This window comes from Rufibacter sp. LB8 (assembly GCF_014876185.1).
Lineage (GTDB): Bacteria > Bacteroidota > Bacteroidia > Cytophagales > Hymenobacteraceae > Nibribacter.
Genome location: NZ_JADALJ010000001.1, coordinates 403,700 through 461,370, shown reverse-complemented (window position 1 = coordinate 461,370; position 57,671 = coordinate 403,700). Strand labels below are relative to the sequence as shown.

52 protein-coding genes and 2 tRNA genes (2 of these 54 running past the window's edge) are annotated in these 57,671 nt (G+C 49.0%); 27 read left to right on the top strand and 27 right to left on the bottom strand.

Annotated features, from left to right (window positions below):
* The 6 genes in view from IMY23_RS01860 to IMY23_RS01835 are tightly spaced (at most 12 nt apart) and all read right to left on the bottom strand, a layout consistent with a single transcriptional unit that may run on beyond the window.
* Positions 1-1,238, bottom strand: the 5' portion of a protein-coding gene (locus tag IMY23_RS01860) for an NAD(P)-binding protein (protein ID WP_192820468.1). The gene continues 409 nt to the left of window position 1, outside the view; only the first 1,238 of its 1,647 coding nucleotides appear in the window; it begins with the start codon at positions 1,236-1,238; the stop codon falls past the left edge of the window.
* Between the two features lie 3 nt (positions 1,239-1,241).
* Positions 1,242-2,756, bottom strand: coding sequence for a polyamine aminopropyltransferase (locus tag IMY23_RS01855; protein WP_192820467.1), 1,515 nt, complete (start codon positions 2,754-2,756; stop codon positions 1,242-1,244).
* A 12-nt stretch (positions 2,757-2,768) separates the two neighbouring features.
* A complete protein-coding gene (locus IMY23_RS01850) occupies positions 2,769-2,987 on the bottom strand; it encodes a DUF350 domain-containing protein (protein WP_192820466.1) in 219 nt (72 codons plus the stop codon).
* A gap of 5 nt (positions 2,988-2,992) precedes the next feature.
* A complete protein-coding gene (locus tag IMY23_RS01845; protein ID WP_192820465.1) occupies positions 2,993-3,172 on the bottom strand; it encodes a hypothetical protein in 180 nt (59 codons plus the stop codon).
* A gap of 6 nt (positions 3,173-3,178) precedes the next feature.
* Positions 3,179-4,474, bottom strand: coding sequence for a DUF4178 domain-containing protein (locus IMY23_RS01840; protein ID WP_225986377.1), 1,296 nt, complete (start codon positions 4,472-4,474; stop codon positions 3,179-3,181).
* 10 nt (positions 4,475-4,484) lie between these two features.
* Positions 4,485-5,057, bottom strand: coding sequence for a hypothetical protein (locus tag IMY23_RS01835; protein ID WP_192820463.1), 573 nt, complete (start codon positions 5,055-5,057; stop codon positions 4,485-4,487).
* 674 nt (positions 5,058-5,731) lie between these two features.
* On the opposite strand from IMY23_RS01835, the gene IMY23_RS01830 reads away from it, so the two are divergent.
* The gene (locus IMY23_RS01830; protein ID WP_192820462.1) at positions 5,732-8,275 is read left to right on the top strand and encodes an XrtN system VIT domain-containing protein; all 2,544 of its coding nucleotides are present in this window, start codon (positions 5,732-5,734) and stop codon (positions 8,273-8,275) included.
* The gene (gene xrtN / locus IMY23_RS01825; RefSeq protein WP_192820461.1) at positions 8,275-9,606 is read left to right on the top strand and encodes an exosortase N; all 1,332 of its coding nucleotides are present in this window, start codon (positions 8,275-8,277) and stop codon (positions 9,604-9,606) included. Before IMY23_RS01830 ends, xrtN begins: the two co-directional genes overlap by 1 nt.
* Positions 9,607-9,706: 100 nt before the next feature.
* Here xrtN and IMY23_RS01820 read toward each other — a convergent pair whose 3' ends face one another.
* Entirely contained in the window at positions 9,707-10,933 is a 1,227-nt protein-coding gene (locus IMY23_RS01820; protein WP_192820460.1) for a multidrug effflux MFS transporter, read from the bottom strand.
* 390 nt (positions 10,934-11,323) lie between these two features.
* Between IMY23_RS01820 and IMY23_RS01815 the strand changes: the two genes are divergently transcribed.
* A complete protein-coding gene (locus IMY23_RS01815; protein ID WP_192820459.1) occupies positions 11,324-12,208 on the top strand; it encodes a universal stress protein in 885 nt (294 codons plus the stop codon).
* Positions 12,209-12,523: 315 nt separating this feature from the next.
* On the opposite strand, the gene IMY23_RS01810 is transcribed toward IMY23_RS01815, so the two are convergent.
* From IMY23_RS01810 to IMY23_RS01800, 3 genes are all read right to left on the bottom strand, one after another.
* Positions 12,524-13,027, bottom strand: a complete 504-nt coding sequence (locus tag IMY23_RS01810; protein WP_192820458.1) for a phosphoheptose isomerase — start codon at positions 13,025-13,027, stop codon at positions 12,524-12,526.
* 171 nt (positions 13,028-13,198) lie between these two features.
* The gene (locus IMY23_RS01805) at positions 13,199-13,576 is read right to left on the bottom strand and encodes a hypothetical protein (RefSeq protein ID WP_192820457.1); all 378 of its coding nucleotides are present in this window, start codon (positions 13,574-13,576) and stop codon (positions 13,199-13,201) included.
* A 105-nt stretch (positions 13,577-13,681) separates the two neighbouring features.
* Complete coding sequence (locus IMY23_RS01800) at positions 13,682-14,362, bottom strand: hypothetical protein (protein ID WP_192820456.1); 681 nt, start codon at positions 14,360-14,362, stop codon at positions 13,682-13,684.
* A gap of 466 nt (positions 14,363-14,828) precedes the next feature.
* Between IMY23_RS01800 and IMY23_RS01795 the strand changes: the two genes are divergently transcribed.
* Entirely contained in the window at positions 14,829-16,250 is a 1,422-nt protein-coding gene (locus IMY23_RS01795) for a sodium:alanine symporter family protein (protein ID WP_192820455.1), read from the top strand.
* Between the two features lie 257 nt (positions 16,251-16,507).
* On the opposite strand, the gene IMY23_RS01790 is transcribed toward IMY23_RS01795, so the two are convergent.
* The 3 genes from IMY23_RS01790 to IMY23_RS01780 form a co-directional block, all read right to left on the bottom strand.
* On the bottom strand, positions 16,508-18,292 hold the full coding sequence (locus IMY23_RS01790) for a DUF262 domain-containing protein (protein WP_192820454.1): 1,785 nt from the start codon (positions 18,290-18,292) through the stop codon (positions 16,508-16,510).
* Positions 18,293-18,321: 29 nt separating this feature from the next.
* Entirely contained in the window at positions 18,322-19,260 is a 939-nt protein-coding gene (locus IMY23_RS01785; RefSeq protein ID WP_192820453.1) for a DnaJ domain-containing protein, read from the bottom strand.
* A 678-nt stretch (positions 19,261-19,938) separates the two neighbouring features.
* Positions 19,939-20,685 carry a DUF4145 domain-containing protein gene (locus tag IMY23_RS01780; RefSeq protein WP_192820452.1) on the bottom strand — a complete coding sequence of 249 codons (747 nt, stop codon included), beginning with the start codon at positions 20,683-20,685 and terminating at the stop codon, positions 19,939-19,941.
* 305 nt (positions 20,686-20,990) lie between these two features.
* Between IMY23_RS01780 and IMY23_RS01775 the strand changes: the two genes are divergently transcribed.
* A complete protein-coding gene (locus tag IMY23_RS01775; RefSeq protein WP_192820451.1) occupies positions 20,991-21,152 on the top strand; it encodes a hypothetical protein in 162 nt (53 codons plus the stop codon).
* 196 nt (positions 21,153-21,348) lie between these two features.
* Here IMY23_RS01775 and IMY23_RS01770 read toward each other — a convergent pair.
* From IMY23_RS01770 to IMY23_RS01760, 3 genes are all read right to left on the bottom strand, one after another.
* A tRNA-Met gene (locus IMY23_RS01770) sits at positions 21,349-21,415 on the bottom strand.
* Complete coding sequence (locus tag IMY23_RS01765) at positions 21,412-22,494, bottom strand: YhcG family protein (protein ID WP_192820450.1); 1,083 nt, start codon at positions 22,492-22,494, stop codon at positions 21,412-21,414. Before IMY23_RS01765 ends, IMY23_RS01770 begins: the two co-directional genes overlap by 4 nt.
* Positions 22,495-22,686: 192 nt before the next feature.
* Positions 22,687-22,760, bottom strand: a tRNA-Ile gene (locus IMY23_RS01760).
* A 74-nt stretch (positions 22,761-22,834) separates the two neighbouring features.
* Between IMY23_RS01760 and IMY23_RS01755 the strand changes: the two genes are divergently transcribed.
* The 6 genes from IMY23_RS01755 to IMY23_RS01730 all read left to right on the top strand — a co-directional run bounded on the left by IMY23_RS01755 (position 22,835) and on the right by IMY23_RS01730 (position 30,922).
* Positions 22,835-23,479 carry an HAD family phosphatase gene (locus tag IMY23_RS01755; protein ID WP_192820449.1) on the top strand — a complete coding sequence of 215 codons (645 nt, stop codon included), beginning with the start codon at positions 22,835-22,837 and terminating at the stop codon, positions 23,477-23,479.
* Complete coding sequence (locus tag IMY23_RS01750; protein WP_192820448.1) at positions 23,469-24,593, top strand: site-2 protease family protein; 1,125 nt, start codon at positions 23,469-23,471, stop codon at positions 24,591-24,593. Before IMY23_RS01755 ends, IMY23_RS01750 begins: the two co-directional genes overlap by 11 nt.
* A 278-nt stretch (positions 24,594-24,871) precedes the next feature.
* Positions 24,872-26,620 (top strand): tetratricopeptide repeat protein, encoded by a 1,749-nt coding sequence (locus tag IMY23_RS01745; protein WP_192820447.1) that lies wholly within the window; start codon positions 24,872-24,874, stop codon positions 26,618-26,620.
* A gap of 68 nt (positions 26,621-26,688) precedes the next feature.
* Positions 26,689-27,333: a response regulator transcription factor gene (locus IMY23_RS01740; protein WP_192820446.1), complete on the top strand. Its 645-nt coding sequence runs from the start codon at positions 26,689-26,691 to the stop codon at positions 27,331-27,333.
* 83 nt (positions 27,334-27,416) lie between these two features.
* Positions 27,417-29,231: a hypothetical protein gene (locus tag IMY23_RS01735; protein ID WP_192820445.1), complete on the top strand. Its 1,815-nt coding sequence runs from the start codon at positions 27,417-27,419 to the stop codon at positions 29,229-29,231.
* Between the two features lie 110 nt (positions 29,232-29,341).
* On the top strand, positions 29,342-30,922 hold the full coding sequence (locus IMY23_RS01730) for an IPT/TIG domain-containing protein (protein WP_192820444.1): 1,581 nt from the start codon (positions 29,342-29,344) through the stop codon (positions 30,920-30,922).
* A gap of 179 nt (positions 30,923-31,101) precedes the next feature.
* Here the strand turns inward: IMY23_RS01730 and IMY23_RS01725 are convergent, their stop codons facing one another.
* From IMY23_RS01725 to IMY23_RS01705, 5 genes are all read right to left on the bottom strand, one after another.
* Positions 31,102-31,353, bottom strand: a complete 252-nt coding sequence (locus tag IMY23_RS01725) for a hypothetical protein (protein WP_192820443.1) — start codon at positions 31,351-31,353, stop codon at positions 31,102-31,104.
* Positions 31,354-31,509: 156 nt separating this feature from the next.
* Positions 31,510-31,818 (bottom strand): rhodanese-like domain-containing protein, encoded by a 309-nt coding sequence (locus IMY23_RS01720; RefSeq protein ID WP_192820442.1) that lies wholly within the window; start codon positions 31,816-31,818, stop codon positions 31,510-31,512.
* Positions 31,815-33,641, bottom strand: coding sequence for a T9SS type A sorting domain-containing protein (locus IMY23_RS01715; protein WP_192820441.1), 1,827 nt, complete (start codon positions 33,639-33,641; stop codon positions 31,815-31,817). The genes IMY23_RS01720 and IMY23_RS01715 overlap by 4 nt, the downstream gene beginning before the upstream one ends.
* Positions 33,642-33,657: 16 nt before the next feature.
* The gene (locus IMY23_RS01710; RefSeq protein ID WP_192820440.1) at positions 33,658-34,446 is read right to left on the bottom strand and encodes a PASTA domain-containing protein; all 789 of its coding nucleotides are present in this window, start codon (positions 34,444-34,446) and stop codon (positions 33,658-33,660) included.
* Positions 34,447-37,146 carry a D-alanine--D-alanine ligase gene (locus IMY23_RS01705; protein ID WP_192820439.1) on the bottom strand — a complete coding sequence of 900 codons (2,700 nt, stop codon included), beginning with the start codon at positions 37,144-37,146 and terminating at the stop codon, positions 34,447-34,449.
* A 549-nt stretch (positions 37,147-37,695) separates the two neighbouring features.
* Between IMY23_RS01705 and IMY23_RS01700 the strand changes: the two genes are divergently transcribed.
* Genes IMY23_RS01700 through IMY23_RS01690 form a run of 3 tightly spaced genes read left to right on the top strand, consistent with a single transcriptional unit; the run spans position 37,696 to position 39,068 of the window.
* Positions 37,696-37,902, top strand: a complete 207-nt coding sequence (locus IMY23_RS01700; RefSeq protein WP_192820438.1) for a hypothetical protein — start codon at positions 37,696-37,698, stop codon at positions 37,900-37,902.
* Complete coding sequence (locus tag IMY23_RS01695; protein ID WP_192820437.1) at positions 37,886-38,398, top strand: RNA polymerase sigma factor; 513 nt, start codon at positions 37,886-37,888, stop codon at positions 38,396-38,398. The genes IMY23_RS01700 and IMY23_RS01695 overlap by 17 nt, the downstream gene beginning before the upstream one ends.
* Positions 38,399-38,405: 7 nt before the next feature.
* Positions 38,406-39,068, top strand: a complete 663-nt coding sequence (locus tag IMY23_RS01690) for a hypothetical protein (RefSeq protein ID WP_192820436.1) — start codon at positions 38,406-38,408, stop codon at positions 39,066-39,068.
* A 107-nt stretch (positions 39,069-39,175) separates the two neighbouring features.
* Here the strand turns inward: IMY23_RS01690 and IMY23_RS01685 are convergent, their stop codons facing one another.
* Positions 39,176-39,418: a hypothetical protein gene (locus tag IMY23_RS01685; RefSeq protein ID WP_192820435.1), complete on the bottom strand. Its 243-nt coding sequence runs from the start codon at positions 39,416-39,418 to the stop codon at positions 39,176-39,178.
* Positions 39,419-39,640: 222 nt separating this feature from the next.
* Here IMY23_RS01685 and pgk point away from each other — a divergent pair, with 222 nt between their 5' ends.
* On the top strand, positions 39,641-40,849 hold the full coding sequence (gene pgk / locus IMY23_RS01680) for a phosphoglycerate kinase (RefSeq protein ID WP_192820434.1): 1,209 nt from the start codon (positions 39,641-39,643) through the stop codon (positions 40,847-40,849).
* 893 nt (positions 40,850-41,742) lie between these two features.
* Here pgk and IMY23_RS01675 read toward each other — a convergent pair.
* Positions 41,743-44,349 (bottom strand): gliding motility-associated C-terminal domain-containing protein, encoded by a 2,607-nt coding sequence (locus IMY23_RS01675; protein ID WP_192820433.1) that lies wholly within the window; start codon positions 44,347-44,349, stop codon positions 41,743-41,745.
* A 126-nt stretch (positions 44,350-44,475) separates the two neighbouring features.
* Positions 44,476-46,269 carry a mechanosensitive ion channel family protein gene (locus IMY23_RS01670; RefSeq protein ID WP_192820432.1) on the bottom strand — a complete coding sequence of 598 codons (1,794 nt, stop codon included), beginning with the start codon at positions 46,267-46,269 and terminating at the stop codon, positions 44,476-44,478.
* A gap of 343 nt (positions 46,270-46,612) precedes the next feature.
* On the opposite strand from IMY23_RS01670, the gene IMY23_RS01665 reads away from it, so the two are divergent.
* From IMY23_RS01665 to IMY23_RS20255, 3 genes are all read left to right on the top strand, one after another.
* A complete protein-coding gene (locus IMY23_RS01665; RefSeq protein WP_192820431.1) occupies positions 46,613-47,506 on the top strand; it encodes a pirin family protein in 894 nt (297 codons plus the stop codon).
* 82 nt (positions 47,507-47,588) lie between these two features.
* Positions 47,589-47,804: a hypothetical protein gene (locus IMY23_RS01660; RefSeq protein ID WP_192820430.1), complete on the top strand. Its 216-nt coding sequence runs from the start codon at positions 47,589-47,591 to the stop codon at positions 47,802-47,804.
* Positions 47,805-48,221, top strand: a complete 417-nt coding sequence (locus tag IMY23_RS20255) for a Fic family protein (RefSeq protein WP_192823648.1) — start codon at positions 47,805-47,807, stop codon at positions 48,219-48,221.
* Here IMY23_RS20255 and IMY23_RS01650 read toward each other — a convergent pair.
* Positions 48,195-48,404, bottom strand: coding sequence for a hypothetical protein (locus tag IMY23_RS01650; protein WP_192820429.1), 210 nt, complete (start codon positions 48,402-48,404; stop codon positions 48,195-48,197). The genes IMY23_RS20255 and IMY23_RS01650 overlap by 27 nt on opposite strands.
* Before the next feature lie 149 nt (positions 48,405-48,553).
* On the opposite strand from IMY23_RS01650, the gene IMY23_RS01645 reads away from it, so the two are divergent.
* From IMY23_RS01645 to IMY23_RS01615, 7 genes are all read left to right on the top strand, one after another.
* Positions 48,554-48,856 (top strand): GNAT family N-acetyltransferase, encoded by a 303-nt coding sequence (locus IMY23_RS01645; protein WP_192820428.1) that lies wholly within the window; start codon positions 48,554-48,556, stop codon positions 48,854-48,856.
* A gap of 153 nt (positions 48,857-49,009) precedes the next feature.
* Positions 49,010-50,044 (top strand): hypothetical protein, encoded by a 1,035-nt coding sequence (locus tag IMY23_RS01640; protein ID WP_192820427.1) that lies wholly within the window; start codon positions 49,010-49,012, stop codon positions 50,042-50,044.
* Positions 50,034-50,471, top strand: a complete 438-nt coding sequence (locus IMY23_RS01635; RefSeq protein WP_192820426.1) for an STAS-like domain-containing protein — start codon at positions 50,034-50,036, stop codon at positions 50,469-50,471. Before IMY23_RS01640 ends, IMY23_RS01635 begins: the two co-directional genes overlap by 11 nt.
* A complete protein-coding gene (locus tag IMY23_RS01630) occupies positions 50,465-50,977 on the top strand; it encodes a hypothetical protein (protein WP_192820425.1) in 513 nt (170 codons plus the stop codon). The genes IMY23_RS01635 and IMY23_RS01630 overlap by 7 nt, the downstream gene beginning before the upstream one ends.
* Positions 50,974-51,276: a hypothetical protein gene (locus IMY23_RS01625; RefSeq protein WP_192820424.1), complete on the top strand. Its 303-nt coding sequence runs from the start codon at positions 50,974-50,976 to the stop codon at positions 51,274-51,276. Before IMY23_RS01630 ends, IMY23_RS01625 begins: the two co-directional genes overlap by 4 nt.
* Positions 51,277-51,339: 63 nt before the next feature.
* The gene (gene hrpB, locus IMY23_RS01620) at positions 51,340-53,778 is read left to right on the top strand and encodes an ATP-dependent helicase HrpB (RefSeq protein WP_192820423.1); all 2,439 of its coding nucleotides are present in this window, start codon (positions 51,340-51,342) and stop codon (positions 53,776-53,778) included.
* Positions 53,779-54,626: 848 nt separating this feature from the next.
* Positions 54,627-54,980 carry a hypothetical protein gene (locus IMY23_RS01615; protein WP_192820422.1) on the top strand — a complete coding sequence of 118 codons (354 nt, stop codon included), beginning with the start codon at positions 54,627-54,629 and terminating at the stop codon, positions 54,978-54,980.
* A gap of 283 nt (positions 54,981-55,263) precedes the next feature.
* Here the strand turns inward: IMY23_RS01615 and IMY23_RS01610 are convergent, their stop codons facing one another.
* Positions 55,264-55,449, bottom strand: coding sequence for a hypothetical protein (locus IMY23_RS01610; protein ID WP_225986376.1), 186 nt, complete (start codon positions 55,447-55,449; stop codon positions 55,264-55,266).
* A 481-nt stretch (positions 55,450-55,930) separates the two neighbouring features.
* Between IMY23_RS01610 and IMY23_RS01605 the strand changes: the two genes are divergently transcribed.
* Both IMY23_RS01605 and IMY23_RS01600 read left to right on the top strand, forming a co-directional pair.
* On the top strand, positions 55,931-56,365 hold the full coding sequence (locus IMY23_RS01605; RefSeq protein WP_192820420.1) for a hypothetical protein: 435 nt from the start codon (positions 55,931-55,933) through the stop codon (positions 56,363-56,365).
* Between the two features lie 157 nt (positions 56,366-56,522).
* Positions 56,523-56,891 (top strand): AraC family ligand binding domain-containing protein, encoded by a 369-nt coding sequence (locus IMY23_RS01600; protein ID WP_192820419.1) that lies wholly within the window; start codon positions 56,523-56,525, stop codon positions 56,889-56,891.
* Between the two features lie 331 nt (positions 56,892-57,222).
* Here the strand turns inward: IMY23_RS01600 and IMY23_RS01595 are convergent, their stop codons facing one another.
* Positions 57,223-57,671, bottom strand: the 3' end of a protein-coding gene (locus IMY23_RS01595) for a YdiU family protein (protein WP_192820418.1). Its footprint extends 1,111 nt past the window's final position; 449 of the gene's 1,560 nt are visible here — the last part of the coding sequence; its start codon lies beyond the right edge, outside the window — the gene reads right to left on this strand; its stop codon occupies positions 57,223-57,225.

Genomic DNA, 57,671 nt, shown 5'->3' with positions numbered 1-57,671 from the left:
AAGGAAGCACTGCCATAAATCACATTATCCCATGACAAAGGCGCTCCCTTGCCGGGTGGCACTTGATTTAAGGTAACATTTGCTACCAACCAAGGAGCATAGCTAAACTCAGACACCTTGGTGGGTACGGTAGCGTCCAGAACTTTTGCCAATAAACGATTCCTGACAAAATGCGGCGTGGCTATAATACACGTATCTGCTATAAGGCGGGTGGGCTGCTTGGTCTGGAGATTGAGGTACTCTACTACTACTTTCCCGTCCATTATCTCCAGGTGATAGACCAGACTTCCGGTTCGTAGGTCTGCTCCTGCCTGGTTCTTTAAACGCTCTGTCAACCAATGGTTTCCTTGGGGCCAGGTAAGTACGCGGTGGCCATCTGAGTTGGCAGCCTGGGCTTTGCGGGCGGCAAAATAATGGATGCCGGCCCACGCCGAGGTCTGAGCTGCCGTTGCCCCAAAATCATCTAAACAACAGTAGTCTGCGTACCAGCGCAGGTAGTTAGAATTCAGGTTTTGGGAAGTCAGCCACTCCTGAAAAGACAGATTATCTAATTCTCTAAAGGTTTTATCTGCTGAAGAGTATTCTAAGGGAATGTCAAACGCAAAGCGGCCATCAGAGCCTTTGGCCACTTTCATTTCTTCCATGAGGTGCAGGAAGCGTTCAATTTGTTTTTGATCTGCGTTGGGCACGCCAAAGGTGGGCACCAATCCTTCCTGCCAATAGCCGTTGATAAACAAGCGTTCCTCTGGGTCAAAGTTCAGGTGATATTCATTGTAAAAAGGCAGGCCTTCTGCATTGTAGCCGGTCACCACTTTTTCTTCTTCCAGAAAAGTCAGGAGATCTTTGTTGGTATTGTTGGGCAACGGCAGGTAATGTGCGCCCCAGGGGTACGCAGATACGTCATTTTTACCTGATAGGCTGTTACCTCCGGTTTGGTCCTCCAGTTCCAGCAGGCAGCAAGCCAAATTGGTTTCCTTCTTGATCCACCGCGCCGCAGATAACCCTGCCACCCCACCACCCACAATCACCACTGCTACTTTTTCAGTGAACTTTGGAGTGATTGTGATTCCGGTGCGGAGCAAATGACCCGCTTTGTGCGAAGGGCCAAATAATTGTCCGGCAAGTGCTTTCTTCTCTGGTGGCGCACAGGCAGGCACATAACTTCCGGCCAACGCCAGGCCTCCCAAGGCCAAGGCGCTCTGCTTTATAAACGTCCTTCTATCTTTGCGTTTCGCCATGCCTTAATTCAGATAGTTTGCCCACTCCGCTTCAAAATAATGCACCAAGGCTTGGTTGTTGAGTTTGTTCACCTCTGTCTGCCGGGCGGGCATGTCTTTGGGGAAAACGCGCATCTGCTCAAAGGTGGGTTTGTCCAGAAATTTGAGTTGCGCTAAGAATTGGCTGTTTACCTGCACCGGTTTATCAGGGGCGGCCAACACAAAGCCCCAATCCCCAAAAGAAGGGACATGCGCATGGTACGGCAATGTTTTAAACCCGCAGCTGGCCAAGGTATTCACCACGCACCAATAGGCGTTTGGAGCCACAAATGGCGACGTGGCTTGAATCACCACGGCGCCGCCTGGCCTAATGGCTGCTCTTAACACCTTGTAAAACGTGTTGGAATACAGTTTGCCAATGGCATAGTTGGCCGGGTCTGGGAAGTCAATGACCACAAAGTCAAACTGTTCCTGGTTCTGGTCTTTCAGCCATTTAAAGGCATCTGCATTTATGATAGTCACTTTTTTGGAATGCAGGGCTTTCTGGTTTAAAACGGTGAGCGTAGGGTAAGATGAAAACAAATCTGTGACCGCTTTGTCTAAATCTACCAGCACCACTTTTTCTACGGAAGCATATTTCAGAACTTCCCGTACCGCAAAGCCGTCGCCACCGCCCAACACAAGCACTTTCTTAGGATTGGGCACTGAGTTTAAACCAGGGTGGACCAAGGCCTCATGGTAGCGGTATTCATCTGCTGAGCTGAACTGCAGGTTCCCATTCAGGAAAAGACGGATCTCGCGGTCATTTTTGGTGAGCACAATGCGCTGGTATGGGCTCTGCACAGAATGGATGATTTTATCTGAATAGGTAAGGCTCTCCGTAAAGGCCAAAATGCGGTCGCTCAACACAAAACCAGCCAGCAGACAGAGAATAGACACCACGCAGGAAACCTTGAGATAATTGATGCCGCGTATTTCTTTGGTGAAGTAAAAGCACAGCCATAAGGCCACGCCTGCATTCAACAACCCAAAGAAATAAGACGTGCGCAATAAACCCAGATGCGGCATGAGCACCAATGGAAAAATAACTGAAGCCAATAATGCCCCAATGTAATCAAAGGTGAAAATCTTGGAAACCAAGTCTTTGAATTCATAACGGTGCTCCAGAATGCGCATGATCAAAGGTATTTCCAGCCCTACCAGAATACCCGTTAAAGACACCAGCATATACAGCACAATCTGAAAGGAAGCCACGCGGTCAAAGAGCAGAAAGAGAATGGTAGAGCTGAACCCGCCCACCAAGGCCACCAGCACTTCTACCTGTATAAACCACGCCACCAAGTTCTTGTGGAAGAACTTTGAGAAGTAGCTGCCAATACCCATTGAAAACAGGTACACGCCAATAATGGTGGAGAACTGCGTGACAGAATCTCCCAGGAGGTAACTTGCCAACGTACCAGCCACCAACTCATACACCAACCCACACGTAGCCACCACAAATACTGAGAAGAGGAGTAGGGCCTGTACATTTACCCGCATGTAGTTTTATCCTTAACCGTGTACTGAGGCACCAATGATGATGGCAACGGCTAAAATGAACGCCGCAAAAATGATGGCCAGGGCCATGTTCTGTTTCTCCAGAATCTCTTTCCAGATATTCTCCGGCGTGATCATCTCAATGAGCCAGAAAGAGAAAACCAGAATAGCTATGCCCATAAACGAGTAAATGAGCGAAGCCGAAATAAGTTTGTAGCTAACTAAAGATTCCATAGGTTTTATTTATGATAATAGCGGTGTACACGTACGCGGCCCGACGATTGGCTGCCGGGGCCGTTGGGTTCAAATTCTTCGGCGTCATCGCCTAAAAGCCTGGTGCCGGTAAAGCTGGCATAAGAAAAGCTGCCTACCACCAACGCCAGGTATCCTAAAAAAATAAGTTTGAGTCTTTTTCTCATGACGTGTTATTCTTGAGCGTAAGGGCTGTAATCACTGCTCATCCACCTGGATCTCTCAAAAGAATAGGCGCGTATGCCTTGCACCAAGGGTATGGCGCCTAGAAACAGGAGACAAACCAGAAAATTAGACCAAATAGGTACGTCATTTCTGATGGTGAGCGAAAACCAAGTTGGTGTATTACTCCCGTACGTCCCGCTTTCCCTGAACGGTTGAATCAACACCTGGTACTTGCCCGCTGGAATGGCCGATAGAATCTCTGAGGTTCTAGGGCTTCCTTCTGACCAATTTTCACCTTCAGAGGTGCCGCTGTAATATTCAACCCCTATCTCAATATAATATTCTTTGCCTGTTTGGGTGTTCATCAAAGACACACCCGCTGACAGCCAGGAATTGTTCACGGGAGCATATAATTCCATCTCTAAGCTGGAACCTCCGCCCAGGGTAGACGTCACCTCTACCACAGAGCTTGAGACAGGTGGCAGCGGCTGGATATAGGAATCTGAGGGCAAGCTGTACTGTTCCTCCAACAGCACTTTGTTTTGATGGAAGGAAAAGAATAGAACCTGCAGCACACATACAATAGCCGCTGCAATACCAGCCATCTTCCCTACTTTTTTAATGGAGAAATCCTGGGAGAACGGCTCAATGGAACCCACGTCATATTGCTGGGGCATTTCAGCCTCTAAGGCAAAGGCCTGTTGTATTTCTTCTGGCTCCAGGTATTCACCTAACATCCAGGTTTGCTCCTCTGCACTGATGGATCGGGCCAGCATGTAAGGCGGCGAAATGTATTCTATCTGCCGGCTTTTGTCTTCGTAGATTTTCCAGAAAAATTCGCCTTGCGCAAAAACAACCTCAGTGCCGTATTTATGGAACAGCCTGAACTCACGCCCCATATAATGGCATGGGTCATTGATACTGGAGGTGCTTCTGGCAAAATCAGAGATTAACGTAAAGTAATTCCAGTGGCCGTCATATTCAGACAAGAAGGCGTACCCGTGCACGGCGTTGAACAACATGTATTCGCGCCAGTAGTATTTGAAATTCTTTTCTTTATTAACCAGAAACCCCACCACCGTGTAGGGAATATCTTTCAACTTTCCTTTTTGCCCAATTGGCAACAAAGGCTCGTGCTTTCCTTTGTTTTGGAATTTTACCACCTCAAGAGAAGCTGACCGCACTTCCAAAACTCTGTTGCAGGCCGGACAAGCCACATTTTTAGCCTGGAAATGGGTGATTATCTGCAGGGCCTTCTGACATTGGGGGCACGTTTTTACCAAAGGCCCAGGAAGCGCGACCATTCCGTTTTTCTTAAAGCCACTCATGGTGCGCCCTCACGTTTTGAAGTTGAAGTTGCGGCAACGCATAGTATCTGCCGTAATAAGCCATGGGTTTTCCGGAGCTTACAGCATGCAGCAAGCCCATTTGCCCGTCTGTCATGTACAGTTCAACTGCTGCCTGCCCAATTTCCTGCAAACCATGGTTGGGCACCTCCCCTTCCCAGAAAATTTCCTGGATTAAGTCTTTCACTTCTACCAGCAAGGTCACCTGAGAGATTTCTACCTTCCCGCCAACGGTGTACCCACTAATAAGCGCTTTGCCAGAATAAACGCCTTGCTGAAATATACTGTAACTACCAGCCCAATCACCCAACCAAGCGGTGGTGCCATTTTCATATAAGATAAACCAGTGGTTGCGGTACCCTTCGGTGAAAAAATATTGCAGCCGCCCAATGACCTCAAACTTGCTGCCTTGGTTATAACCGGTGGTGCCCACCTGAATGATGCTCAACACTTCCTTAGGCTGGGGTGCTTTGGCTGAGCCGGTTCCCTGCACTTCTACCCGTCTAGCAATGGTCTGGCAGGTCATACAACTCAGGGCCAAACACTCCTCCGTTCTGAACACCAAAGAGGCTCCGCAGGATGTACAAGGAAAGGCGCTGCCTGGAGTGAGTAGCATCTGGCAAGTAAAATGGTAATAAATGGGTTAGCGGTCCAGTTTTAAAGGCTTATGACTTGGAATGCCTATTTTGAACTTCTAAAGTAGGGAAGAAAACCTTCACAGCAGTAATCACTAACAAAATTTATATGAACGTGATTTCTGCAAGCTCCAATCAGTAGGATTTGTTGGCATTGAAAAGGCATTGGTTTTCCGATTTCGGGCTCATTTCTGGAAATGAGCCCGAAATCGGAAACCTTCATCAACTTCGTGTCAGGACCTCTACTTGTGAAAGGGATAATACTGCGGAAAGAAAGTAAGGAAGAAAAATGTAAGTACTGAAGGTTAAAGGCTAAAGGGTTGCCTTTCCTTTTCCCATGCCTGGCTAAGCTGGCTTGCTGGGCCCGAGAAAGCGATTATGAGTTTTACTGTAAAAAATTTACAGAAACTCTTGATTCATACAAAAGTAAAACTAACTTTGAAACTCAAAGTACTTTACAAATACAAATTATGCTTCCCTTAACCTTACTTTACTGATTATATACCAGCTTTTCACCTATTCCATCCAAAGACTTCCAAATCTCTTGAATTGAACATGATTAACTTATAAACCAAAGCCCATGCAAGTAGACTTAGAAACTGCTTTAACTGAAAAAAGCACGCAAATCTCCCCTCAGAACCCACACCGTAAATCGTTACTCCTGGCAGGATTGATTTGCATTCTCCTTTCCTTTGGATTGTTCCTTTTTCAGGAGCAACAACTGCAGAATGGCCAGCAAGGCCAAGGAGGCATTTTCATGCTGCAGTATGCCTTGGCGGGTGGTTATTTCCTGGTCTTGGTTTTCAATAAGCTTTTTAAGTTCAAGAAGAGTTTTCAATACTTGGAATACCTCATGCTGTTTTTGGTCCTAGGCCTGATCAGTGACTTTGCTTTGAACCGGCAGATACGCATTTTTTATCCCTCAGTAGATTGGTTTTCTGCCTGGCTGGTACTGGTTTCATTAGGTATGATTGGGTTTTCCTTCAGGCAATTAATACCAAGGGCCCTAAACTTTGTGGTCATTTTCTTACTGGGAACAGGGCTGGTGGCTTTCGGTTACTTTGCCTTTTATCTGGCCCCTTTCTACCTTATTGGTTTGGTGGGAGCCCTTATGCTTGGTTTGGGCCTTCATGTATTTATTCCGGTATGTGCAGTATTTGCCTTGGTAACCGCTGCCCGAAGGATGTACAAACATGACCTGGCCTTACAACGCACTTTTTTGGCAGGCATTCTTCTGCCTCTTTTAGCGGCTATCACTTTTCTTGTTCTCTGGTACCAGGGAAGTACACATATCAACCAAACCTTGAACCATTACCAAACCCAGGACCAGCAAGATTTGCCGAAGTGGTTGGTTGTAGCCCAAAAAATACCTGTGACACCCGTGTATGAACGCATTATTAAATCTGACCTAGTGTACCAAACGGCATCAGAACGGTTTGACATGTTTGACTTGCCTACCAGAAACTTTGATGAAACGCTTCAGCATGACCCTTTGGTAGTGATGGCCACTCGTTTCTTTCAAAAGCCGGAACTGCAAACGGAGGAACGCATCAAAATACTGGAAAGCATGTATGATGCACGTCACTTAGCGCTTGACCGGTTATGGAGTGGGCAGCACCTCACTACCAGCAATGTAATCACCCAGGCACAAATTTTCCCGGAATACCGCATGAGCTACACAGAGAAAATCCTGAACGTGCACAATAGCATGCCAGTTGAATGGTCACAAGAAGAAGCCATATACACCTTTCACTTGCCTGTAGGCAGCGTGGTGACCTCACTGTCACTCTGGATAAATGGCAAGGAAGAGAAAGGCTACCTCACCACCCAAAGCAAAGCCGACAGCGCCTACAATACCATAGTGGGCGTAGAAGTGCGCGACCCATCTGTGGTGCATTGGCAGGAAGGCAACACAGTGAGTGTACGAGTTTTCCCCTGCACGCCGCAGGAGAACAGGCAATTCAAATTAGGCATTACCTCGCCATTGAAAGTACTGGGCAATCAATTGCAATACCAAAACATTTACTTTGATGGACCTTCTGCTTCCCAAGCCACTGAAACAACAGTGATCCGTTTGCCCAATGACGCCATCGGCCGAAACCTTCCTTCTGAGTACAAAGTCAAAGGAAACGGTCGGTACGAGCGCTTCGGGGAGTATCAACCAGATTGGCGATTGCAATTTCCGGTTTCACCAATCTCACCCGTTTCTTTTAATTTCAGGGGCAACCAATACCACATGCAAGCCCACGTTAAAAAGTACAGTGATTTCACTCCCACCCGCATATACCTGGATATTAACAAAGCCTGGACACAGGAAGAAATCGCTACCATAGTTGAGGTTGTGAAAGGCAAGCCCGTGTATGTTTTCCAAGATTCAATGATTAAGCTGACCAACCTTAATAAAGAGGCTTTGCTAGCATCTCTGCGGACGTCTAACTTCACATTGTTCCCTTTGCATTTAGTAAAAGACCCTGAAAACGCTTTAATCATTAGCAAAGGCAATGGAGTGTCTCCCAATCTGCAAGATATAAAGGAGAGTCGTTTTTCGGCTCTGTTTTCCAAATCGGCGCTAAACCAGCAGCCCGTGCGGTTCTTCCATTTAGGCCAGGACCTTACGCCGTACATCAAAACATTGAAGGAGCTCCGCCTCTTGCGGTATGACCAAGGCACTACAGATGAAATAGTTCATTTGCTGAAACGACAAAAATTTGTGCTTGACCAAACAGATGCCAATACCGTGGTGTTAGGAGCATCTGGTACCCAAATCAAGAGAACGGAAACTTCAATAAACTCACAAACGACAGCACCAGACCATTTAATGCGACTCTTTGCCTACAATCACCTGTTGCATCAAATTGGGCCTAATTATTTCAAGAAAGGCTATTTGGAGGAAAACCTGATTGCCGAAGCTGCGCAAGCCAATGTGGTGAGTCCTTTGTCCAGTTTGGTAGTGCTGGAGAAACAGGAGGACTATGAACGGTTTGGCATTGAAGAAAACAAAGACGCCCTGGGCAATGCCACCATGAAATCGTCAGGCGCGGTGCCGGAACCACATGAATGGGCCTTGATTATTTTAGTGGTGCTCGTAGTTTTCTACACTGCCATCAAGCCTAGATTTTTCTGATGCAATTCCTACTAAAAGCACCTGTCAAATATTCTGTGCCGCTGAAACTTCTTTTGGCGGCAGGTTTCTTGTTGGTAGCTGGGATCACCTTGCGCTATTATCTGCAATGGAATCTGCCGTTTCTGCTGGCATTTGCATTAATACCACTGGTAGCGCAAAATGCTCCGCGCCAAGCGGTTCCACCTGTCATAATCACCCTGACTGCCGTTTTTATTGGGTTGACCGCCATATTGAAATTAAATACCATTTTTTATGTAGCCTTCTTATTGGCGGGGTGGGTGGCGGCGCAGACGCTCTTTGGCATAGCAGGGAGATTGCCTTTGCTGTTGTTGCTGGTAAGTTCACCCATCTTTGTGTATGTCACTGACATTTGGAGCTTCCCGCTTAGATTGAAGTTGTCAGGGTGGGCGGCCCAGCTACTTTCACCGCTCTACAAATCGGCGACGTCGCAAGGGAACCTAATTCTGCTGAACGGTCAGGAATTCTCCGTGGACCCTGCCTGCGCAGGTTTGAGCATGCTTTCTTTTTCCCTTTTGCTGGCGGTGGCGGTTTTGGCACAATTTCAGAAACAGTACCAATTCAGGTGGGCGTGGTGGGAGTTGATTTTGATGCTCTTATGCATGGTACTCCTCAATGTAGCCAGCAACCTCATTAGAATTGTGCTCCTGGTCCAATTCAAGATCATGCCCCAAGACGCGCTGCATGAAATAATGGGGTTGCTCTGCTTGTTGGTGTATGCCGTTGTACCGTTTTATGCTGTAGCGAAATGGCTTGCCAAGCGTCAAAGACAACACAAATTATTTCCACAGCAGCCTCCGGCATCTTCAGTTTCCAGGGCGGCCTTGGCTCTCAACTTCTTTTTGCTGGCCGGCCTAACTTTTGCGGGGTATCAGGTTTTGACGAGGCCTACAGTAGAGGCTAGCCCATTGGTTCAGACCAAAGCTGGGTTTACCGTAGAAAGCATGCCCAACAATGTGCAGAAATGGACCAATGGGGAAATGCTTGTTTACTTAAAATCTACCAGAAGATTTTACACGGTAGAGCATCATCCGTTTATCTGCTGGCAAGGCAGCGGCTATGAATTCACCAATGTGCAGCAACAAGTAGTAGCTAATAAACTTGTTTACCTTGCCACCCTGAATAACGGCACAGACACCCTTTACACCGCCTGGTGGATGGACAATGGACAACAGCAAACAATTGACCAACTGGACTGGCGCTGGCGCATGCTAAAAGGGGAACCTCCCTATTATTTGGTAAATATTACCGCGGCCACCTCTGCCAAATTAGAAGCATCTGTCAAAGCTTGGCAGCTTTCTATGAAACAGTAATTTTGTTCCGCATCAGTACCTGCTTTCCATAGAGCCGGTTTCCGTTTTCGGGCTCATTTCTGGAAATGAGCCCGAAAACGGAAAATCTATCCTTCTCTTTTTACACCTCCGTCACGGTACCGGCTTCCACGGCTTTGGTGTAGGCTCTGGAAGAGCCCCGGCCCAGAAAGTACAGCACAATGCCTACCAAAGTACACAGGGTCATGACGGTCACCATGGGCAGGGCGGTGCCATTATGAAACATACTCACCACGGCAGACACTAGGGCGCCCATGCCCATCCTGAAACTTCCGCCCAGTGCAGAGGCGCTGCCCACGTATTTGGAGAAAGGCGCAATGGACAAGGCCGAGGCGTTGGGCGCCGTGAGCCCCTGTCCCAGCATGAACAGGAACAGCACCGCAATCAAACTGGTTTTCCCGAACCACCCGTTGTACACGCCCAGTACCATCACCGCCCCCACCACCATCTGGTAAACCAAAGCCACGTTGATAATTTGTTCGCTGGAAAGCCGGCGGAGCAAAATGTGGTTCAACTGCGGCGAGCCGATGAGGGCAATGGACAGAAACGCGAAAATCCAGCCGTACTCCTGCTCGCTCACCTTGTATATGTTCATGAACACATCTGGGGAACCGGCAATGTAGGCGTACGGCGCCGCCGAAGCAATGCCGCCCACCAAGGTAAACACCAGAAACTGCGGGTTCTGCAGCACCTTTGAAAAATTCCCCAACACCGCCTTTGGCTTCAATGACATGCCGGGGTCACCTTTCCGGCCTTCGGGCAGGGCAAAATACACGCCCACCATAATGAGTAACGTAATCACGCCCAGGGCCAGAAAAACCGAGGGCCACCCAAACGCCGCCGTCATGTACCCGCCCACGGTTGGGGCAATCATGGGTGACACGGCAATGACCAGAATAAGCCAGGAAAACACTTTGGCCGTCTCGGTGACCGGAAACAAATCACGCACCAGGGCCTGCGCCGCCACCATGCCCGCGCACCCGCCAATGGCCTGCAGAAAACGCATGGCAATGAGCATGTCCGGGGAATCTGCATAGGCACAGCCCACCGAGGCGACGATGTACACCAACAGACCGGCGTACAGCGGGTACTTCCGCCCGAACCGGTCCAGCAAAGGCCCGTAGAGCAACTGCCCCACTGAAATACCGACAAAATAAGCGGTCAACGACAGTTGGATGGTGGCAATGGACGTGTTCAGGTCCTGGGCAATGGCCGGAAACCCCGGCAGGTACATGTCAATGGAAAAGGGCGAGATGGTGCTGAGCGCCCCCAGGATAAGGATGATGAGGATATATTGTTTTCTGGTCATGATAACGTTGCGAAAAACAAAGGTACAACCCAAAGGCCCAGAACCCACCAAAAGAGCCTACCTGTTGCGTCAATGACCAAATGCCAGGTAGTAAACCATTGATTTTCAAGCGCTACCCCAAGGGTCACCTTTTGGTTACCAGTCTTTCTCTTAGTGACAAAGATCATATCCCGGCCCAACCAAGGTCATCTCATAAGTGTCTGGGCCTCCATAACTTTGCTTCATCAAACAGTACAAACCAAACACCAGCAAAACCCGAAACCATTACGTCAATTTAAGTGGTGGCCACAGAACCAGGCATTGAAAAACAGCAACGTGGCTTTTTCCCTGGCCTGAACCGAAAGCAAAACAAAACAAACTCGATACTCCTAAACCCTAAAGTCCAACGTCATGAACACCATTCTGGTCCCCACCGATTTTTCTGCCAACGCCTTGAACGCCATTCAATATGCTTCTGACATGGCCAGCGTGGTAAAAGGCAAGGTTATTCTGTTCCATGCGCTGCATGAATTGATCATTTCCACGCCAGAGGAGCCCAATGCCGTGCAACCCGGGGTTTTGCTACAGGAAGGCTATTTAGGCGAGTTGGAGAAAATCTCCCGCACCATTAGGTTGGAGCATGGCTTTAGATTTGAGGTGGAGTGTATCTGTGAGCCCGCGCCCCTGTACCAAACCCTGAGTAAATTGGTGGTGCAGCACCAGGTAGATTTGGTGGTGATGGGTACCAAAGGCGCCAGCACGTTCCTAGACAAACTGATTGGCACCAACACCCGCATTGTCATGGAAGAAGTGCCCTGCCCTGTGTTGGCCATTCCGGCTAATGTGCAGTTTCAGGGGTTTAACAGCATTACCTACGCCTCAGATTTTGAGAAAGACGAAGCGCCCTACCTGCAGCAACTCTTGGCGCTTGCCAAACCCATGGCGGCGGTCATTCAGGTCCTGAACATTAAAACCGAAGAGGAACTGGATTTAGTGTCTGACCAGCAGGTAGTAACAGACATAGAGGAAACGCTGGCGGGCCACGCCTACCAACTAACCCAGGTGCAAGCCGACACGGTACTGAAAGGCGTGCAAGCGTTTCAGAAAAAGAACCACACTGAAGTATTGGCGGTAGCCCTGGAAAAACGCACGTTCTGGGAAGGCTTCTTCCACAAAAGCGTTTCTGCTGAGTTGGCCTATGCCAGCACCGTACCGTTCCTGACTTTACCGGCCCTGCCCTACCAGCAGAAGAAGAAAAACGCCTCCGCCACCAGCCAGCCTGGCGCTTTCTGTTAAGAGCTTGTTTAAATTTCTCTTTTGCTGGCGAAAATAGCCAGAATAAGGTTCTGCGGAAGCGTTTTTTGAGCAGCGTAGTAGCGCTACAGTACGATAAAAAGGCAAAAGCAGGTTCTTGTTACGGCCTTTTTGTAGCGCAAAAGAGAAATTTAAACATGCTCTCATTTGGTAGCTGCACGTGACCTGTTGCTTTCAATAAAATAGGCACCAATTCCTTTTGGAAGTGCAGCCCTTTAAACACAGCGGGCGTTTTTGGCCTCATTTCCAGAAATGAGGCCAAAAACGCCCGCTGTGTTTTCAAATTTTTAAGGAATATTACCTTCCGAAATCGTCCTGCACCCGCACAATATCATCTTCATTAGAGGGATTATGGGCATCTGTGTGCTGCCAGATCTCGGCCAGAACGCCCCATTCCCGCAGGCCCACCAGGCGGTGGCGCTCAGACTGCTGCAGCCTGATCAACGCTCCGGGCCCTAATTCCTGTAATTCGCCTTCAACATTAGTAGCGCTGGTCACCACACCCACCGGGCCACGCAACACTTTCCAGATTTCGGCACGGCGATGGTGGTATTGCCAGGACAGGCGTTTCTCTGGGGCCACCACCAAAATCTTGGGACTCAGTTTGCCGGAGATGCGCAGGCCTTCCACGTTCAGCCCCTCAAAATAGGTCTCGGCAAATTTCTGCGCCTGGTCTTCGGCCATCACAAAAAAACCTCCCCAAGGCCGGTGCGGGTCCTGGCTCACAATGGTGAAGCCCTGGCCCTTTAATGTTTGTTCTATTTCCTGGAAAACCGCCTGTTTTTGATCTGTGGTGGTCATATGGTACTGGTTGTGCGCTTACTTGAAAATCTAAGGTAAACATTCTTGCCTTTCTTCAGCTTAAGCAACCCCCCGGAAGTGAAAAAAACGAAAGAAAATCCTAAATAATATCAAAAAAAGCGGCCTCCCTGTTAAGAGAAGCCGCTTTCTACATGAATCCAGTAAGGCTACCTAGTTGAACTGCGCCGTGACATATTGCACCAGTTTCTCATCTGCCATGTGCTGCGAGGTACTTTCTTTGGTTTGGGTGTTTTTGAACTGGGCCGTGTTGGCTAAAAAGTGCATGAACTGCTCCTGCGTGATGCCGGTGCCCGTTACGTGCACTTCCTCGGCGTTCTGCATGAGCGCACAGATTTCCTTGAAGAACTTTTGCTGCAAGCCCTGCTTAGCGTTATGGGCCGTGTTTTCATTGGAATTGCTGCCCTGGCCTTCGTTCTTGGCCTGACCCAAGACCACAAATTCACCGGAGTCCAGGTCTTTTCTACCTACCACCGTGGCCTGCACTGAATCTAACCAAACCCCAAATTGCTTACTGTTTTTTCCTAACATCTTGTTTTGTTTTAAGTGTACTATGTGTTACCAGGCCGCTGACGCATGCAGCTTACTGGCACTGTTGTTTTAATTTGATTTAAGGTCTACAACCGCTAAATTTCTTTAAACGGCTTCCTGCGGTTGGGCCAGGGGTTCATAACTGCCTTCAAAGTTCTGGGCCACCAGGTCTTCCTTGCTTAGCCAGTACGCCGAAGTCAGCAGTGTATACGCATGGTTGCCCTTGCTTTCCAGTTCCCAGACAATGCCTTCGGCCTCCGGGAAAGAAACGGTGCCCGCCATTTGGTCGGGGAACAGGCGCTTGATCAAATTGCTATCTGACAAGCCTTGGTGTAAAAGCTGCAACGCTCCTGCCTTGGTGAGAACCACCTCTACTTGTGCCTCTTGAGGCGTGGCCGTGAAGTCAATGCACGTGGCTTTGGCATTCGGGAATTTGCCGTTGAACGCCTTGTACAACAGCTGGTTGATATGGAACAAGCGCGCGTGCAGGGTAATGTCTGGGTATTCCTCTGAGATTTTGTCCAGCAGCATGTCATTGGAAATCTGCTGAATCTGGCCTTCGGTCAGGTGCTCAGACAGTTTGTAGTCTAAGATAATGGCAGCCGCTTCATTGGGCTCAAAATCGGTAATGGCCATGGCCAGTAATTCAGGCAAGGTGTCTGGGCTGGCGGTGCCGGCATCTGGGAAATTGAATTTCTCCAACAGCTGAATATAGTCCTGGGTAGTCCAGTACGCCGGAATTTCATTTACCGTGGTGGCACTGGCAATGGTGAGGGTATAGTTCATAAAAGAATAGTTGCGTATAAGCGGCCGTTTTCAGGCTGTATTTTGGAAATAGCGCCTAAAACAGCTTGAAAGCAGTAATAAGAAAATAGTATAGTGGTTGGTGCCTACCCGGTTGGGGTCAGGCAAAGGAAGGCAAGAGGAAGGATTTGAAACCCAAAGTTGGTGCGCTGGCCAATAGGCGTGTCTTGGTAGAACGGCCCACACCTGGTAAGGTTGGAAAAGACTTCGTTTATATAGGTAAAGGCAAGCGCAATTCTCTAGTAAACCTTTACAAATCATGATGTAGGCAGTGCTGGCTGAATTATTGTGGATTTAAAAAACCACACGAAGGTTTCAGACCACAACCCATTAGATTTTGGGGCGGCATAGAATTTTACCTGACATTTTTCCTTACTTTGGGCTAAAATAGGAAAACTGTTTTCTCTTAAAACCTCACCCTTAACTATTCTCTGCCTACCCTTTTACCATGGAAAAACTAATTGCCGATATCAATGCTATTGTTTGGAGCAATGCCTTGATTATTCTTTGCCTGGGCACAGGTGTTTACTTTTCTGTGAGAACGGGTTTTCTGCAGGTGCGCTATTTCAAGGAGATGATTCGCCTGCTTTTTAATAATACGAGTTCTGCTAATGGTATCAGTTCTTTCCAGGCCTTTGCTGTGGCTATTGCCGGGCGTGTGGGTACGGGTAACATTGCCGGCGTGGCCACCGCCATTGCCATGGGTGGCCCCGGTGCCATATTCTGGATGTGGATGATTGCGTTTCTGGGCAGTGCCTCGGCGTTTATGGAGGCCACGCTAGGTCAGATCTACAAAGAGGTGAAAGACGGGCAGTACCGGGGTGGACCTGCCTTCTACATTGAAAAAGGACTAGGTGTAAAATGGTATGCCGTGGTTTTTGCGGTAGCTACCATTGTGAGCATGGTGGTACTGTTACCGGGAGTGCAAAGCAACAGTATTGCCTTGGGCATCACCAAAGCGTTTGCTATTCCGCCAGCCATCACAGGCGGTGCCGTTACCCTTGCTTTGGGGCTCATCATCTTTGGCGGCGTGAAGAGAATAGGCAAAGTGGCAGAAGTGCTGGTGCCTTTTATGGCGGGTGCCTATATCTTGATGGCGGTTATCATCATCTTCATGAACATTGGCCAGGTGCCAGAAGTCTTTAGCTTAATTATACGTTCTGCCTTCAACCTGGAACCTGCCTTTGCCGGTGTTTTTGGCATGGCCGTTTCCTGGGGCGTGAAAAGAGGCATCTACTCTAATGAAGCCGGACAGGGCACTGCGCCCCATGCCGCCGCCGCCGCGGAGGTCAGTCACCCAGTAAAACAGGGTTTGGTGCAGGCGTTCTCTGTGTACGTAGACACGCTCTTTGTCTGTACCGCCACCGCGTTTATGATTTTGTTTACCGGCCAATACAATGTGGTGAACCCAGCAGGTGGCTTTCTGGTAGAGCATTTGCCCGGCGTGCCCACTGGTTCTGAGTTTACCCAGCAAGCGGTGAACACGCACTTCCCGGCCTTGGGCGGTGGGTTTGTGGCCATTGCGCTACTGCTCTTCGCGTTTACCACCATCATGGCTTATTACTACATAGCCGAAACCAACCTGAGTTACCTCATGCGCAAAGGCACCAACAAATGGATGCTCTGGGGCTTACGTGTCCTTATTCTGGGTGCTACTTTTTACGGTACCATCAAAACCGCCGAGTCTGCCTGGGCCCTGGGCGATATTGGCGTAGGCGTCATGGCCTGGCTCAACATTGTGGCCATTCTATTGCTTCAAAAACCTGCCATGCGCGCCCTCAAAGATTACCAGACCCAGCGGAAAGCAGGGTTAGATCCGGTGTTTAATGCGGAGAAATTGGGGATTAAGAATACCGAGGAATGGCGGTAGTAATCATTGGTTGCCTGAGAGCATGTTTAGTAAAAAAAGCCCATGGACCTGCGCCCTTGTTGGTGTTATCACCAACAAGCAAAATAGCCCAGTAAAAGGGTTTGTTGGTGATAACACTAATAAGGGCGGCTTAGTATAACATCTTTCCCACTTTATTATACAGGCTCTCTAAATCCATTTAAATTCCGTCTTTTAGTCAGAAGGTGAAATGAAAATAAAGCCCTCTTTGGTTTAACCAGAGAGGGCTTTATTTGTAACTAAAGCGAAAAATAATAATCTTTAATCTTTTCTGCCATCAGCCGCCGGCGGCCAATTAAAAAATCTGTGTAGTGCTGTATCTCCATGTGCGCCAAAGATACTGGTACTGCATTCATCTTTAGGTTATGGGAAAGCTCCTCTGGGTTAGCTAGGCCGCTTAGTTGCAGATTCTGTTCCTGCATTTGAGCTGAGAGAAGACCGAAATACTCTTTAGGAGATTTACTGCCTACCTTAATGTTGATTTCGGTTTGCATGTAAGCGTAGTTGGCAATCTGGTTGTACTTGCTGCGGTCAAGCCCGTTTCTTTTCAGGTATTCTTTGGGGAAGAGGTGGTGAATATCGCCTTTGTGGGAAATAAGGTCTGCCACCGTGATGTCTTTAGACAGAAAACCTTTGTCATTGGCTTTAACCTGGGCCGCCAGAAAAACCAGAAAGTACGGACTGCTGGCCACAGAGGTATCTAAACTCTGGGGCAGTGAGAAATTCCAGAAAGCCTCAGACAATTCACCTTCTTCTTTTTCCTTTAGATACTCGGCAAAGGACCGCTCAGAGATTTGCTTGATGTCATAATCAAAATAACTTTCGGCAGAGCCGGAATAGCGACCCGTTAAGATGGAATACACCAGCCAACGACGCACGTAGGTCTCAATGGAAACAGAATTCACCCCCAGTTCCCGAAGCTTTAGAAACAGGATGTACGCGAAATTGAGCACGTTCTGCGACCGTATGAGCTTGGGCGAGATAAAGCCCGCCGACTTCACAATCATGATGAACCGTTTGTAGTTGGTTTCATTAATGAAGTTGTACACGCCTTCTCTCAAGGTGGCAAAAGATTGCTCTGCAATGGCGGCCTCAAACGTTCTGGCCTCAAAATTTCGCCCTGATAGCAGGCTCACTAAATCTGACAGCTTGCCGCGGTTGAATTTAGACGTAAAAGCCACCCTGATTAAGTCTGTGTATTCTGGGTCATAGAGGTCTTCTGTCTCTGACCTAAGCCATTGCATTTTCTGGAAGAAATTTGTCTTGGCAAACTCTGGGTCATTGTCTACAATATGCCGGAAGAACTCTGGCGCAATGGCCAGGTGGCAAAAGTAGTCTATGGCTTTGCGCAGCTCGTTGCCGTTGTATTCTGAGTTGGAGGCAATTTTGCTCATGGCAAAGTCTGCCTGGCTCAGGACCACGCCTTTGGAGTTAATTCTGATGAAAATCTCCGTGACGGTTTCAATGTCCAGGTCTGGGGCCAATTCAATCATGCCTATTTGTTTTTTAGGAATGTTGATGAGCGTGGAGAAGGCATTGCGGACCTGTTTTTTGTCTACGTCTGGGTTCAGCTCAAAGTAGTTCTCAGCTATTTCAAAAAGGTCACCGTTAATGGCTTCGGCAATGTCTGGCAGCCAAGTTTTGTCTTTTAAGATAGCGGGGTTCTGTACCTCAAACCGCTGGTCTATGGGGTGGAACGCCACCTTAATCTTAACCCGCTTGTAGTTCTTGTTTACCACGTACTGCCCCAGAATAGCGGCAGTGAGGGCCGTGATGCGCTGCTGCCCGTCAATGAGCACCTTTTTGCCGTCACTCAGCGTGCCGTCTTTCAGTTTCACGTTGGGGTTCTTCCAGGCGATGACGTAGCCTACCGGATAGCCCTGGTACAGGCTGTCCATAAGGTCACGCACTTTGGAGCTATCCCAGACAAATGGGCGTTGAATTTCTGGTATGGCAATCTCGCCAGATTTTACCCAGGCGAGCACGGTTTCTATAAGGTATTGATTGACGGAGTATTTTTGCATTGTGAATTTAATATTAAACTAAGGTCATATTACCTAATTTCTTTGCTATCTCTTTTTATAAAACCGCCCCAGGCCCAGCCCTCTTTATTTTTATACCTGATATAATACCAATTATCTTTCCTGCCTTCTATTTTTTCCAGCGGGCCATCTGTACGCAATATTTCCACCCTCTGATTATTGGGAACGCCTGTAATAGGGACGGCATCTACATGGGGAGTCTCTCTTATTTTTAGTCCTTTAGTGGCCGTAATTTTGGCGTTAGTGAGACTTTCTCTGAAAAAATAAATTGATACTAAAAGTAAGTTAGCAAACAGAAAAAACCGTTTTACCCATTTCCAACAAGTTACTTTTGCCCAAACAGAAGCTGGCTTTCTGTTCTTCTTTCTTATTGTAGGTGAGGCAGGGGGAGTAGTTGCTACTGGTGAAGCATTGGCTTTAAAAGCCGCTTGGTTGCTTTTAAACTGGCTCTGGAAGACAGGTAAAGAAAACCCAGGAATATTTTTCCTTAATAGCTCAAGTGCGCCGTCATAACTCACCAGCAATTTTCTGGGAGCATGGCCATCAAAAGGAGATATAATGCCCAAATGTTCAAGTTGGTCAATAATGCGGCCTGCTCTGCCATACCCAATTTTAAAATTTCTTTGCAGACCGGTAGAAGAAACCTGTCTGGTTACTAAGATGAGGCACGTAGCATTTACTAAAAGGAAATCAAAATCTTCTGTTTCAAAAGGGGAATTCTGTGTTTTACCTCTCTTTGTTGCACGTAACGTATGGTTGTAGGCAGCCCGCTTTTTTTCGTCTCCTATTACCTCGTAGGCTTCATTAATGCTTTTAAATAATTGGTCAAAGAAAGTATCATTACTGTTCTTGTCTGGATGGAGCTTAATGGCAAGTTTACGATATGCTTGTTTAATTTCATCCTGAGATGCTTCTTCTGAGACACCTAGTGTTTCGTAATATGTTTTCATCCTACATAAAGGTATTTAAACAGGATAAAGAACAAACCAAAATAGATAGCTGCCCACTTAATATGGCCCCACATATCAATTCTGGCGGCGCAACTTTCACAATGGCTTCTTACGCCATAATAGGTCCTTGAACTTCCGCCAGAAGACCTAGAACTCACCCAGCCTCCAAAAGATGAACCTGTTACCACTGACCTTCTATAGTCTGCGCCTGACGCACCACATCTGTAACAACTGGCCATGTCTTTCTCAAATATTTAAATAAAAATAGGTCTATAGAATTTTTACAAACTACTAATAAATTGAAATATGATAAAGCTTCTGCCCCAATTTGCTTGAAAAACGTTTTCGGCTTCATTTCCCAAAGTGAGGCCGAATACGCCTCCCCTTCCTATCATCTTGGAAAGGCCTTGTGGGCGAAGGGCAGGAACTTGCTCCCTTGCTCTTTCGGATTTATCAATCCGAAAGCCCTCTGTCGGGGATTAGGAAATCCTGAACAGCAATTGGTTGTCAATATGCCTACTTAGAAGCTGCTTTCGGCTTTATTTCTCAAAATGAGGCCGAAAACGTACTGTAAAATCCTCACAGGTTTTCAAAACCTCTGAGGTTTAGCGTTTACGACAGCGCTTTTCTAGCTGGCCCACAAGGTCCTTTCAGGATGACAAAAAGAGGGAGCCGGTGTTACAGCGCCAGTTCCGTTTGGTTTTCTCCTTTGGTTTTCTTGGCCTTGGGGGTGCTAGCTTGAGCGGCTTTTATCTTTTGCAGCAGTACGCTGGCGGGCTCGTCTTGCGGGTCTTGCGGTACCAGTTCGCCTCTGAACGCTTTGGCCAGCAAGGCCTGCGGAAGCTGGTCTATCTTGCTGGCCGCTTTCTCAGATCTTTGCTGAATAACTTGCTGCGTCTCTTCTGGCAATCCTGTAGTTTGCCGTTCCTGCAGTAATTGCTCAAACCGTTGCTCTAGGTTCTTGTAATCGGTTTCCAGAACATACAGGGCATGGCGGGTGTCAAGTTCCGCCGGCATTTGAAACTTGAAGGCAGTTATGTCTGCGGGAACAGTGGCGTAGGTTTCATAAAACCACTTGCTTATCTTATAACACAGAAAGAGAGCGTGTTTAGCCTCATCTACCGTGGCTTTGTTCTGATGGACTGCAATATTCCCTTTCTCTTTGATATGAAAGAAAAGGTCTTTGATGTTATTGGGTAGAATCCTGCCAAACTCAAGTGTTTTGATGCGGTTATGAAAAGAATTCTCAGCCGGGAACTCCAACTTATGTTCCTCAAACAATTTCTCTGTAAGCCGCTCCCCAAATTGCCTTATTTTAAACGAGGCCGTAACCGGGTCTTGATACAAGTTAAATTCCGCCGATTGCCCTAAATTGAACAAAATAGGAAACTCCTCTTCTAAAAACCTGAAATTTGAAGTAGACATGCAAACTCAGTTTTTGGGGGATGTAAAGGTGTTCATGGGCAGCAGAAGTACGTTGCAGGTCACTAAAGAACGCCTTTAAATTTGATTTTGGCAAATGAACCAGCTTCAAATAATATAGAATCCGGAGCCGTAAGGTCATTACCAGAAAAGCAATATAAGGTATCTCATGAATCTACCGTTTTCTTTATGCTATGCGGGCAAGGCCCCTATATAAAGCGATGCTCCAGATGGTATATCCCATCCCTTGGTAATCAAAGATTAACAAGCGTTCACCAGGTCCGTAGATATAAAAAATACCCTAGCCTATGAGTACCAGATCAGCAGACCAACAGAAGAAGCAGCGCCAGAAAGAATTTAAGGAGCGAAAAGAAAACCAGGCCCGCCTGAAAGCGGCTGCCCAACAAGCCAAGCGAAGCACATCTGAGAAGGAGGATACAGACGACAATAAGAGTAAGGATGAAGATTAGTTTCAGGTTAGTTAGAAACTAACTATTGTGAGGTTTTTAGCTTACCTATGACTTGCCTTCCTGTGTTAGAAAATTATGGCATTTTATATTTTACACAGCTGTCCACTTGGCTTATGTATTTGAATTTTTGGCTAGGAAGAGCGCCAACAAAAAAGCACCTACTTGGCTTTGTGAGATGAGTGGTTAATTTTGAGGGTGGGCCCACTTGGAATCGAACCAAGCACCTACTGATTATGAGTCAGTTGGTTAAACAGACTTACTATACCTCTTCCACAGCATCATTCAACACCGCCTTTAATTCTTCCTTACTAGGAAGAAACGTTTGATACTTACTGGCAAAAATTTGGTTGTTCTCTTTGGGTAGCGTTATTTCTACCAAGGCATTGTTTTTCTCTTTGCAAAGAATGATGCCAATAGTGGGGTTTTCGTCTTCTGTTTTCACAAAGCGGTCATAGTAGTTCACGTACATCTGCATCTGCCCTAAATCCTGGTGGCTGACTTCGCCAATTTTCAAGTCTAGGAGTACAAAACTCCGCAGGAAACGGTTGTAGAACACCAGGTCTACCCTAAAATGCTTGTCGTCAAAGGAAAACCGCACCTGCCGGCCCACAAACGCGAAGCCTTTGCCCAGTTCCAATAAGAAATGCTGAAGTTCGTCAATAATGCGGTGCTCCAGGGTGGACTCTGAATAGGCTGCTGCTTCTTTCAGTCCCAGAAACTCCAGCACATACGGGTCTTTGATCACATCTTGCGGACGCTGGATCTGCTGCCCTTTTTGAGCTAATTCTTTTACTTGGTCCTTGTTTCGACTTAGCGCCAGGCGTTCATACAGGGCGCTGTCAAATTGCCGCTGCAATTCTTTCAGGCTCCAATTGTTTTGGGCACTCTCCAGTTCATAGAATCGGCGTTCATCAGGGTTGTCAATGCGCATGAGCCTGATGTAATGCGACCAGGAAAGTTCGAAAATACGAGACGGTGTCTCCTGTTTTCCGCGTTCGTCTTTTCCCTGCAAATTCGTCAACGCTGTTGACGAATTTGAGAGAGAGTATGTCTTGTAGAAAAAACGCATCCTATCAAGGTTCTCCACCGAAAAGCCTTTCCCAAATTCTTTGCTCAACCTCAGTGAAAGCTCCTTTAAGACAGCTTTGCCGTAGGCCGCGCGTTCATTGCCCTGTTGCTCATCTTCTACAATCATGCGCCCAATCTCAAAGTAGGTATGCACCATGGCAAGATTAACCGTTGCCATTACTTTGCGGCGGGCGTCAGCAATAAGGGCCGCTATCTTTTCAAAAAGCTGCTCATCTGGTTGATCTATCGTTTTGGAGGTCACCGTATTGCTCATGTAGATAGTACTTTATGTTACAACTCAACGTAGAATTGAGAAAGGCCTTTTATCAAATATAAGCAAGAAATCTAGGACAGTAGAAAGGAAACGCCACAAAGGAAGGCTACCCTAGATGAATTTTTGGGTCTGTATTTCGCCAACAAAAAAGCACTTACCTCGTTTTGTGAGATAAGTGCTTCATTTTGAGGGTGGGCCCACTTGGAATCGAACCAAGCACCTACTGATTATGAGTCAGTTGCTCTAACCGAATGAGCTATAGGCCCGTCCAAACCTTTGATTTGGGAGTGCAATTTTACAAATTTGCGCAGCAATACGCAAAACAAAAACCCATCATTCTGTGAATTTTTCTTCCATCAAGAATATCATCTTTGATCTGGGCGGGGTCATCCTCAACATTGACTACGCCAAAAGTACAGACGCCCTCCGCCAGTTCGCGGCCCAGGACACCCAGGTAGATTTCAGCCAAAAGGCACAGTCAGAGCTGTTTGACCTGCTGGAGACCGGCGACATCACCCCGCAGGAATTCAGAGACGGCCTGCGCCAGGAGTATGGCCTCACCGCCACAGACGAGCAGTTAGACCAGGCCTGGAACTCCATGCTGCTGGACATTCCGGCGGAGCGCATTAAGCTGCTGCGGGAGTTAGGCAAACATTACCGCCTGTTTTTGCTCAGCAACACCAACGCCATTCATTTGATTGCCTTCAATGAGATTGTGGCCAACAGTTTTCAGATTCCCAGTTTAGACGAATTGTTTGAGAAGCCCTATTATTCCCATATGGTGCGTAAGCGCAAGCCGGGCACCGAGGTCTTTGAGCATATTCTGAAGGAAAACAAGCTACGCGCCGAAGAGACGTTGTTTATTGACGACAGCATTCAGCACATTGAGGGCGCCCAGCAACTTGGCCTGCAGACCCTGCACCTGGCGCCGCCGCTTACCATCAACCAAGCCCTGAAAGAAGCCCTGCCCCCGCATGAAGCGTAAGCTGGCGCTGCACCTGCTGCTGTTTCTGCTCACCCTGGTCACCACCACCATAGCCGGGGCCGAATGGCGGTACGGAAAGGCGTATTTTTTGGGGCCAGAGGGCTTCAGTCTGACGGCGGGCATTCCAATGAAAGATTTCCTGGGTGGGCTGGCGTTCTCCCTGGCGTTCCTGGGCTTTCTCACCGTGCATGAATTTGGGCATTACCTCACTGCGCGCTACTACAAGGTGCGGGTGAGCCTGCCCTATTACATACCGGTGTGGTTGGGCGTGACAGCCGGCATTGGCACCATGGGCGCGTTCATCAAGATCAAGGAGCGCATCTTCTCCCGGAAGGAATACTTTGACATTGGCATTGCCGGTCCGTTGGCCGGGTTTGTGGTGGCCGTGGGCGTGTTGTGCTACGGGTTCACGCATCTTCCGCCGCCCGACTATATATTCAGCATTCACCCGGAATATCAGCTGTACGGGTCACAATACGCGAACTATGTGTACAACCAGCCGGGGCAGATGGCCCTGGGCAATAACCTCTTGTTCTGGGCGCTGGAAACCTGGCTCGCCGACCCGGCCCTGGTGCCTAACCAGTACGAAGTCATGCATTACCCGTTCCTCTTCGCGGGGTTTCTGGGGTTGTTTTTCACGGCGCTCAATTTGCTGCCCATTGGGCAATTGGACGGCGGGCATATCCTGTACGGCATGCTGGGATATGAACGGTTTGTGAAGCTGTCTCCCATCCTTTTTACGGCCTTTATCTTTTATGCGGGCCTGGGGTTCTTGCCCCTGGAGCAAGGCTGGGACGCGTCCTGGTGGCACTGGGCGGGTTATGCCCTTTATTTGGTCATCATTTTCCGGCCCCTGTTTCCAGACATGACCCGTGGTTTGTATTTGGCGGCGGGCGTGTTGGCGGGGCAAGCGGCCGTGGAATTGTATTGGCCTGAGGTAAGCGGCTACAACGGGTGGCTAGTGTTTGGGTTAATCTTGTCCAGGTTCATGGGCGTCTTTCACCCGCCCAGCCCAGATGAGCAACCACTTAGCCAAGGCCGCAATCTTTTGGGGTGGTTTGCTGTTTTGCTATTTGTCCTTTGCTTCAGCCCGGCCCCTTTCATCATCAACTAAAAAATTGCGTTTTGGGGCTCATTTCTGGAAATGAGCCCCAAAACGGATATTAAAATTCCAGAGACTTCCTCCTACGCCAATTGATACTATGAATAGTATTATTTGCACCATTTCTTTAACCCCTACCCCAAGAAGACTTGCTAACAAGTAGATTTAGAGTATATTAGCAGCACCTATTCTTTTATTCACCAACCTAGACGCTGGGCGCTCTTTAAGAAATACTGCGTATGAAAACTACCTTCCTTGTATTCTTATGGGTACTTTTGGCGCATCGGGGAATGGCTGCACCCCTTACTGCTGATAGTATGGGGCAAATCATGCCGAAGGCGCAGACGTTGGCCGCCAAGATTGAAGCGTATCAGCAACTGGGCACGCGGCATGCCAATGAAGGTCAGTTTGAGAAAGCCATTACTACCTATTCCTCTTTAATTTCGCTTTATAAAATCTCCCGGCAACCCGAGAAAATACCAGCGGCCTACAATGAAATTGGGAATGCCTACTCAGATTTGGGCAACAATGAAGCCGCCTTCACCACGTACCAGAAAGCCTTAAAGCTGTGCCCCTCGCAAGATCTTTCGCTTAAGGCAAAAATCCACAAAAACATAGGCGCTGTTTTTCTAAGTTGGAAGAATCTGAACCAAGCACTGCATTACTACAACCTTGCAGAGGAACTGGCCAAGGCAGCCCAAGACACCATCACTACCGCAGACATCCTCAACAACAAAGGAACCGTCTATGAACAGCAGCAGAAACACCACGAAGCTTTTTTTGTCTACAACCAAGCCCTGGACTTGTATAAAAAAGCAGATTTGGCGCCGCGCATCGCGTTGACTTATAACAACCTGGCCATACTCTCCAAAGTCACCAAAGATTTAAAAAGCGCCGCTGCCTATTACAAGCAATCTGTAAAGTATGCAGACCAATCTGGCAACGCCTGGCTCACGGCGGCCATTAGTACCAACTTAGGAAATCTGCTGAGTGAGATGGGCAACACCGCAGAGAGTGAGGTTTACTTAAACAAGGCGCTGCAGATTTCCAGAAGCATTAAAGCCAATGAATTGATTTATGAAACGCTGGAAAACCTGGCGACCAATGCCGCGCGCCAGAAAGATTACCAAAAAGCGTTTGCCTTTCATCAACAGTTTGCCCTGGCCCGCAATGAATTTATCAACGAAGAAAATACCAAGGAAGTAACCCGCCTGCAGACGGTGTATGAAGCAACTAAAAAAGAGAAAGACCTAGCCAACAGCAAGTCAGCTTATTTGCAAAGCCAGATGCAGCTCACCCGCAAAAACAACTTATTAGTGTATGCCGGGTTGGGCCTGGCGGCAATTATTAGTCTGGCGATTTTCTTGTACGTGCACGCCCGCAACCGGCAACGGCAAATGAGAGCTGAAAACGAATTCAACCTGCAATTAGCTGACGCCCAGGCCCGGAATAAACTCCAAGAGGAAAAACTCCGCATCTCTCGGGAACTGCATGACAACATAGGCTCCCAACTCACCTACATCACCTCTTCCATCCAGAACTTGAACTCAACGCAACCAGATTTAAGTCTGCTGCCAGAAACCCAGAAAATTGCGCAGAACACCATGTCTGAACTTAGAAGGACGGTGTGGTTCATTAACAAGCAAGAAGTAGGCCTAGATGAATTTGCCATGAAGGTGCAAGACTATTTCAAACCCTTGCAAGCGCTTCATGCCACCACCCTCTTACAGGTAGCATTTGAGGGAGATGCCACCATGCCTTCCATGACCGCCACCAACGTTTTCAGGATAATTCAGGAAGGTGTGAACAATGCCCTGAAATACGCCCAGGCAAGCCGCATAGAAGTCACCATGCAAGGCAATGGCAACCAATTGGCTCTACAAATCAGTGACAACGGGGTGGGATTTAACCTGTTTGTGGATAGGGATGGGTACGGCCTGAAGAACATGAATGCCAGGTCAAGTGAAGTGAACGGCACTTGCTCTATTCAAACGGTGGAAGGCCAAGGCACCAAAATCTCAGTGACTGTACCCGTCTAGCAGAATACGCAAAGTTGCGTATTGTAATTCCTTGAAAAAAGCGGGAAGTTTGAGATTAACCCTGTCTTATGTCCATTTCCTTAGCCATTGCCGAAGACAACAGCTTCGCGCTTAAAGTCTGTCTTTCTAAACTCGCGCTGTTTCCTGAATTCAAAGTGGTGCTAACCTCTTTTAACGGTGAGGAGTTGGCGGCCCGCATAAGTGAACACCCCGTAGATTTGGTATTGATGGACATTCAGATGCCGGGCATGGGCGGCATTGCCTGCACCCGTCTGGTCAAACAAAATCACCCGCATATAAAGATTGTCATGCTCACCACCTTTGATGACGATGACTCTATTTTTGAAGCCATTTTAGCCGGTGCCTCTGGTTATTTGCTCAAGGAAGAAACCGCTGAATCTCTGCACCAAGCCATTTTAGACACCATACACGGCGGCGCGGCCATGTCACCGGGCATTGCCTTGAAAGTGTTGCACCTGCTCCGTTCCCCAGAAGCCCGGCCCACTGCCACTACCCAAGAATTCAACCTGACCAAACGTGAGATTGAGTTGCTGGAGCAATTGAAGAATGGCCTCAGCTATGAACAAATAGCGCAAAATTTATTTATCAGTTACGGCACGGTGCGCAAGCACATTGAGAACATCTACCGCAAACTACAGGTCAACAACAAAGTGCAGGCCATTCAGAAGGCCCATGACAATCATCTTTTTTAGAAAGTTAGTACCAAAAATACGCAGTTCGTCGTATGGTGCGGCCTGGTTTACTTTCTCACTTTTGACAAGTAAATCAGGAACTTATGAAAAAGAACTACTTCCTTCTCTTAGTGCTCGCCAGCACCACATTTCAGGCCCACGCCCAGTTAGGAAAACTGAAAGGCCTTGTAGGCGGAAAAAGTAAAACAGACACCACTGCCTCGGCGCCCGCCGCCACGCCTGAAAAAACGGCCCCCGTTAAAAAAGGCCTTGGCGGCCTCAGCAACTTAGGCAGCAGCATTATGACCAAAGCGGTCACTAAAATTGCCACCGCCGCCGGTGGCATGATGATGAATGCCACCGGCATGGTGTCCACCACCGCAGATTTAACTCAGACCGCCCCTATCATTGGGTTAACGGGCAACCTCCACCCCAGTGAACTTGGCACGGCCGCGCAGACATTCTTGAAAGGCTGGAAAACGGGCGGCGATTTAGTTTCTGTCATGTTCTCCAAAAAAGACGGTGTGGGCGTCAACAAGATTGACGGCACGGTGCTAATAGATGGCAAACCGGCCACTTATTTAAACGTGGGTACATACGTTGCCTTCGCCGAGAATGATGGCAAACCAAAGAAGGTAGAAATCACCACCACTTCAGGCCAAAAGAGCAGTTTTGAGGTGCAGCCTTATGACAAACCATTTAAAATAAAGTCTATCAATGGCCAAACAGAACAAGTTGCTTTAGACCTTACCAAAGACGTGATCATTGAGTTTGAGAAAGCGCCGGAAGCACCCAATAATCTACTGCACCTCACCATTGCCATAAATCAACTTGGAATCAAAAGCTTCTATGACCTGCCCTACATAAAAACCGGCAAAACCATAACCATACCGGCGGCGGCGTTCCGGAACATCAATATTTTACCGGCAGGCAAAGCGCTCTACAGTTACCAGAACAGCTACCTCTCAGTAGCAGCTGAGAAAAACACTAAAACGGCGAATACCACCGGTGACCTGCCAGCCATGAACTATGATGTGTCCTATTCAGATGGTCGTCCCTTGACAGTGACCAAGGAGCCTGCCTTAAATTTGGGGTTGACCACTAAAGGAACGCAGAATTTCTCAGCCGGTGAAGTGGATTACTCGTTTTTAAAGCCCAATGCGTTCTTAGGGAGACCGTTCAGTCAATTAAAATCCATTGGGGTGACATCCTTCGCCATTAGAGGCACCACTTACACAGAAGGCAAAGAAAGCAAGTCCAGCACCTCGTTCACCGCGGGCAATACCACCTACACCACCGTTACCACAACCAAAGCCACGGCTACCTTCCCGCAGGTAAAGGACCAGGTGTGGGATGCCGTGCTGGAAAGCCTGTACCCAGACTTTATAAAAGCTGTACAGGAAGAATTGGGAGGAACGGTGCTGCCGCTACAAAAAATAACCGCCACGCAGGCGTACCAAGACATCGCGCCTTTCTCTTCAGATGATGAAAACACCAGCGTGAACTTCTCCAGAGCCTACCAAAACAGCAAACTATTGTCAGCGTTCAGGCCGGTGAATGAAGGGTACGGCGTGAACTCGGCAGACAACCGCATCATGCAACAAGCAGGCGCCAATGCCTTGATGAAATTCACCTTTGATTTGCAGATTGCCCTGGAGCGCGGAAAACCGGTGATGATTCCTAAACTGGCCTTTGAGATGACCGGCGAGACCCACGGCCCTTCCCAAACCAAATACTGCACCGCCACTTTAATTGGGAAAGGCCAGCGCTACCCAGAAGGCAATTTAACAGTGGCAGACATTGAGAAAATCATCCGGAAATCTGACCTGCTGGCCACGTTTAGAAAAGGCCTGCAGGAGATAAAAGCCAAAGAACAGGCCAACCCAGATTATCAGCAAGTGTGGAGTTTACAGCAATAAGGGACCAAATTCTAGACATACTTATTAAAAGCTCGATGGACCTTCTTGTGCAGAAAACGCTTTAGATAAATCTATCGGGCATCATATTCCTCCAACTAAAACTCATCTCTATGAAAATTTCTTACTTAGCTATTAAACAAATTTTCCCGCCCTTCATTTTATTGGCAATACTGGCATTTGGTTCCTGTGACCCAGAGGAAGACGCAGAAGACCCGGTGCCTGCTCCGGCAACCATCATCGGGATAGCGCCTGCGTCTGGGCCAGTAGGAACTGAGGTTATTGTTGCGGGCACCAACTTCAGCCTGATGGCAGCAGAAAATGAAGTACGGTTCAACAATGTAGTGGCCGTGGTCAGGACCGCCAGTGCGTCTGCCTTGGTGGTGACGGCCCCAGCGGGCGGTGCCACCGGAATTGTCAGCGTGAAAGTGAACAACCAGACCGCTGTGAACGGTCCTGTATTTACCTATGTCACGCCTGCACCCACGCCCACCATCACCAACGTGAACCCCAACAGCGGCAAAACCGGCGATATCATCACCATTACAGGCACTAATTTCAGCACTATCCTCACTGAGAATGAAGTTCACTTTACCGGCACCAATAATACCAATATCATTGTGCCCGCTAAAACGGCCACTGCCACCCAACTCACCGTTGAAGTTCCATCGGCGGCCTTGACCGGTTCTATCTCCGTGCGCGTGAAAAGTCAGTTCTTTAGAGGTCCGGATTTTACAATAACGGCAGCACCTGCTAGTGGGGACATAAAATTCTTCAGGCCACCCAACACGCCGGTCATCAACCTGATGGTGGTAGATAAAAACTCTAATGTATATGCCAAGCACACCGATGGTACTTTTGTAAAATACGCGCCCAGCGGCACCGTGCTCAAGACCTTTGCCAAGGCCGAATTCAATTCCCAATACCAAGGTTTCGGAGCGCTGGGCACCGATGTGCAAGGAAACGTCTGGGTCTTGAACAACCGCTTTATTGGCTCCAATGCCTATTACCAGTTATTTAAGATTACCGATAACGGCGCTGTAGAGAAAGTTGGGGCAGAATTCAAACCTTCTAACACGCTTGAACCCGTGGCCAAGCCCTTCGTGGTGAATTCCAGGAATGAAGTCTTCTACGTTTCTGACTATGGCAACGTGCACAAACTAGACGCGGCGCAGGTACCCAGCACATATTTATCTATCGGGAACGGCTCTACTGATGTAAAATATGTTTCCATTGCGTTAGATGCCGCTGAAAACCTTCATTTTCTAACCACCCAAGCCAAATCGGCCACGGTCAATGAACAGACCATTGTGAAATATGATGCCTCCAAAGTAAAAACCACGCTGCTCACGTTCACCACCAACAACCTGGGCAACACCAACGCCAGTGTTCCCATAGGCACCCTGGGCCAGTTCAGAAACTTCGCCATTGGCAAAAACAACGATTATTACGTAGCCGATTATGACGGAAACCGGGTGCGGCGTCTGTTTGGCACCAACCAAACCGAAGTAATAGCCGGCAGCGGGGAATTTGGCAGAAACGATTTTTTCCTGGGTTTGATTTTGGAAGGCCCAAAACTGCAGACGCCCTTACCCAAACCCACCGTTTTCTTTTTTGACCCCAAGCTGAACCGTTTTTACACCGGCCCAGACAACTACCAGAATAACGGCTTCACGCAGATGTTCACCCTCTAAAAAATCGAGGTTTCAGCTGGTAAGTTCAACAGCGAAATTCAGGAATCTTCAAAAGGGATTCTTGAAAGTAAACCGGCCCTGCGTTTTCGGGCTCATTTCCAGAAATGAGCCCGAAAACGAAGGGCCGGTCTGTTGTTACAGCAATTGGGAAAAAGAGGAATGCTGAAGCTGGGATTTTTTTACAACGGATTGAGAAGATTGTCAATCTGCTGAAACTTCCACCCCACCAATATTCCATCTTCATAGTCTTTCCGGAACCGGACGTCATAATGCTGCGGAAAAACCTCTGGAATGGGCAATTCTGGGTCGAATTCGTCTATTTCTTCGGCAGACATGGCCCGGTTGATGACTATGACTATTTCGTCTGACTGGTCCAGCGTGGCTTCGGGGAGTTTGCCTTTGGCCTCGTCAATTATTTCTTGGTACACCATGTTGCCAGAACGTGCCTAGCGGCAAATGGTTAACCAGGCTTGTGCCTTTTAGGCTTCAGAATAATTATATAGAAGAAAAGAAAAATCTCCGTTTTCGGGCTCATTTCTGGAAATGAGCCCGAAAACGGAGATTTACAATATGATTTAACTAAAAGATTAAGGCGCCTCATTGTAGGCCAGCATGCCACCTTCCACGTTGCGCACGTTGGTGAACCCATTCTGGCGCAAGATGGCCTGGGCCGTGGCCGAGCGTTTGCCCGAACGGCAATGGATCAAAATCTCCTGGTCTTTGTACTCTTCCAGCTCCTGAATTTTTTCAGGCAAAGAACCCAAAGGAATCAGTTGAGCGCCGGGCAGGTTTTGCTCTTCGTGCTCCCAGGGCTCGCGCACATCAATCAGAATAGGCGTTTCCTTATTGGCTAGGCGTTGTTTCAATTCGGCGGCGGTAATATCTGCTACAATCATCTCTGTATAATTAGTTTTGCGGTTCTGATCTGGTTTCCTTTGAATGCCTTGGCAAGATACATGCCGGCTGCAAGATGAGCAAGTGCTAATTGGGCACCTGCTCGCACTTGCTGCCACACCTCCACCCGTTTCCCGGTCATGACATAGAGCTCTACGCGGTCAAAAGCTTGCGCCACGGTTATGAAATCAGTGGCCGGATTTGGGTAGAAGAAAACGCTGGCTTCGGCCATTTCTGAGGGGGCCGAGGTGATGATGCCGCCCATCACGGGCCGTACCATCCAGGCGCCGTCCACGTCGGTGACGGCGGTCCAGGCAGAGCCGCCATTGGTCCAGAACAGCTTGCCGTTGCTTGTGCCGTCATAGTCCAGGCCCACGTTCACAAACGGGGCCGCCGCCGGTTGCCTGTAGCCCACGTAAAATTTACTTTGCACGGGTATGTCTCGGTCCAGGGTGATTTCCAGCCAATCATTCAACTGTGCAGCTGCCGGCACGGTGAAGCGTTGTTCCAGCAAGGGCGTAGTGGCGGGCTTGCCATTATCATCGGCCCAAAGCAGCAGGTGCAGCACCGTGCCAGGAGTATTACTGGTGCCACCCGTGAAATAGAGGCGCACTTTTCTTAGGCGGTCTGGGGCGTTCACCTCAAATTGGTAGGCCACCTGCACCTGGCTGTTAGACGGAAAACTCAAGCCAATCTCGGGCGTGCCGTCATCATAAGCATAGAAATCCTGCAGGTGAGTAACGCGCGTAACGGTGTCGTTGAATAAGGTTTGCGCGTTGGGCTCCTGCGTGGTGAGATAGACGGTGGTTTTGAACGAGGTGCCACTATTCTGAGCCCCTAAAAGAGCAGCAGGCGGCGTTCCGGCAAACGTGCGCCTTGCTTGCGAACTGACCACGCCGCTCTGGTTCAGAAACGACGTTTGTTCGCCGGTCTCCAAATTCTGGATATTACCGCTCCAGCCCACCGCCGCCGGAAACGGACTCAGGTTCATAAGTTCAGCGCCCACCTGTTCCTTGGTTTCACCCATGGGGTTTTGTTTGAACTGCCAGATGGGCATGGCAGTGTACCGGCGTAGCAAAGAGGGCAAACTTTTGGTAAGGGCTACATCTAAAGACGTCAACTGACCCTTGCGGCGGTTCTTGTTGAGATGCACGTAGTCTAGGTGCCAGGCGTCAAACTGACCATCCATTCTACCGCTACTCACCCACCGGAACTGGAACCCGTCATGCAGGTAATTGGTCTCCTTCAGCGCCAGCATCACCGGCGCGAAGTCGGTTTTGCGGCCGGTGCCCCGCTCCTTCCAGACAATATCCCAGGTGCCGTTGGCTTGTTTGAATTCCAGCTGTAAATACACCAGGCCGTTGCCCGAGAAACCCGGCGCCCCCAGCAAACCACCAGCCTGCCAATAGAAACTCAGATATACTGAATCCTGCGGCTGCAGATTTCCTAGGGCAATGGGTTTGGAGGTTAAGGTATCTGTGGCCCCGAAGGTGTTTCTGACCTGACTGTAAGGCTCGCCGTTGGCTTGTAATCCGTCAAACGTGGCCGCTCCAATGGTAAGTGGTTGTGCTGCGAAGCGGTTACTGGTGAAAACGCCACTCCCGGTCTCCCAGCGGCTGGGATCTGGGTTTCCTTCAGACTTAGAGAAATCATCTATGAACGGCAAAGGCAAAGAGGTCTCCGCCAGCCGTTGAACGGACTCTATGCGGGGATTAAACGCAGCAGGAGAACCAGTTGCCCGGTTCTCCTGCTGTGGTATAGGTGTCAAAATCTGGGCGTTTACCGCTTTCCCGGCCAGGGTTAAGAATAGAAGAAGGAAAAGCATTCCGCGCATAGAATTCTTATTGAATAGGGGCGATTGGCTGGGCTTTGACCACCCAAACGTCTATCAGTTCGCCGGTTCTGATCATAGCGCCTTGACCGTTCACCGGTCGTTGCCTTACTACGGTTCCTTCGGCCTCACCGTTGGGGGCTTCAATGTAAATCACGGACCCAATCTGCAAACCTTGCCCGGTTACTAACATAGTAGCTTCGTCAATAGGCATACCTACCAACGCAGGCACTTCCAATTGTGTGTTGCCCAGACCATCGCCTACTTCTAAGTCAATGCGCGAGCCTTTAGCCACAGGGTCACCGGGTTTGATTTCGCGGCCGTTCAATAGTTGACGTAACACAGAATTTTGCGCCAAGTCTGGCACGTATTTTATGTCGCCCAAGTTCAGGTCATAGCTTTTCAGAATCATTTCCGCGTTCTGCACCGAGCCGTCAATCAGCTTCGGCATCTTGATTAAAGGCGGGTTCTTCATGTTGATGCTGATGTAGATCTTACGCCCCTGCTTTACTTTCTCGCCGGGTTTGGGTTCCTGGGTGACTACGGTAAACGGTGCCAAACCTTGCTGATACGTAGAGTCGTTCACGTAGTAGTTCAGGTCTTTGTCGCCCAGGAAATCTTCCAGTTCGTCTACGCTCATGCCGGTTATTTTAGGCACAGTGATGGTTTCACCGTGGTTGGTGGTGCTGGGCAGGTAGACAAAGAAAAACAGGAACAGCAGCAGCAGCACAATGGCCAGCATGATGAACAGGTGCTTGATCACATCGCCCCAAGACTGGGCTTTCAGGAACTTACTCATTTATGAAATAACTTTTTTGGTGCGTTCCATGCCGAATTGCAGGATGCGGTCAATGAAATCATAGGGCTTGTACCCGTTAATAGCCGTCTGATGGAAGATACAGGTGGCCGGTGTCATGCCGGGCAAGGAATTCACCTCAATCACAATGGTCTCCACACGGCCATCTTCAAACACGCGCACGAAGGCGTCTATGCGGGCGTAGCCTTCAATGCGTAGAATTTCCGCTACGCGTTTCAAATCCTGTTTTACCTGATCTGAGATGCGCTGGCGTTCTGTTGGGTCTTTGGCGTAACGGGCTGGGGTGATGTTCTGCCCCTCGCCGGCCAAAAATTTCTCCTCCAGACTCAGCACTTCGCCCTCTGCCAACGCCTCAGAGGCCTCAAATATTTCATACTCAGTTTTACCGTTGGGGCCGTAGCTGGTAAGCAAGCCGCCGGTAATCTCCAGGAAATGCTTCGCGCCTTCTTTGCTGATCAAATTCTCCACCAGGAAATACCCTTTCAAAGGCACTTCTTCCTTGAAGCTCAAATTCAGCACGCGGGCCGGTCTTTCCGGAATCTCCACGGAATCCCTGAAAATCAGTTCCGCGAAGGCTTCCAGTTCTTCCCTGGTCTTGATTTTCTTCACCGCCGAGGAACAGCCATCGTCGGCCGGTTTGGCGATGAACGGGTACCCGAAGCTTTTCTCAATAGTGGCAAAAAATGCAGCTTGGTCAGCTTGCCAGTCTTTCTTGAAGGCAAGCATGTGCTCGGCCACCAGCACGCCGTTGTCGCGCAGGATTTTGTTCGTCTCAAACTTGTTAATAGTCACCTGCGAACTCTGAATACCCGAGCCGTTGTACGGAATGTGGAATTTCTCCAGTTCGGTCTGCAGCACGCCGTCTTCGCCGGGTCTTCCGTGCAGGGCAATAAACACGGCATCTACCAGGGTTTTCAGGTGCTCGTACGTCAGGCGCTGTGGTTTTTGCAAGGAGTTGCCCGCGTAGAGTTTGGTGATGCCCTGTGCGGCTTCCTTGATTTGCGCCAACACGGGGTGCGTGGGTTCTCCGGCTTCTGCCGCTTCTATTTTCTCCTTAATGTCATCAGCGTTGTCCTTCAACATGATGTTGATGGGAATCTGGTAAAGCTGATGCGACTGGTCATCACCGGTTAAAAAGATAGGAATGGGCTCGTATTTGGTGGAAGAGGCCAGCTTTTCATAGATGTTCCGGCCACTTTCTACAGAGATATGTCGCTCACTGGAATAGCCACCCATAATCACGCCCACGCGCAGTTTGTCTACGCGGTGCGCGCGCTCATCGGCCATGGCCGCATCTAATTGCTTCAGTTTTTGGGTCAGTTGTGCCGTGTTCTTGCCAGATTTCACCCGTTCCGCCAAAGAAGTTCTGATGATGTAAGTCAGAAACTGCGACGGGTTCAAGCCAATCTCAGCGGCCTGGTGGAAGAAGAACGACGACGGCAACATACCCGACGTGGTGTTCGGGTCGTTCAGGAAAATGGCACCAGATTCAGTAATAAACCCATCCAGACGGGCGTAGACGTTGAAGCCCAGGCTGGTATACAGACGCTCGCACTGCTGACGAATTTCTTGAATCTGCTCGGTGGGCAAGTCAATGGGCGTGATTTTGCGGCTTAGGCCGGGCAAGTATTTAGAACGGTAATCAAAGACTTCGCCGCCTTTTTTAATCTCCGTGGGCGGCAAGGCCAACGGTTGCCCGTTCTGGTCTTGCACAACAATGCAGGAGAATTCGCGACCGTTGATGAAGGCTTCCACCAAGACCTGCGTTTCGCTTTCCACATTGGTGAGCGTGAGCGTTTCCGGGCTCTGTTCTGTAAATGAAGCCGAAACCAGCGCCAGCAATTCCTCGGGGGCATACACCAACTGTCCGTCTTGGGTCTGGACCGGCAAGCCGATGCCTTCCCGAATATCGGTGAGCGTTTTCACGAAGTTAAGTTGTTGCGCAGGGCTCTTGCTGTTCCATTCGCTTTTGTTCAGCGTGACGGTAAACAAACTCCTTGACACGGCCTCTTCAAACAACTGCAGATTTTTCTCTTTGATGATGGACACGCCAATGGACGAACCTTGGTGCGGCGCTTTGAACACCAGCGGCAACCCTAAATCGGCCACCAAACTGTCTAGCAAGGCGGCTTTGTCTTTCGTGGCGTGCCATTCCTGCAGACTCAGCACTCTGTAATCTGGCGTGGCAAAATCATGTTGCTTGAGCAGGGCCTTCTGGGCAATCTTGTCAATGCCAATGGCCGAAGGCAAAATCCCAGAACCCGAATACGGAATTCCGTACCACTCTAGCAAACCCTGAATACTGCCATCCTCGCCGTACGGGCCGTGCAAGGTCAGAAACGCGAAGTCAAACAGCTCCTTGAACTGGTTAGGTTGTATGCGTTTGCCCACTTTGGCGGCAATGGCGTCCAGTTCCTCCTCAGAGAGTTGACCCAGGCTTTCCAGGTACATCTGCAGGCCGTGCTCGGTGTGGGGCACCACGTCCACGGGCGGGTAAAAATCCCGGATGGTGCCTTTGTAAATGTAGTGCCAGTCCAGCAGAATGAAGTTGCCCAGGCTGTCAGCGAACACCGGCACCGCGCTAAACAGCGACTTGTCTAAATTATCGAAGACGGTGCGGCCGCCGGCGAAAGAGATTTCGCGCTCCCGGGACGGCCCACCGAAGATGATTCCTATTCTCATTAGGGCAAAGATACTGGTTTTTGGCTGTATGGCGCTAGTGGTTTTACTGGCTTCTTGCTGGGCTTTACGGGCACTGAGAGAACACTGTTCATACGGTCGGTTTCTGTTTTGGGGCTCATTTCTGGAAATGAGCCCCAAAACGGGGTTTTTTATTTTCGGCTTACGAACCTGTTTAGATTTTTCACACTAGCAAGTTAATCACTCGCTCGCGTCCCGCGTGTGTGGGTTGGGGCGGTCTCTGGCCGCTTTGCAATTTTATTCAAAGTATCAACAAGTTTAGAATAGCCGCCAGAGGCGGATTGCAGCCCACACGCGCGGGACGCGAGCGAGTAGTAAACCCTCTATGAAAACGCTAAAGCAGCTTCAGCTTTTAGTTATCAGCAAAAACATAAAGTAAATTCCTTTGCCCTAATAAAAAGAATTTCAAGAATGCCTGCCTTCAGTATTTAATCAGAAACTGAAGAAATTTTGGTTCCTTACTGTGATAAATTGGAGTACCGTGCGAATAATAGAGTGAAAGTTTCTTCAACCTTTTTTACTTCGCGCCAAATGCCTGACAAAATTCCTGATTTGCTTTTCATTGTGGCCGTAGTGGCCTTGCAAGTCTGCACCAGCAGCTGTGCCATTACTGTTACCCGAAACCATTTCTATGCTTCCCCCGGAAAAGACTCCTATCAACTTCGCAAGGAGAGTCGTTTAACGGTACGCCAGCTATCAGATTCACTCACCACTTTAGGCCATGCCGACAATAGATAAAACAGACCGGTTCCTGGCTGTTCTGCAGGACAACAAAGGCATTATTTACAAGGTGACCAATGCGTACTGCCCCAATCCCGAAGACCGGCCTGACCTGGCACAGGAGATTTTGGTGCAACTTTGGCAGGCGTTTGACGGCTATGACCGTCGGTTTCAGTATTCAACCTGGGTCTACCGCATCGCGCTGAACGTGGCCATCTCTTTTTACCGCAAAGAATCTAGCCGCAAGAAAATGACCCACCCGCTGCCCGCCGGCATCTTTGATTTCTCAGACCACAGCTCTGCCGAAGACACAGAAACCGATTTGGGCCTTCTGCAACAGGCTATTTCACAACTCAAGGAGCTAGACAAAGCCCTTATTCTCCTGTACCTGGAGGAGAAACCGTACCGCGAAATTGCCCACATCATGGGCATTTCTGAATCTAACGTGGCCACAAAAATCGCCCGCATCAAAAATCTACTCAAACAGAAGTTTTCCCAACTACAATACAACTAACCCAACTATGGATAACACAGACTTTATCTCTATCTGGAAACAGCAGGACGCCAAAATAGAAAAGGCGCTGGCCATCAATCACTATCTGCTCAGGGAAACCATCAATCAGAAGGCCAAATCTACCTTGCAGCCCTTGGTCAGGTTAAAAACGGTAGGCATTGTGGCGGTGGTTCTGTTTTTGATTTTATTGGGCTTCGCGCTCTTTTTTGCCATTAAATATTATGCGCCGGGCCATACGTATTTCATTGTTTCAGTGGCCTGCATTGCGCTCATAAACCTAAAGGCGCTGGCAGATTACATCAAACATTTGGTGTGGGTGAACAACATCAACTATGACGGCAGCGTGGTGGCAATTCAGGAGCAGTTGACCAAGCTGCAGTTGTCCATCATCAGGCACGGGAAAATCATGTGTCTGCAGTTTCCGTTTTACACCACGTTTTTCCTCAGCAGCACCTGGTTTCCGCAGCAGGTGGCCTGGCCATATCTGGTATTTCAAGGAATAATGACGGGTGGCTTTGTGTATCTTTCTTATTGGCTTTACAAAAACCACACGCCTGAAAATCTGGACAAGAAATGGTTCAGGACCATGATTGCGGGCTCCGGCGGAAAATCTGTGATGCAGGCCCTGGCGTTTTACCGCGAAATGGAAGCATTCAAAAAAGAAGAGTAACTTTCAACCTAGCATTAATCCCCGTTTTCGGGCTCAATTCCAGAAATGAGCCCGAAAACGGAAACATATGCATAGCTCCGTTAATTATTGAAAACTAAGCTGTTCTCCTACCTTGCTGTATCTTCATTTTCTGGACCCGAAAAGCTGTTCTTTCTTAGGTTCATGCCATAGGTGTAATTAGTGGACAGAATCACATCATTGCAGTCAAAATGCTTGATCACGCCATCTTTTTGCAAGGCCACTACCCAGCAGGTGTTCTGGTGCATGCCGTAATCAATCAGGAAAATGGCCTGGCCGGTGCCCAGAGGCGTTTCTACTAACAGTGTAGGTTTCAATTGGAGAATAGACATAGGGGGAAATCTTTTAGTGGCCAAATAAGCACCGTCCGTATTTGTACTAGTATAACCTTCTAACGTGCGCTTGGTTTAAAATGCCTAACACTCCGTAAAAACACCTATGTGTGACTTTGGCAACTTACATGGGCGCTACCAGCAGAACTAAATAGAATTCCTATCTTTGCTTTGCACCTGTTTCACACAGAAATGCGTAGTTCTTACAAACCCACTTAGACTATGATAACCATTGACCAATACAACTTCCAGGGCAAGAAAGCGCTGGTGCGCGTTGATTTTAACGTGCCGTTGAACAGTGATTTCCAAATTACAGATGACACACGCATTAGAGCCGCGGTACCCACCATCAAGAAAATCCTGAACCAGGGCGGCTCCGTGGTGTTGATGTCGCATTTAGGCAGACCCAAAGGCGGGCCCGAAGAAAAATATTCGCTCAAGCATTTGCTGAAGCCGCTGGAGGAAATCTTCCACTTCCCTATTAAATTCTCGCCAGACTGCGTAGGTGCCGAAGCTCTTGAAATGGCCACCAACCTGCAACCCGGCGAAATCCTGCTGCTGGAGAACCTGCGCTTCTACAAAGAGGAAGAGCAAGGCAACCAAATCTTCGCGGAGAAATTGAGTTTGCTGGGTGATGTGTACGTGAACGATGCCTTCGGTACCGCGCACCGCGCCCACGCCTCCACCGCCATTGTGGCGGACTATTATCCGCATGACAAAGTCTGTGGTTCTGTCATGCAAGCCGAACTGGACAACGCCCAGCGCATCTTGAACTACGCAGACCGGCCATACACCGCCATTATGGGCGGCGCTAAAATCTCAGACAAAATTCTGGTGATTGAGCAGTTGCTTGACCGCGTAGACAACCTGATTATTGGCGGCGGCATGAGCTACACCTTCGCCAAAGCGCAAGGTGGCCAGATTGGTAACTCGCTGCTGGAAGAAGATAAAATGGACCTGACCTTACAACTTCTGAAAAAGGCCGAAGAGAAAGGCGTAAAAATCTACCTCCCCACAGACTCCGTCATTGCCGATGCCTTTGACAACAATGCCAACACTGACGTAGTAGCCAGCGGCAGCATTCCTGACGGTTGGATGGGCCTGGACATTGGACCCGAATCCCGCGCCACCTTCGCTGATGTGGTCCGCACTTCCAAAACCATTCTCTGGAACGGCCCCATGGGCGTATTTGAGTTCGAGAACTTCGCCATCGGCACTAAGACCATTGCCGAAGCCGTGGTAGAAGCAACCAAAACTGGTGCCTACTCCCTCATTGGCGGCGGCGATTCAGCGGCAGCGGTCACTCAAATGGGCCACGCACATGATGTATCATACGTCTCTACCGGCGGCGGCGCTTTGTTGGAATACATGGAAGGAAAACAACTCCCCGGCGTTTTGGCCTTGCAATTAGATGAGACGCCTTTGACATAATACCTTGATTCTATTGATATAAAAAGGGCAGTAAGATTTTTCTTGCCGCCCTTTTTCCGTTTTCGGGCTCATTTCTGGAAATGAGCACGAAAACGGAAAGTATGTCCACAACGCTTTCCTCCTTATATTTTGTCATCCTGAACGGATTTTGGTGCCAGCTAAACAAACTTTAACTAAACGCAGATTCTCCCCTTGAGGATTGCTCAAACGAGAGTTTGAGGCAGCGAGCGAAGCTCTGTAGAGGGGTGTTTGAAGCAGCGAGCGTAGCTCTGAAGAGTGGTATTTACAATTGATAAAACGATTTCAATATGTAGGGGCGTATCGCATACGCCCTCCCGCATTCCTGACTTGACGCATTTCGTCCCCCTTTGAAGGGGGTTGGGGGATGATAACTCCAGCAAATGAAATAGTAAAATTCAGGACAACCTCATCTTTAGAACCTTCGGCGGTGCTCAGGATGACCGGGGAAAGTGTTTTTCAATAAGTGTTCCTCCTAAATATCCCCCTCCTAACCACCTTCAAAGGTGGACAGACTGTTTAACAGCCACTTGAGAATCGAGCTTTTTCCTATGTTTCTCGCTTAGAAAATTGTTGAATAAGGAACCAGCAATTAGTTAAGACTAATAATACTTCAAGCTTAAACATTAAGTCAATTAACCAAGATACTTAACATATACTTTCAACTAATTACCTATAGCTTGCTTGCCGTTTCTAAAGAAAGGAATAGGTATACTGGCAAACTGCCCTCCCTATTTCCGTTTTCGGGCTCGTTTATCTAAATGAAGCCCAAAACGATGATGCCTAAACTGCTTTCATGGCACAGGCTCCAGCCAATGGAAAAGCTTTACTCAAATCTGATGAAAAGATTTGGGAACTGTAAATTTCCAAGTAGGCTACCGAATAATCTCTACCCAGCCGGTGGCGGGTTCGCAGGCATTGGGGGCGTCAATGCTGTAGAAATAGGTGCCTTCCACCAGATCTGCACCGTCCCAGCGGTCTTGGTAGTTAGGGTCTTGGAACACCAGCTTGCCCCAGCGGTTGTACACGCGTAACAAGGCGTTCTCGCCGCGGTTGGTTATTACAAAGGTGTCATTGCGGCCATCGGCGTTGGGCGTGATCACGTTGGGCGCGGTTAAGTAGGATTTCACCTGCACCAGGACTTCAATGGGGCTGATCAAGAGGCAGGCGTTGTTGTTATAGGTGGTCAGCTGCACGCGGTAGAGGCCGGGTTTCTCAAACACGTGGGTCGGGTTCTTGTCAGTGGAGGGCGCAGAGCCATCGCCGAAGTCCCAGGAATAAGTGTTGTTGCCCGAGGTGAAGTTCACAAACGAGACCGCATACGGCGCGCACCCTGGGGTGGGCGTCTGCACAGTAGCTACCGCGTCTTGCCCGGCATAAAAGCTGAATTTGGAGATCACGCCGTCATTGCTGTTGGTGGCCCCACCAGAAAACGCGCCCGGCGTGGCCACAAAGGTTTTAGACGTAGTACATTCAATATGGTAGAACACTCCATCTTTGGTGATGTACCCGTGGTTGGCGTAATGGATGTGCCCAATCACAGATCCCCCGAAGAAAGAGCCGTACACCAGTTGTCTGGCATCCTGGCTCAGCTGGGCCAGGTAAAGGTTCCTGCGGGCAGACTGCAGGGCGTTGGGCGTTAGCGGGCTACCGGGCACCGAGTAGGCCGTCAGGTACAGGTTTCCGCAGTCATCCAGCTCAAATGCCGTGGGAATACTATGTTGGTTGCTTGGGTTGGTGCCGTTGCCAATATGCGTTGAAAAAAGGCTGGACGTGAGGGTTTTGTTCAGTTTATGGATGAATTGCCCACCCACCGCGCCGGCGGTGCGGTATGTGCCTTCCGTCACGGGGTAACTGCCAGCCGTAAAACCGGCTACATACACGTTTTCCTGCGGGTCAAGGGTGAGCAGTTGCGCCAGGTCATGATTAGAGGTTCCCAGAAACGTGGCCGCCACCAGCGTCTTCTGGTCTGGGTTCACCACTAGGGCTATGCCATCGGTTAAGCCGCCGGCATTGGGTTTGACCACGCCGGGCGTCACCGGGAAATTAGAACTGTTGGTATTGCCCACCACGTACAGGTGCCCCGAGACAGGCCCCACTTTTATATCTGAGAGGTTGTCTACCCCGCTGCCACCCACAAAGCTGGAGAAAAGCAATGCACTCAAATTACTGTTCAGTTTGGCGATGACACCGTTGCGCACGCCCTTCAGGGAATTCTGGAACGGTGACACCATAGGGAAATCTGGCGAAGGCGTGGAAGAGGCCACCAGCACGTTGCCGGTTTTGTCCAGGGCCAAGCCCATGGGAATGGAAGAACCGCTGCCCTCTTGGTTTCCGCCGCCTAAAAACGTGGACGCCAACAGGTGCATGCCGTCCTCAGAAAGCTTGGTCACAAAAAAATCTGCGCCGCCAAAACCGTTCCCCAGCAAGCGGTCAAAGGCCGTGGCAGACATAGGGAAATTACCGGAAGACGTGGTGCCGGCCACCACCAGTTCGGCATTGGGAGAGACCAGCAGGGCCAGCGGGTAGTCAATGCCACTGCCGCCCAAATAGGTGGCAAACAGCAGCCGGGTCCCAGAAGAGTTGAATTTGGAGATGGCCACGTTACTGGTTTTGCCCACGGTCTGGTACGCGCCCGAAGTCACGGGGTAATGCATTCCCAGGGTCTGGCTGGCGGTATAGGTATTGCCCAGCCTGTCTGCGGTGGCACTGTTGGCGGAGATGCCGGAGGTGGACCCGGAATAGGACACAAACACCAGCTCCGGGTCAATGACCAGGGGCAGGCGCGGGTTGTAGGCCCCGGTAATGGCAAACCCCACTTCACCGTTCTGCAGGGTAAACGCGCAGGGCACTTCCTGGCGCTGCCCGTTCACCACCTGGTAGGCATAGGGCTTCTCTTCCATGAACTCGTTCACGCTGGTCTTTACCAAGAGCCTGCCGTAACTGAGCGCCAGGTCAGAAGTCCCGTGGTACTTCATTTTTATATGGGCCACCTGCCCGCCGGGCTGCACCACAAAATCATACTTCAGACTGTTTTGCTGGCCGTAAATCTTGAAATCTATCTGGGGAAAAACACCCGTGTACCGTATTTCTTTAGAGACAGATGCCCGCGTGGCCCAGTTAGCCGAGTTGCTGCCCAGGTAATAATTGCGGTACTCTGGCTGCACCTGGTGCATGGCCACCGCCGCAGAGGGGTTGCCGTTCACAAACTCCACATGCACCCCATGGCCCTGATACGTTTTCTGCTCGGGCGCCTCGTTTTCCAGGTCAAAATAGGCGGCCTCCATAAAATTGTAGGTGAACCCGGTTTTCTCCAGAAACAGCCAGCCCTGCGGCAACTCCGCCGCCTGCAAAACGCGCTGGGCCCACTGCCCTTTGTTCTGCACAAAGCCCGCAAACCCACCGGGCACCGGCGTACTGGCCCGCGCAGCAAAGGCAACCAAAAAGACACTCAGCAAAAGCAGTACCCGGCAACGCATCATGGGAAGAAAGCAAAAGGTTAGGCTCTGTGAATATAGCCATTTTCTAATGCCCTGCCAGCGATGCGGGGAAAAAGGGAAACCCGTTTTCGGGCTCATTTCTGGAAATGAAGCCGAAAACGGAAAATTTTACTTTTTAGGCGGCGGCGTGTACGGAATGGTGTTGCGCAGGCTTTTGATTTTCTCGGGGCTGAACCGGGGCAGGTGCAACTCATTGGCGGCGCGCCAGGTACGCACCTGTTCTTCGGCGGCCTGGGTTTTTTCTTCTGAGAGACCAGCATCACGGCCCAGGTACAGGGTCTGGGACGGGAACGCAAAGTCAGTGCCGCTGGCAATGAACACATCCATCATACGCAGAAGCAGGTCCTCCTGAATCTCCAGGAACTCATTGTAATCTTTGGTGAGCACGTAGGAGAACACCTCCAGGTTGAGGGAAGAATCGCCCATGCCCACAAACCGCACGCGGGCGCTCTCTGGGTCAATTTTGGGGTGCGCATATAAAATCGAGCGAAGCTCCACCAACAGGTACCTTATTTGGTCTGGGCTGGTCTCATAGCGCACGCCAAAGGTGGGGTGAAACCAGACGCGGTCGCGGTGCGCAAAGTTCTCAATGCGCTGCGAGGAGAAGTCACCGTTGGGAATGGTGACCACCGTGCGGTCATTGGTTCTGATGCGCGTGGACCGCATGCCAATGGCTTCAACGGTGCCCGTGGTCTCGCCCACCTTGCAGAAATCCCCTACCCTAATGGGCTGGTCGGCGATGAGCGTAACGCTGCCCACAAAGTTCTCCACGGTTTTCTGCGCGCCCAGCGCCAGGGCAATACCGCCAATGCCCAGCGCGGCCAAACCGGTGGTCACGTCAAAACCCAGTGTGCTCAGAATGGTGATGATCCCGAAGGCGACCACGGCAATCTTCGCGCCCCGGCGCAGAAACAGGACCGCCGAAAGGCCCGCCTGGTTGCGCCGCCGGATCATGCGCCGCTGCAGAAACTGGCCAAACACGTCAATGAGCCGCCAGAGCAGCACCAGGAACACGCCAAGCCCCGCAATGACCACCAGGGCGCTGAACTTCTGCCGCACAATAATGGAAATGCCCGCCCGCTGGCTCAGTTCAAAGAAAAACCACAGGGCCAGGTACAGTTTCAGGGGCAGGGTAAACGCATGGATAACCGCGGCGGTGGCTTCCTCCTCTGACTTTTTCCAGAACCGGTGCAGCAGGTACTTTAGCGCGTGGACCACCACCCAGGAAAGCGCGTAGGCCAGCAAAGCAATGAGCACCAAACCTAGCCACTGGCCCACCGGCACGCCGCCCCATTTGTTTTCTACGGCAATTTTGGGCATGACTTGGTCTACCAGCGGCTTAGATACCTGGTTCAGCGGTAGGGGAATGCGCTGCACCGTTTGCGACGAGAACAGCCAGACGGGGCCGCCCTCGGGGCCTTCCAGCTTCTCCAGGAAAAGGTCAAACTCCTCGCCGTTGGCGTTGGCGGTGCCCACGCGGTCCAGGTTGGGGCCCAGGTTATCGTCCTGGCGGCCGTCAAACTCATTACTCAGCAGCGAGTACGGCACAATGGTCCCGCTTTGGTCCAGAAGGCGCTGAAGGGCGTGGGCCAGCTTTTCGCCCTGCTGGCTTTGCTCCATAGCGGAGTCCAGGTGCAGGTACAGGGCGGCTTTGGCGTAATTCTCCTCGGCAATGGCCGAGATAAATCCCTGCACCGCGCCCCGGGGCGTGCGTCGGCCCAGCGTGTCCTCGGGCCAGTTGGGCAGCAAGGCCTCTGCTATAGAGGTGGTGTCCTCGGTAGGTTTGTCCTGCGCGATCGCCGGGCAGCTATAAAAGGCCAGCACCAGCCACAGAAAAGTAAAAAGAAAGACCTTCCAGACCGGGGCACCAGAAAAACAAGGAGTAGCAACAGATAAACGCATGGGGCACTTTTACTTTACAGACCGCAGGAACCCAGACGAAGCCCAACCCGGCATCTACCGGCTTCTGCTCCGCCGCGCTCCTGTACGGTTGGTTCACAATGAAAGTAGTACAAACGTTCTGGGGCGGTTGGAGTTTCTTTTGGGGCGGGATTGGATGGGCAGTAAGGTGGATTTCTGTTTTCGGCTTCATTTCTGGAAATGAGCCCGAAAACGGGTTGGCGGTGTCTTCAGAACCGGTCTTAAAGTACTGTTTTGCCTGGCGCAAGAACATTTTTGGGCCTAGCCGCAAAACTGCCAAGAATTTTCTACCTTCCCTTTCCCAATTCTCCCCAAACCCCACGCCATGTCTAACATCCAACTGATCATAGAAGAACGACCCAGCAGCATCGGTAATTTTATGGTGGGGCGACTGCTGCCGTTCAAGGGCAAGCGCATGGTGGGGCCCTTCGCGTTTATTGACCACATGGGCCCGGCCTGCCTCTCTGACCACGAGAACCTGGACGTGGGGCCGCACCCGCACATTGGGCTGTCTACGCTCACCTACCTGCTGGAGGGGAGCATGATGCACCGCGACAGCCTGGGCACCGAGCTGGAGATCAAGCCCGGCGCGGTGAACTGGATGACCGCCGGTCGAGGCATTGTACACTCTGAACGCACACCAGACTACTTGCGTACCTCTGAGAAGATGCTGCACGGCCTCCAGATTTGGGTGGCGCTGCCGCTGCACCTGGAAGAAATGGAACCCGATTTCTCGCACACGCCCGCCGAGGAACTGCCCACCTGGCAGGAAGGCGGCCTTACCTACAAACTGATTGCGGGGCAGGCGCAGGGCAGAACCTCGCCGGTGCCGGTGCACAGCCCGCTGTATTTTCTGGAAATCAAGAGCACCCACCGCCAGACGGTGAACCTTGGCGCGGGGCTGTACGGCGAAAGCGCCCTGTACATTCTGGAAGGCGGCGTAGAAGCAGAAGGCCACACCTTTGCGCCCAAGCAGCTGCTGGTGGCCCAGGACAGCACGCTCTGCTCGTTTGAGCTACTGGAGAATAGCGCGGTGTACCTGTTCGGGGGCGAGCCGTTCCCCGAGGAGCGGTTCATCTACTGGAACTTCGTGGCCAGCACCCGCCAGAAGATTGAAGACGCCAAAGCCCGCTGGCTCGCCCAGACCTTCCCGCCCGTACCCGGCGAAACCGGCTTCGTGCCGCTCCCGCCGCAACCGCTGGGGTTGAAGGAAAAGTAGATTTTGGAATTTAAGAAAGAGATGATAGGTTTTATTGTGCGTCATCTCCGTCCTTCCCATTTTGTCATCATGAAAAGACCTTGTGGGCGAACTAGAAAAGCCTGAATTGGTAGCTTTTTCCTACCTTAAAGCTATGAATGACAACACAAGTTGGACACCTTCTTCTGAAGATAACTTATTAGGGTTTACAGATAAAGCGTTAATCAATGAGTATGAAGCGAAAGGAATTGCTAAAGCTGAACTCTTTATTTTTACGTTAGACGAAAACGTAGAGATTTCTGTCCCCTTATTGCTGTAAATCCATAAAATTGCTTTTGAGGAGTTATATGACTGGGCAGGGAAATACCGAACAACGCAGGTACAGGTAGGGCTGTTGACGCCGCCACCGCCCAAAGATATTCCGGTTCTTCTCTATCAATTCGTTGACAATTTAAATTACAAGTTATCTATAGCCCATACAGAGAAAGACCATTTAGAGGTGCTTCTCTACGGGCATTATGAGTTTGTGAGAATTCACCCGTTCAACAACGGAAACGGTAGAACCGGACGGTTACTACTAAACCTGCTTGCATTAAAATTAGGCTACCAGCCCATGGAACTATACAAAAGGGAAGGAGACGCCCGTGGGGTGTACATTCAGGCTATGCGTGAGGCGGATAAAGGAAACTTTGAAGCCTTAAAAGAATTATTAAGAAGCGAGCTTACCCGGTTCTGAGGTTTGCTGATTTAGCAAAGAGGTCACAATCTGGCGCACCTTAGCCTCCTCTACTTTCTGGTCTTCCAGGGCCATGGTGGCATAAACGGACTTCGTCACCAAATTGGTGAGAAATTGCCGCTCCTTCAGCTTTGGGTATTTGTCTAGGAAACTCATCTGCACAAAGATACTAAAATCACGCACTCCCTGGTATGGTACGGTGGGTATATCTTACGGTTCTGTTTTTGGTCTTATTTCCCGAATCCAGGCTAAAAACAGAAATTCGCGCTGCCCCACTAGCATTTCAATTCTTTTTGTACCTTCCCCTAGAAAAGCAACTCCCCAACCCCGCTATGAAAATCAACCATGTCAACACGCCCACCGATGGCTACTTTGAAGCCAATGAAATAAAGGCCCAGGCGGGGCTGCTCACCTATACCTCGGCCACTCCGCAAAAGCTTGTGATTGAACATACAGAGGTGTACTCGGCTTTTTCGGGGCGTGGCGTAGGCAATGCCTTGGTCATGGCGGCCGTAGCGTATGCCAGCGAACAAAACATCAAAATTCACCCGGTGTGCCCCTTCGCCAAAATGCTCTTCAAAAAAGAGGAACCTATTAGGGATGTGCTGTTTAAAGAGCGGTTAGTAGTAGGGTGAAGAGAGCCTTTAAATAAATACAGTATTTAATAATTATATTAAATACTGTATTTATTTAATACAATATATTTATTTTTTTTTAAATTACAATTATTTTGTATTAAGTTATTAAATAACCTAATACAAATAGAAAAATCAGATTATAATAAAAAAATGAGAACTTATAATACAGAAACTAGAATTCAATATAAAGTTATTAAAAGAAAAAAAATTATAAAATTAAGAAAAAGTAAAGGATATTTATTTTGTCTAAAAATAAATAACAACTTAACTATAATTAATGAAATAATAAACGCCCCAAAAGATTTTAGATTAATTGAAAACCCGATACTATGTTCATACTTTTTTAATTTATTACGTTCCAAAGACAAATGCTGCATTATTAATGGCGTTAAAAAATTTCGAATATCTTTAGCTAAAGTTGAAGAAATTGACTTTGCTACAATAAGCATTTTAAAATGTATATTTGAAGAAGCAAAATCCTATGGAATTGTATTTGAAGGAACACTTCCTAAAAGTCAAAAATGCAAGGATTTTTTAACTAATTCAGGATTTTTAAACAACCTTTATAGTAGTCAAGATTTCCATGAAATTCAAATTAAGGGAAATGGGAATTATTTTTCACTTGAAAAGAAACAGGGTAAACTAACTAAAAAAGATTTTGAAAATTTTGAAAATTTATCTATTGAAGCATATCAACACGTATTTGGCGTTGATGGATATTCAGACCAAATAATCACACTTTTAAAAGAAATAGGAGGAAACGTAATTGAATGGAGTAATTCTTATAATCAATTATGGCAAATTGGTTTTTACAAAGACAATGATAGAGTAATATTTAATGTAACTGACCTAGGAAAGGGAATACTAGAATCTTTATATATCAGTCAAAAGTTAAAAATGATAGACTTATTTTTTTTCCGAGACAGTTTACAAATCCTTTCTAGAGCTTTTGAAAGAAGGTATGGATCTTTATCTCAAGAAATAAATAGAAACAAAGGACTTCCATCTATAAAGCGAATTTTTGATGAAAACAAAATAACTAATTTAATTGTAGTTACAAATGAAGTACTTCTAAATTTTAAACAACCGAAAAAATCTATAATTTTGCAAAAGAGTAATTTAAAGTTCCATGGTACTTTTTATCAATGGGAATTGGATAAAAACTGTATTTATCATGATAAATAAACTAAAAATTCTTGATGTATTAGGAAAATACACAGGATTAAGGCATTGTTCTATAAGTGAAAATTCAGGAGAAGAATTTTACCACAAGTACTTAAACAATGCATTCAAAGATTCATTCTCACGACACATAAAGTTAGAAGTTGACTTAGATGGTGTCAGGGGTTATTCACCATCTTTTATAGACGAAGCTTTTGGAAACTTAATTTATGATTTTAAATTAGAAAATGTAAAGCCTCTATTAATCGTAAAATCAAATGACTTTGACTACTGGATAAACAATATATATAATGAAACCTTTACTGCTTGGGAAAAGAGAAGAAAAAACAATGAAGCTCCAAGAAAAACTGAAGACCATGACCCTTGGTGGAGAATTGTAAAACATGAACCTAAATTAGAAATTTGGGAAAGAGCTTCAGAACAATGTTAGAGTTAGAATTAATTGATTTTAAAGTTCCTGAGATAATCGCTATTGCAGATATATTCGTAAACACACTATTAGTTATTGCGTTAGGTTTTTTTATACAAAAAAATCAAGTAAATTCTAGAAGCTTAAAAGATTATTTCATTAAAGAAGTAGACAAAGTACATAACGATATAATAACTTTCCTCGAATTATTGGAAGGAACAATTAAACCTAAAGACACGCAAAATTACTTCACTTTACACACTACTAAACTTAACACAATAACAAAAATTATTGATGAAAGATATAAGATAGATAGCAATATATTAGTTCGAGAATTACTTACACTTCAATTACTAATAGAAAGCGACCCTAGATTCATTAGAAATTATTCCAGAAACCGCAATACCAATTTATCACAAAACTCAGTCTCTGAAATTTCCTATTTTAGATCTACAAAACTAAAATTATTTCATGAGTCAATTATGAAAGTTAACGATTATTCAAACTTCAAAATAAAATTTTCATGAATAAGTTTTTCCCATATATCCTACTATTACTTATATTTATTTCTTCCTGTGTAATCAATCCTGAAACTGAACTTATTAACAGTAAAATAAATGACTTAAAAGAAAAAGATAATTATTTAACTTCTAGAATAGAAGAACAAAACCAAAAAATAAAAGAACTAAAAGAAAATCTAGAAATTGCAAATAAGAAAATAAACCAAATTGAAAATAAACCAAACAAGAATAACTTTAAAAAAGCAACCCACAAATCATATATTAAGTCAGATACAGTTAACGTAAAAATCACAATGAACAATTAATTTTTTGTTTAGGTATATTGATATATTTTAGACTATATTCAGAGCAACCTTTTATTCCTTACATTGCCTTTCAACCCATTTACCATAGACCTGCCCGTTCGGGAGATTATCCCTTCCGTGCGGGAACACCTTGCCGCCCAGAACACGCTGATTGTGAACGCGCCTCCGGGGGCGGGCAAGAGTACCCTGTTGCCGCTGGCCCTCTTAGACGAGGCCTGGCTTAAGGGGCAGAAAATCATCATGCTGGAACCCCGCCGGCTGGCGGCCCGCACCATTGCCGAACGGCTGGCGCAACTGCTGGGCCAGGAGGTGGGCCAGACTGTGGGCTACCGCATCAGGTTTGAGAACCGCACCTCAGAGAAGACCCGCCTGGAGGTAGTCACCGAGGGCATTCTCACCCGCATGCTGCACTCAGACAACGCGCTGAAGGGTGTAGGCCTGGTTATTTTTGACGAGTTCCATGAGCGCAGCATCCACGCCGATGTGGCCATGGCCCTGGCGCGCGAAGCCCAGGCCACTCAGCGCCCTGACCTCCGCATTCTGGTCATGAGCGCCACCCTCAACATGCCCCAGCTCACCCGCCTGCTTAACGCCCCGGCCGTGGTGAGCGAAGGCCGGCAATACCCCATAGACGTGCAGTACGCCGGCGAGACCGATGCCGAGCTGCTGCACGAGATGACCGACCGCGCCGTGCGCCTGGCCCTGCAAGAGAAAGAGGGCGATGTGCTGGTGTTTCTGCCCGGCGAACAGGACATCAGAAAAGTAGAGGCCCTGCTGCGGCGCGGCCTGCGCGAGGTGGCCATTCACCCGCTGTACGGCATGCTGCCCCCCGGCAAACAGTACGCCGCCATTATGCCAGACCGACACGGCAAGCGCAAAGTGGTGCTGGCTACTTCCATTGCCGAGACCAGCCTCACCATTGAAGGCGTGACCGTGGTGGTAGACACCGGCTTCGCTAAAACCCAGCGTTTTGACCCCGCCACCGGTCTCAGCAGGCTAGAGACGGTGCGCATCTCCAAAGACGCCGCTGACCAACGCGCCGGTCGGGCCGGAAGGTTAGGTCCCGGCACCTGTTACCGCCTCTGGACCGAGGCCCTGCACGAGCGCCTGGCCCCGCACCGCACCCCCGAGATTCAGGAAGCCGACCTGGCCCCGCTGGTGCTGGACATGGCCGCCTGGGGCATCACCGATATCAGGGCGCTCACTTGGCTCACGCCGCCGCCCAAAGCCGCCCTGCTGCACGCCCAGGAAACCTTGCACCAGCTCAACGCCCTGGAGAACGGCCGCATCACGGAGCACGGCCGCACCATGCACGCCCTGCCCACGCACCCGCGCCTGGCCCACATGCTGCTGGCAGCCCAGGAAACAAACCAGCTGCCCCTGGCCACCGATATTGCCGCCCTGCTGGAAGAACGTGACCCACTGCCCCGCGAAGCCGGTATTGACCTGAACCTCCGCATTGAGGCCCTCCGCCGCACCCGCCACGAAGGGCTGCACCAGAAACGCTTTTCCAAGATTGACAAGATTGCCGCCAGTTACCGCCGCCTTTTCAAAATAGAGCCCGAAAACACCGCCGTTGACCCTTACGAAACGGGTTTGCTGCTAGCCAACTGTTATCCTGAGCGCATCGCCTACGCCCGCCCCGGTAACAACGCCCAGTTTCAACTCGCCAACGGTAAGTACGCCAGTGCCGGCCACCGCGATGACCTGGCGCACGACCCCTGGCTGGCCATTGCCCACCTACACGCCGGCGGCGAAGGCGTGGGCCGCATTTTCCTGGCCTCGCCGCTCAACCCCAAAGACCTGGCCCCGCTGGTAAAGCAGAAAGACGTGGTTTCTTGGGACCCCGAGGAAGGCGAACTCACGGCCTCCCGCGACATGCGCATCGGCAACATCGTGCTCCAGAGCAAACCTCTCCCCGAGCCCGACGAGCGTTTCCTGATTCCCGCCATCTGCGAAACCATCAAACGCGAAGGCGAAGACTGGCTTAACTTCTCAGACGAGGTACGGCAGTTCCAGAGCCGTGTATTCAGCTTAAGAAAATGGCACCCCACTGAAGGCTTCCCTGATATCAGCACTTCTACCCTGCTGCTCACCTGCAACGAATGGCTGTCCTACCACCTGGAAGACGTGCAGATTGGCCAGGATTTGTTTGACATTGACCTGCTGCCCCTGCTCCAGAACATGCTTTCTAAAGAGCACAAGCAGTTGTTGGAAGAACTGGCTCCTGGTACTTTGGCATTGCCCGATGGTCACCCGGTAGAACTGTTTTACCCAGAAAACGCCCAGCCGCCGGTACTGGAAGTCAGGCTACAAGATATTTTTGATTGGGAAAGTCACCCTACGGTAGACGGTGGAGATGTAGGCGTGGCGCTGCATTTGCTTACGCCAGATTTGAAACCCTTGAAAGTAGTTAATAGCTTGCCGTATTTCTGGCAGGAGGAATACAGGTTGATGCGCGGTTCTTTGAAAGCTCGGTTTCCGAAGGTGGAATGGCGGTAGTTGGCAGTAGACACTCGCAGGTCTTGTAGACACTGCGAGGTCCAATTGAGCAGGCGAAATTGCGGATGGCAAGCCTACTGAACCCACCCCTACCCCTCCGAGGAGGGGAGTATCTGCAGGCGAATAGAAAAAGAGCGTTATTTACTATAGCACACACCTTACTGTAGCACGCATATTGGATACTCCCCTCCTTGGAGGGCGGGAGGGGGTCCCTCTTCAGCAGAAATACCATCTGAGAGAAGCTTTCTATTTTTGAAACAGGAAGTTATTTGCCTTTTTAAGAATAGCCCAACAGTGGTTTGAAACCTATCAGGCCAAGGTTATTTTGAATGGACCAGTCACAGGCGCTTCAGCTCCGGGAAACATTCATGCACGCCAGACGCAAAGTATTGCGTCTCTACAATAGGCCTTTCTCCAGCAACCCTTTATACTATACCAAAGCCAGGTTTAATGGATGTGCCGGTGTTAAATGTCATGGGAGGCGAAAGTTTTTATATTTATCTTTAGGAAGCCTACTATTACCGCTCCCTTCCTATTTGCTCAGTAAAAATGGGGAAGTGGATATTCGCCTTGCAGGTTACTCTATCTGAAAAGTGTTTCCATTGAAAATCTGTTTTGGGGTTCAATTCTGAAAATGAGCCCCAAAACGGATAGTCGGTTGCTTGTTTTTCAAACTTCAGTCTTTCGATTAACCCTGATCAAAGCAGATATTTTGAGGTGAAAATTTTCCTTTGAGGAAGCAGAAAACTGGCAATGATCTGGTGGAAAGAATTTTAGGGGAAGAATGCTTCATTTTCAAATCCAACGCCCCGTTTTCCCGTACCAATACCGTATTCAACTCTACTACTATGGAAAATCAACAAACAAAAGCACTGGCAGACTTAATCCAGAACCCCTCAGAAATTTCAGCCATTATCTCCAACCCCGCAGAATCTGGCATGGAGTTTTACCAGGCGCTTCCTAACAAAGACAAATCTTACGTGGCCATCGCCGCCGGTTTAGGCTTATTGGCCTACGGCTTCTACCTGGGCAGATCTGGCAAGAAAAGCAGCGGCGCCTCGGCTGCGGCAGGATCTACTTCGGGCGCGGACCGCAGCACCGGAACATCTGGCGCAAGCGACTCTGGCAGTGGCGCTGGTGCCAGTAACAGCGGCAGCAACAATGACGCTCAAGGCTCTACCGGCAAAAAGAAAAACAAATAATCACTTCTGCCTTGGCAGGAAAAAAAAGAAAGGTGCGGTCCCAAAAGCCGCACCTTTTCAGTTGTACCCTGTTTGCAGGGTCATTAAACTAAACACGTACGCGCCGGCCAAACTGCAGGAGATCATCCCCCGTTTAATTTTCTGTTTTCGGGCCCATTTCCAGAAATGAGCCCGAAAACGAGTCCGGCCCATTTTTTCTAAAGGACAAAAAAAGCCGATGCCCTATAGAGGAGCATCGGCTTTTTAGTGGGTGGCCCAGGTGTAGGTTAGGCAGGCTGCTGACTTACAAAATCCAGGCTCTTCTTCCCTCAAAGTGGTTGCACCCAAACTGGGCACCTGTCACTATCTCAAAGGGTTTGGGTTGGCTGAATGCCCTGCCGGGTTCGTGCACCACAGACAGTACAAACTCCGGGTTTATGGCGGGTTTGCCGGAAAGCTCATCACACACCCCAAACTCTTTGGTTTGCACTTCTGCTATTTTTTTGTCTTGTATCCAGTGGTTACAATGATTGCAGATCGCTTCCATAAGAGTGGCGTTTAAAGTTACACAGCACGTATTTTGCATACCTTATCGCCCTCAAGTTGTTGCATTTTCGTCACTAGAATCTGCTATTTAGAAATACATTAAAGAAAGACCTTTCTAGTAACCTTTAATCAAAATTCGGAGTTGACATTGCGTTAGCCAAAGGAGCTTTTATTGGCATTCGGCATAGGATTATTAGTCCCTGCGGTGGTAGTAGAAGCGGGTTTTTGGCAGGTCTGGCATCCAATCAAAGGGCCATTGACAGAACTAGCGCCTAACCGCCTGTGCGCTCCACTTCTAGAGTGAGGCCTTTGCTAACGTTCTCAGCGTGCGCTGGTTTGGGGCTACCTTCTGTAAACATCCTCGCCGGGGCCCTAGATAAATGGCGCTAATCCTTATATTTACCCCACAAACCAACACTAAAACTATGTATCAGGGGTTACAACATCTTCACTCGTACCTGGCCTATGCGGTGCTGCTGGGGCTGGTTATTTCTTTTGTGAGCGCGCTGCTGGGCCTGTTCGGCGGTAAACAATACACCAACGCAGACCGCAAACGCAGCCTCTTGGGACTCATTCCTACCCATTTGCAATGGGTTTTCGGGCTTATTCTGTATTTTGTGTCGCCGCTGGGGATGGAGAGCGCCTCTGGCGAAGCCATGAAAAATTCGGTGTCTAGGCTGTATTTCCTGGAACACCCTTTGATGATGGTGCTGGCCGTTATTTTGATCACCGTGGGCTACTCACGCGCCAAGCGCCAGATTGGCACCAACCAGGGATTCAAGTCCATCGCTATTTTCTACGGCCTTGGCCTGGTCCTCATCCTGAGCCGAATTCCGTGGAACGCGTGGCCTGGCAACTAGGCGAAATACGTATTAAATAATAAACAGAAAGCCCGACGCGCCATGCTTCGGGCTTTCTGTTTATGGCCTCGTTTTCAGAATTGAGCCCGAAAACGGAACTATGAAATTTACCTTCAGCGGCTACCAGCCGTAAGCAAGATAAAAAGGACTTCTGCTTATGATACGCGCCTATAAACTGTACACAGACGCCCACGGCGACTCCCGTTTTACTGTGGGTACCGTAGCCGACCGCACCCTCACCGCCGCCACCGCCATTCAGTTCAAGGAGACGCCGCCCGGCACGTTCTATGACTGGCACGTCGCCCCTACGCTTCAGTTTGTGCTCACGCTCTGCGGCACTCTGGAATTCACCACCAGCACCGGCGAGACCTTCACCCTGCGCACCGGCGACGTGCTCCTGGCCACCGACACCACCTGCAAAGGCCACAAATGGCAGATGCTGGGTTCTGAACCCTGGCGCCGGGCCTATGTCTTGTTCCACTCAGAAGCCGACATGAATTTCATACCAGACGAGCAAGAGGCATAAGAATCTATAGTTGTACGGACAGGGCTTGACCTGTCCTGAACGGTGTTCAGGGCAGTCTGCTATCTATGCAACCAATTAGAAGCCGCTCTCGGGAATACGTAGATCAGATATGCGCAGGACAGGTCAAGCCCTATCCCTACAATCAAGAATGTTTAAATCTCCTGATAAAACACCCGTCTGCAGAGCTTCGTACTGTGCTTCTAATTCTCATTTGGGCAACCATGCAGGGAAGAATCTGCGGTGAGCAAAGGATAACTCCCATTAACTGGTTTTCTGTTTTTGGCTTCATTTCTGCAAATGAGCCCGAAAACGGAAAACCGATCTGCCAATTTTAAGAACTACAAGAAAGCATGGAACTGCCAGGTTTGTGGCTGGCCCAGTCGGGGCGTTTCACGAAGAAGCGGTCATGCTTGTTGGAATAAGGTTCTTTGATCGCTTCCTGTAAATCATTGAATAATTGGTCATCGCCTTTGGTGAGGTCATCTATGGCCTGGGAAAGCAGGTAATTGCGTAGAATGAACCGCGGGTTAGCCTGTTGCATGCGTTCCTGGGAAGCCTCTTTAGAGATGGAATTATCGGCTAACCTGGCTTTGTACGCCGTGATGAAGTCATGGAGCATGTCGCGTTCCTTGGGTAGCAATTCTGCATAAAGACTTTCCTGGAAATGGGACACCACCGCAGCCTGGTCCTGTTCTCCTTCAGGCAGGGTCATTAAAAGTTGGTAGAAAATGGTCATGTCCGGCTGAAGCGTGGCGAGCATGGTTTCCAGCTGGGTGAGCA

Coding starts and splice junctions, on each gene's coding strand:
- IMY23_RS01855 (WP_192820467.1), bottom strand. CDS start 2,756: ATGCGGGTAAATGTACAGGCCCTACTCCTCTTCTCAGTATTTGTGGTG.
- IMY23_RS01850 (WP_192820466.1), bottom strand. CDS start 2,987: ATGGAATCTTTAGTTAGCTACAAACTTATTTCGGCTTCGCTCATTTAC.
- IMY23_RS01845 (WP_192820465.1), bottom strand. CDS start 3,172: ATGAGAAAAAGACTCAAACTTATTTTTTTAGGATACCTGGCGTTGGTG.
- IMY23_RS01840 (WP_225986377.1), bottom strand. CDS start 4,474: ATGGTCGCGCTTCCTGGGCCTTTGGTAAAAACGTGCCCCCAATGTCAG.
- IMY23_RS01830 (WP_192820462.1), top strand. CDS start 5,732: ATGCAAGTAGACTTAGAAACTGCTTTAACTGAAAAAAGCACGCAAATC.
- xrtN (WP_192820461.1), top strand. CDS start 8,275: ATGCAATTCCTACTAAAAGCACCTGTCAAATATTCTGTGCCGCTGAAA.
- IMY23_RS01820 (WP_192820460.1), bottom strand. CDS start 10,933: ATGACCAGAAAACAATATATCCTCATCATCCTTATCCTGGGGGCGCTC.
- IMY23_RS01815 (WP_192820459.1), top strand. CDS start 11,324: ATGAACACCATTCTGGTCCCCACCGATTTTTCTGCCAACGCCTTGAAC.
- IMY23_RS01810 (WP_192820458.1), bottom strand. CDS start 13,027: ATGACCACCACAGATCAAAAACAGGCGGTTTTCCAGGAAATAGAACAA.
- IMY23_RS01805 (WP_192820457.1), bottom strand. CDS start 13,576: ATGTTAGGAAAAAACAGTAAGCAATTTGGGGTTTGGTTAGATTCAGTG.
- IMY23_RS01800 (WP_192820456.1), bottom strand. CDS start 14,362: ATGAACTATACCCTCACCATTGCCAGTGCCACCACGGTAAATGAAATT.
- IMY23_RS01795 (WP_192820455.1), top strand. CDS start 14,829: ATGGAAAAACTAATTGCCGATATCAATGCTATTGTTTGGAGCAATGCC.
- IMY23_RS01790 (WP_192820454.1), bottom strand. CDS start 18,292: ATGCAAAAATACTCCGTCAATCAATACCTTATAGAAACCGTGCTCGCC.
- IMY23_RS01785 (WP_192820453.1), bottom strand. CDS start 19,260: ATGAAAACATATTACGAAACACTAGGTGTCTCAGAAGAAGCATCTCAG.
- IMY23_RS01780 (WP_192820452.1), bottom strand. CDS start 20,685: ATGTCTACTTCAAATTTCAGGTTTTTAGAAGAGGAGTTTCCTATTTTG.
- IMY23_RS01775 (WP_192820451.1), top strand. CDS start 20,991: ATGAGTACCAGATCAGCAGACCAACAGAAGAAGCAGCGCCAGAAAGAA.
- IMY23_RS01765 (WP_192820450.1), bottom strand. CDS start 22,494: ATGAGCAATACGGTGACCTCCAAAACGATAGATCAACCAGATGAGCAG.
- IMY23_RS01750 (WP_192820448.1), top strand. CDS start 23,469: ATGAAGCGTAAGCTGGCGCTGCACCTGCTGCTGTTTCTGCTCACCCTG.
- IMY23_RS01745 (WP_192820447.1), top strand. CDS start 24,872: ATGGCTGCACCCCTTACTGCTGATAGTATGGGGCAAATCATGCCGAAG.
- IMY23_RS01740 (WP_192820446.1), top strand. CDS start 26,689: ATGTCCATTTCCTTAGCCATTGCCGAAGACAACAGCTTCGCGCTTAAA.
- IMY23_RS01735 (WP_192820445.1), top strand. CDS start 27,417: ATGAAAAAGAACTACTTCCTTCTCTTAGTGCTCGCCAGCACCACATTT.
- IMY23_RS01730 (WP_192820444.1), top strand. CDS start 29,342: ATGAAAATTTCTTACTTAGCTATTAAACAAATTTTCCCGCCCTTCATT.
- IMY23_RS01725 (WP_192820443.1), bottom strand. CDS start 31,353: ATGGTGTACCAAGAAATAATTGACGAGGCCAAAGGCAAACTCCCCGAA.
- IMY23_RS01720 (WP_192820442.1), bottom strand. CDS start 31,818: ATGATTGTAGCAGATATTACCGCCGCCGAATTGAAACAACGCCTAGCC.
- IMY23_RS01715 (WP_192820441.1), bottom strand. CDS start 33,641: ATGCTTTTCCTTCTTCTATTCTTAACCCTGGCCGGGAAAGCGGTAAAC.
- IMY23_RS01710 (WP_192820440.1), bottom strand. CDS start 34,446: ATGAGTAAGTTCCTGAAAGCCCAGTCTTGGGGCGATGTGATCAAGCAC.
- IMY23_RS01705 (WP_192820439.1), bottom strand. CDS start 37,146: ATGAGAATAGGAATCATCTTCGGTGGGCCGTCCCGGGAGCGCGAAATC.
- IMY23_RS01700 (WP_192820438.1), top strand. CDS start 37,696: ATGCCTGACAAAATTCCTGATTTGCTTTTCATTGTGGCCGTAGTGGCC.
- IMY23_RS01695 (WP_192820437.1), top strand. CDS start 37,886: ATGCCGACAATAGATAAAACAGACCGGTTCCTGGCTGTTCTGCAGGAC.
- IMY23_RS01690 (WP_192820436.1), top strand. CDS start 38,406: ATGGATAACACAGACTTTATCTCTATCTGGAAACAGCAGGACGCCAAA.
- IMY23_RS01685 (WP_192820435.1), bottom strand. CDS start 39,418: ATGTCTATTCTCCAATTGAAACCTACACTGTTAGTAGAAACGCCTCTG.
- pgk (WP_192820434.1), top strand. CDS start 39,641: ATGATAACCATTGACCAATACAACTTCCAGGGCAAGAAAGCGCTGGTG.
- IMY23_RS01675 (WP_192820433.1), bottom strand. CDS start 44,349: ATGATGCGTTGCCGGGTACTGCTTTTGCTGAGTGTCTTTTTGGTTGCC.
- IMY23_RS01670 (WP_192820432.1), bottom strand. CDS start 46,269: ATGCGTTTATCTGTTGCTACTCCTTGTTTTTCTGGTGCCCCGGTCTGG.
- IMY23_RS01665 (WP_192820431.1), top strand. CDS start 46,613: ATGTCTAACATCCAACTGATCATAGAAGAACGACCCAGCAGCATCGGT.
- IMY23_RS01645 (WP_192820428.1), top strand. CDS start 48,554: ATGAAAATCAACCATGTCAACACGCCCACCGATGGCTACTTTGAAGCC.
- IMY23_RS01640 (WP_192820427.1), top strand. CDS start 49,010: ATGAGAACTTATAATACAGAAACTAGAATTCAATATAAAGTTATTAAA.
- IMY23_RS01635 (WP_192820426.1), top strand. CDS start 50,034: ATGATAAATAAACTAAAAATTCTTGATGTATTAGGAAAATACACAGGA.
- IMY23_RS01630 (WP_192820425.1), top strand. CDS start 50,465: ATGTTAGAGTTAGAATTAATTGATTTTAAAGTTCCTGAGATAATCGCT.
- IMY23_RS01625 (WP_192820424.1), top strand. CDS start 50,974: ATGAATAAGTTTTTCCCATATATCCTACTATTACTTATATTTATTTCT.
- IMY23_RS01615 (WP_192820422.1), top strand. CDS start 54,627: ATGGAAAATCAACAAACAAAAGCACTGGCAGACTTAATCCAGAACCCC.
- IMY23_RS01605 (WP_192820420.1), top strand. CDS start 55,931: ATGTATCAGGGGTTACAACATCTTCACTCGTACCTGGCCTATGCGGTG.
- IMY23_RS01600 (WP_192820419.1), top strand. CDS start 56,523: ATGATACGCGCCTATAAACTGTACACAGACGCCCACGGCGACTCCCGT.